The sequence below is a fragment of the Streptococcus henryi DSM 19005 genome, from assembly GCF_000376985.1.
Classification (GTDB): Bacteria; Bacillota; Bacilli; order Lactobacillales; family Streptococcaceae; genus Streptococcus; species Streptococcus henryi.
This window is the reverse complement of the sequence record NZ_AQYA01000023.1, coordinates 1-54,512: the sequence shown is the minus strand read 5'-3', so window position 1 is coordinate 54,512 and position 54,512 is coordinate 1. Positions and strand designations below refer to the sequence as shown.

The following is a 54,512-nucleotide window of genomic DNA, read 5'->3' as shown; positions in this document are numbered from 1 at the left end:
AATTGGACAAAATCAGGTGCAGAAAGCATGGTTATCTTAATGACGGCACAGCGTAATGGGCTTTTTGAGCTCTATTACCGCAACTCATACCCATTTAAAGCTTTTAGCCCAGAGATAAAAATCAATATGAGAAAACTCCTGCAGAAAGGCCAGCACGACCAGCATATTATCCCAAGTGCGACTATCCCACTAAACGGTGCAACAAGTAGTCCAATTGGACAAATGAAGAAATGGATTTAGGACTTTTGAAAAACTTTCCGAGAATAACTTGACACAAACCGAAAAACTTAAACACTTGCATATCTAAGAGAATATGCTATAATATTCTTCGGAGCAACATCTGCGCGTGAAGTGGGTCAGGGGAGGAATCCAGCAGCCCTAAGCGTTTGTAGGTGTGTGCTCTTTTTGTGTGTTCTTTAATCTTTGAAGTTTTGCTTTTGGAGGAAACTCTCTATTTTTTGAATGTAAAGCGTGATATTTTTATTGATATTTAGATGAAATCAAGAATCATCTTATAGTGAGTAATTGCGAAATGCGCAGATTCACTTCGGGCTCAAAACAATAGAAGTGTAACTTTGACTGAAAAATCTATCGCAAAGCAATAAGTTAAGAACACTCTAAGCTTTTCTGGAACTCTTAGAGTTAACGTTTTCAGTAACTTTCATGAAAGTTTACAAAATCCTTGATATAAGTGGATTATATGTAAATTTTCTCACAAAATTATTGAAAAAATAGTTTCAAAAGAGTATCATAGAGGAGACATTAAATTAAGGGGATAAATAATGACACATATTAAATTTGATTATTCAAAAGTCTTAGAAAAATTTGCTGGTCAACATGAGATTGATTTTTTACAAGCTCAAGTATCTGTAGCAGATAAAATGTTGCGTGAAGGTACAGGACCAGGTTCTGATTTCTTAGGATGGATGGATCTTCCAGTAGACTACGACAAAGAAGAATTTGCGCGCATTCAAGAAGCGGCTGAAAAGATTAAATCTGACTCAGAAGTTCTTGTTGTTATCGGTATTGGTGGTTCATACCTCGGTGCCCGCGCAGCTATTGATTTTTTAAGCAACCACTTTGTAAACCTTCAGTCAGCTGAAGATCGCAAAGCACCACAAATCCTTTACGCTGGTAACTCAATTTCATCAACCTACCTTGCTGATCTTGTGGAATATGTTGCAGATAAAGATTTCTCAGTAAACGTTATTTCTAAATCAGGAACAACAACTGAGCCTGCTATTGCTTTCCGTGTATTTAAAGAACTTTTGGTTAAAAAATACGGTCAAGAAGAAGCAAACAAACGTATCTATGCGACAACTGACAAAGCAAAAGGTGCTGTTAAGGTTGAAGCTGATGCTAACAATTGGGAAACATTCGTTGTTCCAGATGATATCGGTGGCCGTTTCTCAGTTCTTACAGCAGTTGGTCTCTTGCCAATCGCAGCATCAGGTGCTGACATCACTAAATTGATGGAAGGTGCAGCAGCAGCTCGTACAGCTTACTCATCTGATAGCCTTGCAGAAAATGAAGCTTACCAATATGCAGCTGTTCGTAATGTTCTTTACCGCAAAGGTTATTCAACTGAAATCCTTGTTAACTATGAACCATCACTTCAATACTTCGCTGAATGGTGGAAACAGTTGGCAGGTGAATCAGAAGGTAAAGACCAAAAAGGAATCTACCCATCATCAGCAAACTTCTCAGCTGACCTTCACTCACTTGGACAATACATCCAAGAAGGGGCTCGTATCATTTTTGAAACAGCTATCCGTGTTGAAAAACCACGTAAAAACGTGATTATTCCTGAATTGGCAGAAGATCTTGATGGTCTTGGTTACCTTCAAGGAAAAGACGTTGACTTCGTAAACAAAAAAGCAACTGACGGTGTTCTTCTTGCCCACACGGACGGTGATGTTCCAAACATGTTCATCACATTGCCAGAACAAGATGAATACACACTTGGTTATATCATCTACTTCTTCGAACTTGCTATTGCACTTTCTGGTTACCTCAATGCGGTTAACCCATTTGACCAACCAGGTGTTGAAGCCTACAAGAAAAACATGTTCGCTCTTCTTGGCAAACCAGGATTTGAAGAGCTCAGTGCAGAACTTAACGCACGTTTGTAATAACATCACAATCTCTTCTCAAACGAGGAGGGATTTTTTTGTCTCCAATCTAAAGATATCTTTCATAAATCTAGAATATAGTTTGTGTATATTTTTTTGATTTGATAAAATATAGATATAAAATATATCAGGAGGAAAGATGATGTCGCCAATCATAAAAGATAGACAAGTCAATGTCAAGGTAAATTCAGCCAACTTTGAAGAAGCTAAAAAAGTATTCAAAGAAAATGGTTTAGATATTTCTTCAGCCTTTAATCAATTTGTTCAAGAAGTTGCCATCACGCATGCTCTGCCATTTAAAACAGAGGAAGAAAAAAGAAGGGATTGTATGATTGAGCAATTGAGTCAAAAATTTGATGACAACTTGAATCAGATGGAATCAGATGGAGGTATCAGTTTAGATGATGCTAGAAGAAGACTCTTTACTTAAATATCAAGTTCTTATTTCTGATGAAGTGTTCAAGCAACTTGAAAATATAAAAGACTATATTAGCAATGTCAAATTAAGTCCGCAGTCTGCAGAAAAAGTGATTGATACAATATTAAATGACTTAGAATCACTAAGTTTATTTCCTGAACGTGGGTTCTTAGTTTCAGAAAGAATAGGCAGAGAATTGTCGAAAATGAAGCAGGATAATCGCATTGCCCGTGGACTAGTTGTAGGTTCTAAAAAATATTTAGCCCTATATTCAATAGACCATGAAGCCAAGGTTGTCAGAGTTCCTATTTTAGTTTCAAGTCATACGGACTGGATCAATCTCTTTTTCTAGATGTATATATCAAAATTTTTGATATTTTAAATATTATAAAATCACAATCTCTTCTCAATTGAGGAGAGATTTTTATATTTGGGAGAAAAGATAATATAATATGTGTTATCTAATGAAAGTTGAAAAAGTCAAAATATCTGAGAAATTTTTAAAAAATGTGAAAAATCCTTGACAAGAAAGTCGGGGGGGGGGGGTATAATTAGTTGTGAAATTCTAACTTTTTACACATAAGGGAGTGTTTAAAATGAAAAAGAAAAAACTTTTTAAATCTGTTGGCCTGACATCGGCAGCTTTATTGGCGACAGTTACGCTTGCGACATCAACAGTCTTCGCTGACAACTTAACAGCAGAAGAACATATTCGTATCGCTCAGTCACAAAGCAATCCAGATGCTACATATGCTTACGTTCAAGCTCATCCTGATGTTTTTGGAGACTCTTCAACAACAGACGATTTCCTTGATAATCCAAATACCATTGCAGCCACTAGCGTTTGGATTTTCAATGATGATGGAACATACTACAAAGTGATAGACAATGTAACAAAAGATACTCCAGTAGCGACAGAAACTCCAACGACAGCAGAACCCCCAGCGACAACAGAGACTCCTGTAGCAACGGAACCCCCAGCGATAACAGATGCTCCTGTAGCAACAGAAACTCCAGCGATAACAGATATTCCTGTTGCGGCAGAAACTCCAGCGACAACAGATACTCCTGTAGCGACAGAAACCCCATCGTCAACTGAAGTTCTAGCTACTTCGGAAAACTCGACTACGACAAAAACTTCTGCTGAATTGACAGTTGCTAAAGCCAATAAAGAAACAGCTCAGCAAAATGATGTTAAAAATCAATTACCGCATACAGGTGAATCTAACACAACAGCGTCTATTTTGAGTGTTTTAGGTATGACTATGCTTCTTTCAATGCTAGGTTTTAAAGCTTACCGTAGAAATTAATGCAATAAATCATAAACTTAGTTATTTTGAGTTTTATAGATATAATAGATATAAATGACTTTCGAAAGGAGGTCATTTTTTTATCCAAATTATTTCCCAATTTTCTGAATATTTGGTATAATAATAGCTAACTAACTTTGAAATGGAAGGAATAGGGTATTTGGTGAGGGAAATGTTTTGAAACAGAACCTAAACTAATAGCGTTGTGAGAAAGTCGAACCTTCTAGTGTGTCTGTACACTTGCTTGGATTCCCATTTTTAACTCGCTTATTAATGCTCTTGGTATGAAACTATGACTGCTCAAAAAATGTCTGCACAGGAAATTATTGCTTTTATCGGCAATGCTGAAAAGAAAACGAATGTTAAAGTGACTTTTGAAGGTCAATTGGCTGCGGAAGTGCCAGCTTCAGTAGTGAAATTGGGTAATGTTCTTTTCGGTGACTGGAAAGACATCGAGCCATTGCTTGCTAACTTAACTGAAAATAAAGATTATGTTGTCGAGCAAGATGGCCGTAACTCAGCTGTGCCATTGCTTGACAAACGTAACATCAATGCTCGTATCGAGCCAGGAGCTATTATCCGTGACCAAGTGACTATCGAAGACAATGCTGTTGTCATGATGGGTGCTGTTATCAATATCGGTGCTGAAATTGGTGCTGGAACTATGATTGACATGGGTGCTATCCTTGGGGGTCGCGCCACTGTCGGTAAAAATAGCCACATCGGAGCAGGCGCTGTCCTTGCCGGTGTTATCGAACCAGCTTCAGCTGAACCAGTTCGTGTCGGTGATAATGTTCTTGTCGGAGCTAATGCTGTTGTTATTGAAGGTGTTCAAATCGGTAGCGGATCAGTCGTTGCGGCAGGTGCTATCGTCACTCAAGATGTTCCAGAAAACGTTGTTGTTGCCGGTGTTCCAGCTCGTATCATCAAAGAAATCGATGAGAGAACACAACAAAAGACTGCATTGGAAGATGCGTTAAGAAACTTATAATCGAAAAGGCTTGTGGTAACACAAGTTTTTCGTTACATAAAGGAAAATAGATATGAAACTTAATTTAATCACTATCCGTCGTGATTTGCACCAAATTCCTGAGATTGGTTTGGAGGAGTTTAAGACTCAAGCCTATCTTTTGGAACGCATTGCTGAGATTACGGCTGGTAAAGATTTTGTAGAGCAAAAAACTTGGAGAACTGGGATTCTGGTTTTTCTAAAAGGTTCTGCTCCAGAGAAAACTATTGGCTGGCGTACGGATATTGATGCTCTGCCAATTATTGAAGAAACAGGCCTAGACTTCAAGAGCACTCATGAAGGACGTATGCATGCTTGCGGCCACGACATGCACATGACAACAGCACTCGGTCTTCTCAATGAATTAGTGCAGACACAACCCAAGAATAATCTGCTCTTTCTCTTCCAACCAGCAGAAGAGAATTTTGCTGGTGGTATGCTCATGTATGAAGATGGCGCCTTTGGTGACTGGAAACCTGATGAGTTTTATGGCCTTCATGTGCGCCCTGACTTTAAGGTTGGTGATATTGCCACAAATACTGGCACCCTCTTTGCTGGGACTTGTGAAGTTTGGGTGACCTTCAAAGGAAAAGGTGGTCATGCTGCCTTTCCACATGAAGCTAATGACGCCTTGGTTGCAGCTTCTTATTTTGTCACTCAGGTTCAAACCATTGTTAGCCGAAATGTTGACCCTATCCAGGGTGGTGTAGTGACTTTTGGTTCTATGCACGCTGGAACAACCAACAATGTCATTGCGGACACAGCCAAGCTCCACGGGACAAGCCGTACCTTGACCCAAGACATGAGTCTGCTCATTCAAAAGCGCCTCACTGAAATCGCTCAAGGCGTGGCCGCTGCTTTTGCTATGGAAGTAGAAGTAGAGCTTAAACAAGGTGGCTACTTGCCTGTAGAAAACAACCCTGAACTTGCCCGTGATCTCATGGATTTCTTTGGCAATAGCAAAGCTGTTAACCTTATTGATTGTCCGCCTGCCATGACAGGAGAAGATTTTGGTTATTTGCTCAATAAAATCCCTGGTGTCATGTTCTGGCTGGGAGTGGACACACCTTACGCCCTTCACCACCCTAAAATGAGTCCAAAAGAAGAAGCTCTGCCATTTGCCGTGGAAGAAATTTCAAAATTCTTGAAGTATAAGGCTCAATAATAACCTACATCTGCCGTCTTGGCAGGTGTTTTTGATTTAGTCAGAAAAACAAAAGGCCCTTGCCGAAAAGCAAGGACCTTGAGAAAAGGGTAGGGCACGATTTTTCAACCATGCCCAGGAGATTTATGAAAAGGGGAAAATAAGAGGGAAGCCTATTTTCCCAGCGGTCAGGGTAACCGCCTATTTAGGATAGGAGTAGTATAGCGGAGAAACCTTAAAGAAACCTTAAAATGAATTCAGGTTTCCAAAAAAATTGCTTGAATTTTAAAAATCGGTAAAAACTACCTATTCGTGGTATGATATTAACATGGAAAAAATCATTCTTCGACAAGATATACTGAAAAAATTAAAATCTCATAATCAGTCAGAAAAACTTAGAAAAGATAAACTGTTACTTGAAGCTCTGCTATTAACCAAAGCCTATCAAGAGAGTAAAGTAATTGCTACATATCTAGCTTTTGACTTTGAATATAATACTAAACTCTTCATCTCGGCTGCGCAAGCCGATGGTAAGACTATTGTGGTTCCCAAGACTTACGGGCAAGGAAATATGGATTTTGTGCTTTATGATGAGGAGAATCTGGAACAAACGAGATTCGGTCTTCTGGAGCCTAAGAGTAGCTTGGCTGTTTCAAAGTCTGAGATTGATATGATTCATGTCCCGGGTGTAGTATTTAATAGTGAGGGTTATCGCATTGGGTACGGTGGTGGCTATTATGACCGCTATCTATCTGATTATGAAGGAATGACAGTCAGTACAATTTATGATTTTCAAAAAGCATCTTTTGTCGAAGATGTTCATGATATAGCTGTTAAGGAGGTATTGAGTCAATGACGGCATTAAAGAGAGAATTTAAAAAGACGCCAGTAACGATTAGTTTACTAGGATTAACTAGCCTTATTTTTGTTGCCATGCAAATCATTTACTTTGGCCAAGCAAGCTCAGTTCAAGCAGTCTTTGATTTTGGAGGAATGCTGGGTGTGTATGTGAAAGCTTATCCAAATCAGTTGTGGCGTTTAGTGACACCGATTTTTGTACATTTTGGATGGGAGCATTTTTTCTTTAACGCTTTGACTCTCTATTTTGTCGGTCAAATGGCAGAGCAGATTTGGGGAAGTCGTCGCTTTTTAGTTATGTATATTCTTGCCGGTATATCTGGAAATGCTCTAACAATGGTTTCAAGTCCAAATGCAGTTGCAGCTGGTGCCTCAACTTCATTATTTGGTTTGTTTGCAGCTATTGTCATTATCGGATATTTTGGTCGAAATCCTTACTTAAAGCACCTGGGGCGTTCATATCAAATTCTTATCCTAATCAATTTAGTTTTCAACATTTTCACTCCAAATGTTGGGATTGCAGGACATCTAGGAGGTGTTATCGGAGGTGCTTTGCTAGCCATATGTCTTCCAGCGCAGTATGAAAAGCAAATTTTTAAACCTTGGCAAAGGATTCTAGCAGGATTTGGTTACTTTATATTTGTCCTTGGATCTGTTTTGATAACACTGTTCTGATTTTTCAATGCCTCTAACGTTCTAGATAAAATTAAAATAGCTAAAAATCTTGAATCAAGGTTTTTAGCTATTTTTGCTTATGTTACTCTGCTGATTTTTTAGCAGCTGGTTTATTTTCCAATTTTTTTCCAAGATCAATGATGTATTGTTTCAAATCATCTTTTACTTGTGGGTGTTGAAGAGCGTAATCAATTGAAGTCTTCATGAAACCAAATTTGTCACCAACATCATAACGGTTGCCAGTGAATTCACGGGCAAAAACGCGTTGTGTTTTATTGAGGGTATCGATAGCGTCAGTCAACTGAATTTCATTACCAGCACCAGGTGCTTGTTTTTCAAGAATGTTGAAAATTTCTGGTGTGAGTAGGTAACGGCCAATGATAGCAAGGTCGCTAGGAGCATCTTCTGGAGCCGGTTTTTCAACAAAAGTATCAACACTGTAAAGTCCGTTAACACCAGCGCCTTGAGGTGCAATAACACCGTAAGCTGAAACTTCTTCGTGTGGAACAGGCATAACAGCAATTGTAGATGCATGTGTAGCTTCGTAGTCATTCATAAGCTGTTTGGTCAATGGCACAGCTTTACTATCTGTAATGTCCATAAGGTCATCGCCTAACATAACAACGAATGGTTCATTGCCAACAAAGGCTTTTGCTTGAAGAACAGCATCACCAAGTCCACGTGGGTGACTTTGGCGGATGAAGTGAAGATGGATGCCAGTTGTTTCATCAACTAATTTAAGAAGGTCATTCTTCCCTTTTTCTTTCAAATTGTATTCCAATTCGAAGTTTGAGTCAAAATGGTCTTCAATAGAACGTTTTGATTTACCAGTGACAACCAAAATATCTTCGATGCCTGAGCGCAATGCTTCTTCAACAATAAATTGAATAGTTGGTTTGTCAACGATTGGTAACATTTCTTTGGCAAGAGCTTTAGTAGCAGGAAGGAAACGAGTTCCAAGACCTGCAGCAGGGATAACGGCTTTTCTGACTTTCTTCATTAGAATCTCCTTGGTATCAATTACTTTAGCAATATATTACCACTCATTTTCTGAGCGGAATTCATTGGACATCATGTTAATGATGCTTTCTTTGACATCAGCACCTTCATAGATAACTTTGTAGATTGCACTTGTGATTGGCATATAGACATCCAATTCTTGAGCGATTTCATAGGCAACTTTTGTTGTTGAAATTCCTTCAATCACCATGCCCATGTTCTTTTCAATGTCTTCTAATTTTTCTCCGCGACCTAGGGCATCACCGGCACGCCAGTTACGAGAATGAATAGAAGTCCCTGTTACGATAAGGTCTCCTACACCAGATAACCCGCTATAGGTAAGTGGATTTGCCCCCATTTTAACACCTAAACGTGTAATTTCAGCAAGTCCGCGAGTGATAACAGCGGCTTTGGCATTGTCTCCGTAACCAAGCCCATGAAGAGCTCCGGCTCCAACAGCAATAATGTTTTTAAGAGCCCCAGCAGTTTCGACACCGATAACATCTGAGTTAGTATAAAGGCGGAAGTAGTTATTGCTGAAAAGTTCTTGCACGTATTTAGCAGCATCGTGATTTTTAGAAGCAGCTGTAATCAAGGTAATATCACGAACGATTGTTTCCTCAGCGTGACTTGGTCCAGAAACAACAACAATTTCAGAACGAAGATCAGTAGGAATTTCTTCCTCTAAAATAGTTGACAAACGTTCATGAGTGCCTGGCTCTAAACCTTTTGAAGCATGCATGACAATGACCTTGTGGTCAAGCATCTCAGCCACTTGCTTAGCAACCAATCGAGTAACCTTTGTTGGCACTACAAAAAGAATGGCATCAGTATCAGCAAGTGCTTCTTTCAAATCAAGAGTAGCCTTGATTTTATCATCAAGAACAACATCCTTGAAATAATGTGTATTTGTATGATGTGTTTGTAATTCCTCAATTTGAGCTGGGATATTTCCCCAGAGCGTCACATCATGTCCATTATCATTGAGAACCTGCGCAAGAGCAGTTCCCCAAGACCCAGGACCTAGGACGGCAATTTTTTGCTTTTCCATAGTTTTTCCTTTACATGTCATAATATCATTTCTCATTATACCATAAGATAGTGTTTTTGGCTTTCAAAAGGTAAAGGCTCTCATTTTTTCTCTAAATCATTTTCTGAAATAGCAGAGCTTTTTCTTGACAATGGTTCTCATAGAAACTATAATAGTTCTCATGCGAATTATTATATCACTAAGTAGAGAGGAGTTGCTATGGAAAATCCTATCGCAGATCTGAGAAATTTGCTCAATCAATTTGAACAAGTTTGCGATGATATGGCTAAGGACAAAGGCATTGAACATTTAGCTGGTCCGCAAGGATGGGCTCTGCTTTATTTGAACAATAGAAAAGAGCAAGAAACCTTTGTCAAAGATATCGAACAAGAAATGAAAGTGTCAAAATCTGTTGCTTCTAATCTTGTCAAACGAATGGAAAAGAATGGCTTTATTGAGGTCATTCCTTCTAAAGAGGATAAACGCTATAAACAAATTGTTTTAACGGTTAAGGGCAGAGATAAGATCAGTCGACTTGAAGATTTTCATAAAGAGATTCGTAACTCTTTGTTCCAAAATATCGCAAAAGAAGACTTTCAACAAGTTTTGCAGTGGGCAGAACAATTGAAAGCAAATATTATAACTTATAAGGAGAAAAAACATGTTTAAAAAGGCGATTTTACGCTATAAGTGGTTTGCCTTGGTGTCTATCTTGTTGACGGCCACTGTGGTGACAACGACACTCTTGCAGCCATCTTATTTGAAAGACGTTCTAACAGCCGTTTTGATGAATGACCAAGACGAAATTTTCCGTGTTGGGAAATGGCTTTTGGTTATTGCGGGTATTGGTCTCATTGCTGGTATGTTTAATACCATTGTTGCTGCTAAGATTGCTCAAGGTGTATCAGCAGATATTCGTGAAGAAACCTTCCGCAAAATTCAAAGTTTCTCATATGCAAACGTTGAAGAATTTAATGCCGGGAACCTAGTTGTTCGTATGACCAATGACGTGACTCAAATTCAAAACTTGGTCATGATGCTTTTCACTATTCTTAGCCGTGTTCCCCTGCTCTTTGTCGGAGCCTTCATTATGGCGGTTAGAACTCTGCCTGAACTCTGGTGGATGATTATTGTCATGGTTGTCTTGATTGCGGCGGTTATGGCTGTTGTTATGAGTCAAATGGGACCACGTTTCGGTAAATTCCAAACTTTAATGGAAAAAATGAACAGCATTGCCAAGGAAAACCTTCGCGGTATCCGTGTGGTCAAATCCTTCGTTCAAGAGAGAGAACAATATGCTAAGTTCAAAGAGACTTCAAATGAGCTTCTTGGACTTAACCTCTTTATTGGTTATGGTTTCTCAATTTTGCAACCCTTGATGATGTTCATCTCTTACATGGCTATCTTTGCCTCTCTTTATCTTGTTTCAGGCATGCTTGAAACGAATTTGGAAGCAGTTGGTGGCTTTACATCATTTATGAGCTACCTCATGCAAATCATGTTTGCCATTATCATGACAAGCTTTATGGGAATGCAGGCATCCCGCGCAGCTATTTCCATTAAACGTATCACTGAAATTCTTGAGACAGAGCCTGCCATGACTTTTGTGGATAATCCTGATGAAGACTTGGACGGAAAAATCGTCTTTGACAATGTTAGCTTCACTTATCCACATGACGCTGAGCCAACCCTTAAAAATATTTCATTTGAAATTGAGCCTGGTCAAATGGTTGGTGTAGTAGGTGCCACTGGTGCCGGTAAATCAACGCTGGCGCAGCTTATTCCACGACTTTTTGACCCTCAAGAGGGAAGGGTTTCTATTGGCGGACGTGATTTGAAAGAAGTCAACCAAAAGACTTTACGTGAGACAGTCTCTATCGTTCTTCAAAAAGCTATCCTTTTCTCAGGAACGATTGCTGATAATTTGCGTCAAGGCGCACCTGGTGCGGATCTTGAAAGACTAGAACGTGCGGCAGGGATTGCCCAAGCCAAAGAATTTATTGACCGTTTAGACGAAACTTACCAAAGTGAAGTTGAAGAACGTGGTAATAACTTCTCAGGTGGACAAAAACAACGTATGTCTATCGCTCGTGGTGTTATCGGAAATCCTAAAGTCTTGGTACTTGACGATTCAACATCAGCACTTGATGCTAAATCAGAAAAATTGGTACAAGAAGCCCTTAATCATGACTTGAAAGGGACAACAACTGTTATCGTTGCCCAAAAGATTTCATCAGTTGTTAAGGCAGATAAAATATTGGTGCTTGATCAAGGCCGTCTTATTGGTGAAGGAACGCACGCTGAACTCGTAGCCAATAATAAGGTCTATCGTGAAATTTACGAAACACAGAAAGGGAAGGAGGAAGAATAAAATGAAAACAGTAAGATTCTTTTGGTTTTATTTTAAACGCTATAAATTAAGCTTTGCTGTCATTTTCCTAGCTATTATTGCCGCAACTTATTTGCAAGTTAAGACGCCAGTTCTTCTTGGTAATGCTATCGCTGAAATGGGTAAAATTGCAACAAGTTATGCCATGGCTAAGCAAACTGGTGTGACTGGCTTTAAACCTGACATGGCTGATTTTAATGGTGTCATGCTTAACCTCTTCTTTGCTTATGTGGCAACAGTTGTGGCAAACCTTATTTACAGTTTGCTTCTAACTCGTATTGTTGCGCATTCAACGAGTCGTATGCGTAAAGGTCTCTTTGGTAAATTGGAACGTTTGACCATTGCCTTCTTCGACCGTCACAAGGATGGAGATATTCTTTCACGCTTTACTTCTGATTTGGATAATATCCAAAATGCCTTCAACCAATCAATGGTTCAAATCCTTTCGAATGGAGCGCTTTACATTGGTATGGTTTGGATGATGTTCCGTCAAGATACTCGTCTTGCCCTGGTTACTATTGCTTCAACGCCAGTTGCTTTGCTTGCTCTTGTCATCATTGTGCGCTTGGCTCGTAAGTACACAAACTTGCAACAGGCTGCTGTTTCTAAACTCAATGCCTATATGGATGAGAAGATTTCTGGTCAAAAGGCTATCATTGTTCAAGGTGTTCAGGAAGAAACGATTGATGGCTTCCTTGAACTTAATGAAGAAGTGCGTCGCACAACTTTCAAGGGACGTCTTTTTGGTGGGATTCTCTTCCCATTCATGAATGGTATGAGTCTTGTTAATACGGCAATTGTTATCTTTGCTGGTTCAAATATCGTTCTCAATGATTCTTCACTAGAAACAGCCGCTGCCCTCGGTCTGGTTGTAACCTTTGTTCAATATTCACAACAATACTACCAACCAATGATGCAGATTGCGTCAAGCTGGGCTGAATTGCAACTTGCCTTTACAGGTGCTCATCGTGTTCAAGAGATGTTTGATGAGCCAGAGGAAATTCGTCCACAAAATGCTCCACATTTCACAGAACTTAAAGAAGGTGTGGAAATTAAGAACATCGACTTTGGTTACCTTCCAGGACAAAAAGTTCTTGACAATGTCAGCATCTCAGCGCCAAAAGGTAAGATGGTGGCCGTTGTTGGTCCGACTGGATCAGGTAAAACAACGATCATGAACTTGATTAACCGATTCTATGATGTTAACAGTGGTTCGATTGAGTTTGACGGTCGCGATATCCGTGAATACGATTTGGATAGCCTACGTGAAAAAGTTGGTATCGTGCTTCAGGAATCTGTTCTTTTCTCAGGAACCATTGCTGATAATATCCGTTTTGGTGATGAGTCTATTTCACAAGAAATGGTGGAAACAGCTGCGCGTGCCACTCATATTCATGATTTCATCATGAGCCTTCCAGAAGGTTATGAGACTTATGTGACGGACGATGAAAATGTCTTCTCAACAGGTCAGAAGCAGTTGATTTCAATTGCTCGTACCCTTTTGACAGACCCACAAGTCCTTATCCTAGACGAAGCAACATCTAACGTTGATACGGTAACTGAGGCTAAAATTCAAAACGCCATGGAAGCTATCATCGCAGGACGTACAAGCTTTGTTATCGCTCACCGTCTTAAAACGATTCTCAATGCTGATGAAATCATCGTCCTTAAAGATGGTAAAGTCCTCGAACAAGGAAATCACCACGAACTCCTTAAACAAAAAGGCTTCTACTCAGAACTCTATCACAACCAATTCGTTTTCGAATAAAGATGATATTATACAAAACCAGTCCGCAAGGATTGGTTTTTGCTTTTAGACTACGAATAACATATAATAGAGGGTAAAGTGTTGAAATCCTCCAATCATGAATCAGAAAAATCTGATGTGATTAGAAAGGACGAATATGAACGAACTACAATTTTTAATCTACACTGCTGAGAATAATCAGGAAAAAGCCAATGTCATTGTCAGTAATGAGACCATCTGGATTAGCTAAAAAGAAATGGCAAGGCTTTTTGATGTCGGTGTACCAGCTATCAGTAAACATTTGAAAAATATCTTTGCTGAGGGTGAACTAGATGAGGGAGTGGTTGTTGCAAAAATTGCAAATACCACTCAACACGGTGCTATGGCAGGGAAAACGCAGACTAAGGAGGTTGCTTATTACAACTTTGATGCCATCATCTCGGTGGGATATCGTATTAACTCACAAAAAGCTACAAAATTTAGACAGTGGGCCACAACTGTTCTAGGTGACGACATGATTAAAGGCTTTGCCATGGATGATGGAACGATTAAGTTTGATAATCTAGCAACTAGAGTCGCGTGAAATTCTTGACAATATAGGGGGAAGGTATGCTATAATGACAATACGTTAGAAGTGTATGTCATGAGCATACAAAAAGCCCCCAACGTCTCCAGCGTTGAGGGTTTTTCTTTTGGCTCAGTGCCCTAGGTTTTTTGTTGCGTGAGTTGAGCCAATACTCAAACAAAGCTGTTAGGATAGCAACAAGCAATGGTACAACAAATACGTTTAGAAATGTGTTCATGAGCATTTCCCCCCTTCCTATCCCAAGAGGGCCTCTCTAGTATAACAAAAAGAGAAAATACAGAAAATATTACAAGAATCTTTCCTGTAAAAAGTATTTTCTAAGGTTAAAATACTTAATTACTTTATTTAAAAAAGAAAGGAGTGTTTAGTTAGTGCAACTAACTGAACAGGGACAATTTTCTAGAAATAATTTTGAAAAGCTGGAAAGTCCTTTTGTATCGCAATTATGAAAATCAGAGGTTTTGAACTGGTTAGCCAGTTTACAGATAATAATTTACTGCCAAAACGTGAGACTGCTCATGCAGCTGGTTATGATTTGAAAGCAGCGGTGACAACTGAAATTGCTCCAGGTGAAATCAAATTGGTGCCGACAGGAGTAAAGGCTTATATGCAGGCTCAGGAGGTTCTCTACCTCTTTGACCGTTCATCAAACCCGCGCAAAAAAGGATTGGTTTTGATTAACTCAGTTGGTGTTATCGATGGTGACTATTATGGTAATCCAGATAATGAAGGCCACATCTTTGCTCAAATGAAAAATATTACCGATGAGACAGTTGTGGTCGAAGCCGGTGAACGCATCGTCCAAGGTGTTTTTATGCCTTTCTTAGTGGTTGATGGAGACGATGCCACAGGTCAACGCACAGGGGGCTTTGGCTCGACTGGAAAGTAATTTCATTTAACCAACTCATCAAATATTGAAAGGAATTGAAGAGGCAGTCAATTCAGCTAATACTCAATGAAAATCAAAATAAGAGGAGGCAAGCCGACGTAGACAGACCTGATGGTAGGTAAGAAGGCTTAACAATCTATCATTTTGATTTTCAAAGAGTATAAAAAGAAATCCTCTTGTCTAGAAAGAGACATAAAGGATTTTCTTTTTGTCAGGAACTTATGCCTCTTATAGATTTATGGCTAAGAAAAAAACAACTTTTATCTGTCAGGAGTGCGGCTATCATTCACCCAAATACTTGGGGCGTTGTCCCAACTGTTCAGCCTGGACTTCCTTTGTTGAAGAGGTGGAGGTTCAGGAGGTTAAAAATGCCCGCGTCAGCCTGACAGGTGAAAAGACTAAACCAACCAAACTCAAGGATGTCTCTTCCATAAACTATGCCAGAACCAAGACCGACATGGATGAATTCAACCGTGTTCTTGGAGGTGGTGTCGTGCCAGGCAGTCTGATCCTTATCGGTGGTGATCCAGGTATCGGGAAATCAACCCTGTTGCTCCAAGTCTCTACCCAACTTGCTAACAAGGGGACTGTCCTCTATGTTTCTGGGGAAGAATCAGCAGAGCAGATTAAATTGCGCAGCGAGCGTCTGGGTGATATTGATAATGAATTTTACCTCTACGCTGAGACCAATATGCAGGCCATCCGTGCCCAAATAGAACAAATTCAGCCCGATTTCCTCATCATTGACTCTATCCAGACTATCATGAGCCCTGAAATCTCCAGTGTGCAAGGTTCTGTTTCTCAGGTCAGAGAAGTAACTGCTGAACTGATGCAGTTGGCTAAGACCAACAATATTGCAACCTTCATCGTAGGTCATGTAACCAAGGAAGGGACGCTTGCTGGACCGCGTATGCTAGAACACATGGTGGATACCGTTCTCTATTTTGAGGGTGAACGCCATCACACCTTCCGTATTCTACGGGCGGTCAAGAACCGTTTTGGATCTACCAATGAAATCGGCATTTTTGAAATGCAGTCAGGTGGGCTGGTAGAAGTCATCAATCCAAGCCAGGTCTTCCTTGAGGAGCGCTTGGATGGGGCGACGGGCTCTGCTATTGTCGTGACTATGGAGGGAAGTCGTCCAATTCTGGCTGAGGTGCAGGCTCTTGTGACACCGACCGTTTTTGGCAATGCTAAGCGCACCACAACAGGTTTGGACTTTAACCGCGTCAGCCTTATCATGGCTGTTCTGGAAAAGCGTTGCGGACTCCTTTTGCAAAATCAGGATGCCTACCTTAAATCAGCCGGAGGGGTTAAACTGGATGAGCCAGCCATTGACTTGGCCGTCGCGGTAGCCATCGCCTCCAGCTACAAGGAGAAACCGACCAACCCGCAGGAAGCCTTTATCGGTGAAATTGGCTTGACTGGCGAAATTCGTCGCGTTACCCGCATTGAGCAGCGTATCAATGAGGCTGCTAAACTAGGTTTCACCAAGATTTATGCCCCTAAAAACTCACTCCAAGGCATCCAAATTCCAAGTGGTATCGAGGTCATAGCTGTCGCCACAGTCGGTGAGGTCTTGAAAAAAACCTTTAAGTAAATTCTCTTTTTTCAACAAAGAGATTTTATCAAGCCTGAGTTCTCCATAATTTGGAAGACTCAGTTTTTTGATTTCCAAAATGTACCGCCTCCTAATCTTTTTCAATGACAAGCCTCTTTAAAAATGCTAAGATAGAAAAAACTTTGAAACTCAAATAGTTTTCAAAGGAAGTAGTCTAAGGAGGACCTCTTATGTCGTACTTTGAACGATTCTTAAAAACCAACCAAGCTTATGCTGATTTGCATGGTACTGCACACTTGCCCTTAAAACCTAAAACCCACGTTGCCATCGTGACTTGTATGGATTCCCGTCTTCACGTTGCACCAGCTTTGGGTTTGGCCTTGGGGGATGCTCACATTTTGCGTAATGCAGGTGGTCGTATAACTGACGATATGATTCGTTCTCTGGTTATCTCCCAGCAGCAAATGGGCACACGTGAAATTGTTGTTCTCCACCATACCGATTGCGGGGCACAGACCTTTACGAATGAGGATTTTGCCGCTCAGTTGAAGCGTGACTTAGGTGTTGATGTACAGGGTCAAGACTTTTTGCCTTTTGCAGACCCTGATGAGAGTGTCCGTCAAGATATGGACATTTTGCGCCAGTCTCCCCTGATTCCAGATGATGTGGTCATTTCAGGGGCCGTTTATGATGTGGACACTGGCCGTCTGACAGAAGTGAAGTAATCAAGTGACTGCTGAGCATTGGGAACTTTGCCCAGCGGTCATTTTTTCTTTTTAGGATAATGGCAGAGCAGGATTCCAGTTTTTCTTTGACAAGATGACTTAGAAAAACTATAATTGTCTTATAGTTATAGTACAAAGTTAAAAGCTTTGCTATTGTCAAAAGAAAGAGGCCTATCATGGATAATCGAATGAAATACACTATCGACAGTAATATGCAATTCCCTTTGGTTGAAATTGCTTTGGAGGCGGGAGAGTCAGCCTATATTCAACAAGGAAGTATGGTTTATCATACACCTAGCGTTGCTCTTAATACCCGTCTAAATGCCCGTGGGTCGGGTCTAGGGAAATTGGTCGGTGCTTTGGGACGAGCTATGACATCAGGTGAGTCTATGTTTATCACTGAGGCTGTTTCAAGCTCTGATGATGGCAAATTGGCTTTGGCGCCTTCTATGCCTGGTCAAGTGGTGGCCCTAGAACTCGGTGCCAAGCAGTATCGTCTCAATGATGGTGCCTTTCTTGCCTTAGATGGTTCAGCCCAATATAAGATGGAACGTCAGTCTGTAGGCCGTGCTTTCTTTGGTGGCCAAGGTGGTCTTTTTGTCATGACCACTGAAGGTCAGGGGACCCTCTTGGCAAATAGTTTTGGTTCTATCAAGAAGATTGAACTAAATGGGGAAAGTATTACCATTGATAATGCTCATGTTGTCGCTTGGAGTCGTGATTTGAACTATGACATCCATTTAGAAAATGGCTTCCTCCAATCCATCGGTACAGGGGAAGGTATTGTCAATACCTTTTCTGGCTATGGCGAAATCTATGTTCAAAGCCTTAACCTCCAAACCTTTGCGGCTGCCTTGCAACCCTTTATTGTGACTAATACTGGGAATTGAAAATGATATCGGATTCAGTCAAATACGGCTGAATCTTTTTTGTACGAATGAACCCAAGATGTGCTATAATAAATAAGATTGGCGATTGAGGTCGCTATAAATAGCTTAAAGATAGCATCTAAAATTGAACGAGGGACAGACTTCTAGAAAAAATAAAACGAGTTCACGTGACTCGCTTACTTTATGGAAATTTTCGACAAGTCTTAATGTTCCTTAGTATCTTAATTCAAGGAGAATAGCATTGGCTAAAGACATTCGTGTGCGTTACGCACCAAGTCCAACAGGACTTTTACACATCGGAAATGCGCGTACTGCGCTCTTTAACTACCTTTACGCTCGTCACCATAACGGGACATTCATCATCCGCATTGAGGACACTGACCGCAAACGTCACGTTGAAGATGGGGAACGTTCACAACTTGAAAACTTGCGTTGGTTGGGCATGGATTGGGATGAAAGTCCAGAAACACATGAAAACTACCGTCAGTCAGAGCGTTTGGAACTTTACCAAAAATACATTGATCAACTCTTAGCTGAAGGTAAAGCTTACAAATCTTATGTAACAGAAGAAGAATTGGCTGCAGAGCGTGAACGCCAAGAAGCAGCTGGTGAAACACCACGTTACAACAACGAATTCATCGGTATGTCAGAAGATCAAAAAGCTGCCTACATTGCAGAACGCGAAGCAGCGGGTATCGTTCCAACTGTTCGTTTGGCTGTTAATGAAGCTGGTATCTACAAGTGGACTGACATGGTTAAAGGTGATATTGAATTTGAAGGTGGCAACATTGGTGGTGACTGGGTTATCCAGAAAAAAGATGGTTACCCAACTTATAACTTTGCCGTAGTTGTTGATGACCACGATATGCAAATCTCACACGTCATCCGTGGAGATGACCACATTGCCAACACACCAAAACAACTCATGGTCTATGAAGCACTTGGTTGGGAAGCACCAGAGTTTGGTCATATGACTCTTATCATCAACTCTGAAACTGGTAAGAAGTTGTCAAAACGTGACACAAATACGCTTCAATTTATCGAAGATTACCGTAAAAAAGGTTACATGTCAGAAGCTGTCTTCAACTTCATCGCCCTTCTTGGATGGAATCCAGGTGGAGAAGAAGAGATTTTCAACCGTGAGCAACTCATTGAACTTTTCGATGAGAACCGTCTTTCTAAATCACCAGCAGCCTTCGACCAGAAGAAAATGGACTGGATGAGCAATGACTACCTTAAAAATGCTGATTTTGAAACAGTCTTTGAACTCTGCAAACCGTTCCTTGAAGAAGCAGGGCGTCTGACAGACAAGGCTGAAAAACTGGTTGAACTTTACAAACCACAACTCAAATCAGCTGATGAAATCGTTTCATTGACTGACCTCTTCTTTGCGGACTTCCCAGAGTTGAGCGATGCTGAGAAAGAAGTGATGGCTGGTGAAACAGTACCAACCGTTCTCCAAGCCTTCAAAGCTAAATTGGAAGCTCTGACTGATGAGGAATTTGTGACAGAAAATATCTTCCCACAAATCAAGGCAGTCCAAAAAGAAACAGGCATTAAAGGTAAAAACCTCTTCATGCCAATCCGTATCGCAGTTTCAGGCGAAATGCACGGACCAGAATTGCCAGATACTATCTTCTTGCTTGGCCGTGAGAAAGCCATCAAACACTTGGATGATATGTTGAACAATCTAATATAAAAATTCTTGATTAATCTAAAAAGACACCGTTTAGTCTATGAACTGAACCAGGTGTCTTTTTGTTTTATTAATTTGTGAAATAGCAGAGCTATTTATATTATTTTAGTTAAGAAAGAATAATCAAATTTGGAAGATAATGGCTATCATAATGATGAATATCAATCTTTCACTAGATAGCGACTGTATTTCACAGCAATTAAACTTGTCAGCAAAGCTTTGATAGTGTCTCCTGGAATGAATGCAAGATTAGACCAGAGTGCTGTTATAAAAGGCATCTTGGTGTAATGCGCCAGCCAAATTGCCCCTAGAAAATCAACAAAGAGGACACCACCGAGCCAGATAATTAAAAAAGTTAGAAGAAAATTTTGGGAAGGAATTTTCTTAAGTCCAATACCTATCAAAAGTGGTACAAAAATCCATGACACGACATAGCCAGCAGTTGGTCCCATGAGAACTGGGATAGTATTATTTCCACCAGTGAATGCAGGTATAAATGTTCCTAGTAGGAGGAAAAGAAGTACAGAAACAGTACCTCGTTTGGCTCCAAGGATAGCCCCAGCTAACATGATTCCTAAGTTTTGGAGGACGATTGGTACTGGAATAAAGCCAAGGGGAATACCAGGGATATGTCCGAGTACGATAATTAGTGTTGCCATCATAGCGATATAAGTAAGGTCTCTAACTTTTGACGTCATTTCAGTCTCCTTTAAAATAGATAGAATGGTGCTTTCTGCAATTTGGATTAAAGCGGTGAAGACAATTGGGACAAGTTCCAACTTGATATTCGGAAAAAGACAGATAGGTCATACAATTACCACAGAGAACAGGCTTGTCGCTTTCTATATCATTTGCTTGAAAATGATGATTTTCAAGGCTATCATGACACTGGTAACAAGCATAATATTTTTGGCAAATCTCACACTTTAGGGCGACAATATCGAGTTCAGAATGGTAGTGGCGACAGCGTCCTGCTCTGTCTAAATCAAGTCCGTTAATCTTCATAGTCATAGTGTAAGGGTTTTTACGAAATTTGTCAACCTTTATTTTAGAATAGGTTAACAAATAAAAGACTTTAAGATTTATTAGAAAGTTAAAGCTTCACTTTTGCTATCTTTTAGTTACAAGTGGGCAGACTTTTCTGTTCTAGATTTGCTTTGAAATTAACTTGATAATCTGCTATAATTGCGAGGAATATTAGAAAAAGAGGTAGCTATAAAATGGCAGAATTATTCCCCTACCGTCCCATGAATCTTTATCAAAATTACCTTGAGGCTAGTCAGGCTTTCCCTGATTGTCCTATTATTTTTGACCAGGAGCAGGTGGCCTTTCCTGAACTTGGAACTGAGACCACTTATCAAGCCAGTCATGACCTGATTGTCAAAAGAGCTAAGCAATTGGCAGCTTTGGGCTTGAAACAAGGAGATAAAGTTATCATCTTCAAGGGGCAGGCTTTTGATACTTACATGCTTGCGGTGGCTGCAACCTATCTGGGCGCTGTACCAGTCATGGTGTCCTACCATTTTACGAGTCAAGTTATCTCTGTTTTTGCCGATCGTTTGGAAAATCCTTTCATCATTTTTGATGCTGTGACAGCTGACGTGGTCGCTGCAGTTGATAATATTTCTGATAATCATAAGATTGGGGTGCAGAGCTTGCTAGCTACCGACGGAGTAGAAGCAGACTTTAATCCACTTCCTGAGGATCAAATTGCCTATATCACTCACACATCAGGGACAACAGGCATACCCAAATTGATTTGTCATTCAGCCAATACCATGGGCTGGCGTACAAAATACCAGAAGACTGTATTGAATTACATTCCAGAACGTCGCATCGTTGGTTTCCATATTTCACCAGTTCATTCACGTTTTAATATTGGGATGTCTTCTTTGATGATTATGGGCTTCCCTCTTCTGCCCTTATCAAATTCTGACCGAGAAACTGTTGAGCGCATGTTCTTGAAATACCAACCTCAAGCTGTTGAAACCCATCCCAATCATTTTGTTCAGTGGGCGACAATTGCGCGTGAGCATCCGCAGGTATTTGCCAAGACAAACTACTATCACTCTACCTTTGATGCCATTAACAACGCTACAATGTTGGCCTTTCTAGAGGCTTCTGATAATGCGCAAGCCATTTTCCTACAAATCTACGGCCAAAGTGAATACGGACCAATGATTTTGAAAGCTCATACTAGAGACAGTCTCAAGACTTCAAATGCCCGTGATATGGGTGTTGGCCTGGCAGGGCTTACTGAGGCTAGAATTACTGATAGCAAGGGTAATCCGTTGCCTGCCGGTCAAGACGGTCATATCCAGTTCAATTCTAAGGGGCGCGCTCTGACCTACTATAAGGAAGATCAACGTTTCCAAGATAATGTCTATGGGGAATGGTGGGACAGCGGTGACTACGGCTGTATGGATGAAAATGGTCATCTTTTCTTGAAGGACAGACAGGTAGATTTGATTGATAAGATTGAAAGTAACCTTGTTCTTGAGGATATGTTGCTAGACCAATTAAACTTCTTGGCAGAAGTTGCCATCGTCCGTGACCAAAATGGTCGCCCACAGCCCTTTATTGCGCCAAATAAAGGTGGCCAAGTAGACATGGACGCTTGGTGGGAAGCTGTCTCAGAGCTCCCATTTCTCAATGCACCAATCGTACTTGACTATGATGAGATTCCAAGAACAGCAACCATGAAAGTCCAACGCCTGCAAATGGAAAAAGAACTGCAAGAAGGGAAATATAAAGCATAACTCTAATAACTGTTTAGTTTTGTATATGATGGAAAAGCTAAGGAATACTCTATAGACCAATACAATAATTAGCCAAAAGGGGTAATTCTTTGATGAACAAGAGAATTGCCCCTTTTTGACTGGTTCTCAGTGAGATTAATAAATGGTATAATTGAGGATATATTAGAATATATACTGTGGAAAAATACTCGTCCTGCAAATATTTATGTAAGGAATGGCTAGTCTTGTTGGGTTTAGTGAATCTGAAGAAATCCTATTCTCTTTTTTGAAGATCCTATAGAGTATTTGAATTTTAGTTATGCTTCATAGACTTTTAAAAATAGGCTTGTAGAGGAATTTAGTTATGACCAATGATATCATTATTTATAACACAGAAGATGGTAAGGCATCAATTGAATTACACTTGGACAATGGAACAGTTTGGTTGACACAACTGGAATTGGCAGAACTTTTCCAAACGTCGAAGCAGAATATTAGTAAGCATATCAAGGCAATCTTTGAAGATGAAGAATTGGATGAAAAAGTGGTTGTCAACTATCAGTTGACAACCACTCAGCATGGAGCAATGGCTGGGAAAACACAGTTTGACTACCACAGGTGAGGACCTGCTGACAAGTAAAGAAACAGTTTAGGACGACCAGATAGATGTCCTAAAAGTTTACTACAGAATATCAAAAATATCAGGCTAAAACACTCAGACAGGTAGAAAAAGATTACATTATTCCAAAAAAATTCTGAACTAGTGGAGAGATTTAAAAAAGTCGCCATTAAAAAAGTTCTTGAGCAATCTCTTCATATGCAATTTTTTCTTGACAAAATATATATATATATATATATAATGCTCTTGTTATTAGTAACAATCTATATAAGCGGTTTTCTAAAAAATATATTCCATACCAAAGGAGAATTATTGCTATGACAGAAGCAAAAACAAAAGCACAGGCAGCAGTTCATACTGCCTCAGCTGCTGCTGGTACAGTGGCTCTAAGTCCAATTCCTTTTTCAGATGCTATTTTACTAGTACCGATTCAAACAACCATGGTGACAGCTATCTATAAAGCTTATGGTCAAAATATATCTGAAGGAGTAGTTAGCGGAGTTATTAAGTCTACTTTTGCCACAAATCTTGGACGTACTGCAGCCTCCAACCTATTAAAGCTAATCCCAGGGGCCGGGACTGTCGCAGGAGCAGTAATTGGTTCTAGTGTAGCAATCGCATTTACAGAAGCAATTGGCAATAATCTAGTTAGTCAATTTGAGAAAGGCAGTGGTGTTGGTATTGAAGAGCTAGGTTCGGTGATAACCGATGCTTTTAATACAGTGCGTAATAAGTAGAGGAAAAATTGAAAATGAAAGAACTAGCAAACAAGAATAAATCAAAAGCACCTCAATTCAACCACGGACCACTTGTTGAAAAGGGTCCGACGGCAGGTCAAGTCCGTTCACGTACCAAATCTGGTCAGTGGCGTAAAAAACGTAGTGACGCAGGTGTGCAAAGGAAGAAAGATTAGTTATATATACCTAAAAAGATTGGACAATTCAGCTATCTTCTGCTATAATACTCAACAAGGAAGAGGGTCCTACAAAGAATTCTCAAGCGAGCCTGAGACAGTGGAAGTCAGGTGAAGGTCTTGTAAGGATTGGAACTTTCTGTCAAAATATCAATAAAATGAAGTAATAAATTAGGGTGGAACCGCGTTTGATACGCCCCTATGTCAATTGGCATAGGTGGGTTGAAGATGTGGTTCCTTTTCATTTCTCCAGAAAAGAGGAGGGGCAGGTTCTAAAACTCCCCACCCCTTGCCTAATGAAAGGAGAAACATGTTCACACTAGAGAGCATCCTAGAAGCGCATGCTCAGTTTTCGGGGCCAGATTTTCCGAAATTACTTGCTGTTTTCAAAGAAATGGGAATGGTTAGCAATCAGGTTGATATTGAAATGGGCCAAGTTACTTACATTGCTCAGGACGATACGGTATTAGTTAACGATGGCTACAAGGTTACTTCCAACATTGCAGATTATCCTAATAAAGATCAGGTTGAAGCAGACCTTAAAAGGCATCAAGCAGGAGAGACGGATTTTCCAACCTTCTGCGAAGATATGGCTAAATCAGGAATTGTAGGCTGGGTTATTGATCTAGAGCAGATGACTTGCACTTACTTGGATAAGACTGAAAATGCGGTGCTGGTTGAAACTGTTCCGTCATTATAGCGGAAGTGTTTGACTTCTTTATTATGAAAGGAGAAAATATGCTAAGAGGATCTTGTCTTTGTAAGGCAGTAACCTATCAAACAGATCAAGAAATTGCAGAATTAGTTTTTTGTCACTGTTCTTTTTGTCGTAAGGCTACTGCATCGGGCTTTTCTGTCAATGCTCGAATAAAACGGGAAAAATTGCAGCTACTAACTGGTGAAGACAGATTAGTTATTTACAGCTCTTCGCCTGGAAAAGACCGTTATTACTGTTCAACCTGTCACAGCCAAATTTTTCATAGACAAGAAGAATTACCTGATTTGCTGACTTTAAAAATGGGAACGGTTGATACAAGTGAACAAGATATGGCACAAGTTCCAAAACGTCATATTTTCCAAGATCAACATTTTAACTGGCTAAATAGTCAGTGATTTAACACTAAATTATAGCAATAAAAAAGGAGAATAGATAAATGTCAAAAAAATTAACCTTCTACCTAGGCATTGTCAGTAATCTCCTTGTCAGTCAAACTGACAAACGGCAATCGCTATTGCGACTTGCCTAGCCTATGCACTAGCCGGTAGCCTTAAAAAATATCGTTTTAAGTCTACCGCCGTCGCAAGAACTAAAAAAATAAGAACGGAGTTTTTTATGTCAAAAAAATTGACTTTTCAAGAAATTATTTTAACTTTACAACAATACTGGAATGACCAGGGTTGTATGCTCATGCAGGCTTATGACAATGAAAAAGGTGCGGGAACTATGAGTCCTTACACCTTCCTTCGTGCCATTGGTCCTGAGCCATGGAATGCGGCTTATGTGGAGCCATCACGTCGTCCTGCCGATGGGCGTTACGGTGAAAATCCTAACCGTCTTTACCAACACCATCAGTTCCAAGTGGTCATGAAACCATCACCAAGCAACATTCAAGAGCTTTACCTTGAGTCCCTTGAAAAATTGGGCATTAACCCCTTGGAACACGATATCCGTTTCGTTGAAGACAACTGGGAAAACCCATCGACTGGTTCTGCTGGACTCGGTTGGGAAGTCTGGCTTGATGGTATGGAAATCACTCAGTTTACTTACTTCCAACAGGTTGGTGGCTTGGCAACAGGACCTGTAACGGCTGAAGTGACTTACGGTTTGGAACGCTTGGCTTCCTACATCCAAGAAGTGGATTCTGTCTACGATATCGAGTGGGCACCAGGCGTTAAATACGGAGAAATCTTCCTACAACCGGAATACGAACACTCAAAATATTCCTTCGAAATTTCAAACCAAGACATGCTTCTTGAAAACTTCGAAAAATTTGAAAAAGAAGCTGCGCGTGCTTTGGAAGAGGGTCTGGTTCACCCAGCCTATGACTATGTCCTAAAATGTTCACACACTTTCAATTTGCTTGATGCCCGTGGAGCTGTTTCGGTTACAGAACGTGCTGGCTACATCGCACGCATCCGCAACCTAGCCCGTGTCGTAGCCAAAACATTCGTCGCAGAACGCAAAAAACTGGGTTACCCATTGCTGGACGAAGCAACACGCGCAAAACTCCTGGCAGAAGATGCAGAGTAACTAAAACGGTAAGGAAATCGTGTTTGCCCCATCTCAGGAAAAAGAGAATAGGGAGAAAATAGCTTCTCTTATAAAGTGAAGCGCAGCTTATGCGACCGAAGGTCGCCATAAACGCCAGTCGCTACCGTGGTCAAAGTATTGTTAGCTCGCTAACAATACGGGGCAAAATTGGAGACCTCAGGCTCCAATTTTAGCAATGGAATACTCAAATAGTCCAGTGGACTATTTGAGGTTGTTACTTGGAAATTAAAGAGTAACAATAGTTGGTTGCTAGCGTGCCGACCACTTAAAGCTGACTGGCAAAAAGAAGAAAAGCCACTATTTCGGAGAAAGGAATTAAACACGGGCTAAATCCTCGGAAAAAAGATAGACCGCCTTGTGTGCGAGCACACTGCCTTGGTCACCTATTTTTCGGTCAGATTTTAAGGCCCTTGGTATTTTAATTATGACAAAAAATCTTTTAGTAGAACTTGGACTTGAAGAACTACCTGCCTACGTAGTCACTCCAAGTGAGAAACAACTTGGCGAGAAAATGGCTAGCTTCCTAGCTGACAACCGCCTCTCATACGACAACATCCAAATCTTCTCAACACCACGCCGCTTGGCAGTACGTGTAACAGGTCTTGCGGATTCCCAAACAGACTTGACAGAAGACTTTAAAGGTCCTTCTAAGAAAATCGCCCTAGATGCCGATGGAAACTTCTCAAAAGCAGCCCAAGGTTTCGTACGCGGTAAAGGCTTAACAGTTGATGACATCGAATTCCGTGAGAGTAAAGGGGAAGAATACGTTTATGTGACCAAGCATGAAGCTGGTAAGCCAGCTAAAGAAGTCCTTGCAGGGATTCCAGAAGTGCTTGCTTCATTGACTTTCCCTGTCAGCATGCACTGGGCAGGTAACGACTTTGAGTACATCCGCCCTGTTCACACTTTGACAGTACTCTTGGATGATGAGGCTCTTGAGCTTGACTTCTTGGATATCAGCTCTGGCCGCGTCAGCCGTGGACATCGTTTCCTTGGTCAAGAGGTAGAAATCGCTAGCGCTGACTCATACGAGGATGATTTGCGCAGCGTATTTGTCATCACAGACGCCAAAGAGCGCCAAAACATGATTGTTGAGCAAATCAAAGCTATCGAAGCTGCCCAAAATGTGCAGGTGGAAATTGATGCAGACTTGCTCAATGAGGTCCTCAACTTGGTTGAATACCCAACTGCCTTTATGGGAGCATTTGACACAAAATACTTGGAAGTCCCAGAAGAAGTGCTGGTGACTTCTATGAAAGCTCACCAACGTTACTTTGTCGTTCGTGACCAAGCTGGTAAACTCATGCCAAACTTCATCTCAGTGCGCAATGGTAATGCTGAGCATATCGACAACGTGGTCAAAGGGAATGAAAAAGTTTTGGTTGCCCGTCTTGAAGACGGTGAATTCTTCTGGAAAGAGGACCAAAAACTTCAAATCGCTGACCTTGTCGCTAAACTGGCTAAGGTAACCTTCCATGAAAAGATTGGTTCACTTGCTGAGCACATGGACCGTGCCCAAGTGATTGCGGCTTACCTTGCTGAAAAAGCTGGCTTGACAGCTGAAGAGACAGCAGACCTTGACCGTTCGGCTCAAATCTACAAATTTGACCTCTTGACGGGTATGGTCGGTGAGTTTGATGAACTTCAAGGTATCATGGGTAAAAAATATGCCCTCCTTGCTGGTGAAAATGCAGCCGTAGCAGCAGCTATTCGTGAGCACTACTTGCCAAATTCAGCAGAAGGCGACCTGCCAGAAACTAAGGTTGGTGCAGCCCTAGCCCTTGCGGACAAATTGGATACCCTCCTTGCCTTCTTCTCAGTTGGTCTTATCCCATCAGGCTCAAACGACCCTTATGCCCTTCGCCGTGCCACTCAAGGTATCGTCCGCATCCTTGATGCTTTCGGTTGGAACATCCCAATGGATGAGTTGGTGGATAACCTCTATGCCCTCTCATTCGACAGCCTGACTTACGCTAACAAAGAAGAAGTCCTCAGCTTCATCCGCGCCCGTGTGGATAAGATGATGGGCAAAACGCCTAAGGACATCAAAGAAGCAGTCCTTGCAGGTTCTACCTTCGTGGTTCCAGAAATGTTGGCAGCGGCAGAAAGCCTAGTTGCAGCTTCTAAAGCAGACAACTACAAGGCAGCCGTTGAAAGCCTCTCTCGTGTCTTCAATTTGGCAGAAAAAGCTGATGCTACAAGCCAAGTTGACAGCAGCCTCTTTGAAAATGATGCAGAGAAGGCCCTCGCACAAGCAACTGATGAATTAGTCCTCTCAGGAACAGCAAGTGATAAAGTTGCTCAGCTATTTGCCCTAAGCCCAGTTATCAACAACTTCTTTGACAACACTATGGTTATGGTTGAAGATGAGGCCGTTAAGAACAACCGCTTGGCCATCCTAGCAAACCTAGTCGCAAAAGCCAAAGCAGTCGCAGTGTTTAATCTCTTAAACAGTAAATAGGCGGATAAGAAAATCGGGCAGGTCCTTTATTTTAGGACTTGCCCCTAGGTTATCAAAAATAGAAAAAGAAAGGATTAGAACACGGGCTAAAAACGGTGTAAAATCCTTTAGAAAGGAATTGAACCCGAGCGGAAAGCTTGGAATTTAGATGACTTGCTTCTGAAATCAGGATTTCAAGCAAGTCCCTAAAATTCAGTCGCTTTCAGTTCGCTCTTGGTATCATATTTATGGATCCTAAAAAAATTGCTCGTATTAATGAGCTTGCTAAAAAGAAAAAAACAGTTGGTTTGACTGGACCTGAAAAGGTAGAACAAGCTGAACTACGTCAGGAGTACATTGAAGGTTATAAACGTTCCCTTCGTCACCACATTGCTGGTATTAAACTAGTCGATGAGGAAGGAAATGATGTGACACCAGAAAAACTCCGTCAACTCCAACGTGAAAAAGGCCTCCACGGCAGAAGCTTGGACGACCCAAATTCATAGAAATAGGTAAGCCCCAGCCAATTTTGGCCGGGGCTTTTATGTAATAAGCACTCCTCTAATCCGTATTTTCTCTTGATTTGACGAGAAAGTGCACAGAGATACCAAATAGGAGGCCAGCAATGATAGCGCCTATGATTACTTTCAAACTAAATAATTCAGTTAGGTAGGCTTGGTCGCTACCATATGGTAAGAAGAGCCACATGAAACAAGTGAAGATGAGTCCTGTTTTTAGGCCCATATGTTGGACTTGTCTCTGATCCTTCTCATCTAATTCTTCCAAATCAATACTAGTCACTTGGGCCGCTCTGCTTTTTGTCATAACCCAAAAGAAAGCAACTAATATTGTTATTGTAACAAAAAGAGGGTATGCCCAAGACATGAGTTCAGGGTATTTAAGCCCGAAATAATAAGCAGGAAGATTGGCTAATAATAAAATACTGCTAAGTCCAATAAAGGAAAGATTGCCTATTTTATCCACTTCTTGACGTTTGTATTCATCTAGTGGACCAGTGATGCTATAAAATCGCTTGATAATCTTATCTGTCATATTTTCTTTAATCATGATATTCTCCTTCCAGCCAAAAAAGGCTATTTAAATCCGTTCCTAATGCTCGAGCTAAATTAATGCAAAGGTCTAGGGAGGGGTTGTACTTGTTATTTTCAATCATATTGATAGTTTGCCTAGAAACGCCAATTTCCTTGGCTAAGGCTAATTGAGATTTTCCGACTTTCTGTCGGAATTCTTTGACGCGATTCATAGTGGCTCCTTCCAAAGGATGTCGCATATATTTGACATATTTATTATAAAATATTCTAAGAAGAGTGTCAATTATATACGACACATTAAGACAACAATGAATTAAACAAATTCTATTTCTTTTTGATAACGCTTATTATTTTATGGTATAATAGAATCCGAACAATATTACTTTAAGTCCTTAAAAACAGAAAGGTTTCACTCATGACATTTGATGCTATAGATCAGTTGGCAGTTAATACTGTCCGTTCACTTTCGATTGAAGCTATTCAAGCTGCAAATTCAGGTCACCCAGGGCTTCCTATGGGTGCTGCACCAATGGCCTATGTGCTTTGGAATCACGTGATGAACGTTAATCCAAAAACTAGTCGTTCTTGGTCAAATCGTGACCGTTTTGTGCTTTCAGCAGGGCATGGATCTGCTCTTCTATATAGCTTGCTTCACTTGTCTGGCTATGATGTCAGCATGGATGACCTTAAAAACTTCCGTCAATGGGGTTCTAAAACACCTGGTCACCCTGAAGTTAACCATACAGATGGTGTCGAAGCAACATCAGGTCCTCTTGGACAAGGGATTGCTAATGCTGTTGGTATGGCTATGGCAGAAGCTCATTTGGCGGCTAAATTCAATAAACCTGGATTTGACATTGTTGATCATTACACTTACGCTCTTAACGGTGATGGTTGTCTTATGGAGGGTGTCAGTCAAGAAGCAGCAAGTTTAGCGGGTCACCTTAAACTTGGAAAATTGGTTCTTCTTTACGATTCAAATGATATCTCACTTGATGGACCAACATCGATGGCCTTTACAGAAGATATCAAAGGAAAATTCGAAGCCTACGGTTGGCAGCATATTCTTGTTGAAGATGGTAATGATTTGGAAGCAATTGCTAGCGCTCTTGAAGCCGCTAAAGCTGAAACTGACAAACCATCTATCATTGAAGTTAAAACAATCATCGGTTATGGTGCCCAAAAACAAGGCACATCAGCTGTTCATGGTGCACCAATCGGCCAAGAAGGCATTGACCATGCTAAGGAAGTTTATGGTTATGACTATCCAGCATTCACAGTTCCAGAAGAAGTTGCACGTCGTTTTGAAGTCGGTATCAAATTCCGCGGAGAAGCTGCTGAAAATGCTTGGAATACGAAATTCTCTGAATATGAAAAAGCTTATCCAGAATTGGCAGCAGAATACCGAGAAGCATTCGAAAATAAACCAATCCAAGTTGATCTTAAAGCTCATGAACTTGGTTCAGCAGTAGCTAGCCGTGTATCTAGCCAACAAGCTATTCAACAAATTTCTGAGCAAGTAGCGAAATTCTGGGGTGGATCAGCTGACCTTTCAGCATCAAACAACACTATGGTTGCTGCTGAGACAGACTTCCAAGCGGATAATTATGCAGGCCGCAATATCTGGTTTGGTGTGCGTGAATTCGCCATGGCAGCTGCTATGAACGGTATTGCGCTTCACGGTGGTACACGTGTTTATGGCGGAACATTCTTTGTCTTCTCTAACTACCTTCTTCCAGCAGTTCGTATGGCAGCATTGCAGAGCTTGCCAACTGTCTACGTCATGACACACGACTCAATTGCCGTTGGTGAAGATGGGCCAACACATGAGCCAGTTGAACAATTGGCAAGTGTGCGTTCAATGCCTAACCTCAATGTCATTCGTCCAGCAGATGGAAATGAAACCAACGCCGCTTGGCAACGCGCCTTGGCTGAAACTGACCGCCCAACCATGCTTGTCTTGACGCGCCAGAACCTTCCTGTCCTTGAAGGCACAGCTCAATTGGCCCAAGAAGGTATCAATAAAGGGGCTTATGTTATCTCTGAAGCTAAGGGCGAGATGGATGGTATCATCATCGCAACTGGTTCTGAAGTGAAGTTGGCTCTTGATACGCAAGCAGCCCTTGAAGCAGAAGGTGTGCATGTGCGCGTGGTGTCTATGCCATCACAAAATCTCTTTGATGAGCAAGATGCAGCCTACAAGGAAGCAGTTCTTCCAGCCGCAGTCACAAAACGTTTGGCTATCGAAGCTGGATCAAGCTTCGGTTGGGGTAAATATGTTGGTCTCAATGGCGCAACGCTTACAATCGATACATGGGGAGCTTCTGCACCAGGTGACCGTATCTTCAAAGAATACGGCTTCACAACTGAAAATGCAGTCGCTATCTACAAAGGACTATAAATTTATAATTCTGAAGTCACTCGCAAGAGTGGCTTTTTTAGACGGCAGGTTGTTATTTTGGTATATACCATTTACAAAAGTCATTGATAGGCGTATAATAGATTCATATAGAATGGAGGCGCTTTATGACCAGATTTGTGAAAGCTGACCAGTTTTTCTTCCCAGATGGACTCAAAACTGGAGGATTTTTAGAAGTTACAGACGGTATTTTTGGGCAATGGCAGAGCCAAGTTCCTGACGATGCTGAGGTGTTAGATTATTCAGGTTACAAGATTGCACCAGGTCTTGTGGATACCCATATCCATGGCTACGCTGATTGCGATGTTATGGACTGCAGTTCAGAAGGCATCTTAAAAATGAGTCAAGCCTTGCTTGAAACGGGTGTGACAAGCTTTCTTCCAACGACGCTGACATCTAGTTCGGAAGCTTTGACCAAGGCAGCTGAATCAATTGCTCAGGTTGCAGGGACTGAGACCGGTGCCAAAATTCAAGGAATCTATTTTGAAGGCCCCTATTTCACTGAAGAGTATAAGGGAGCTCAAAATGAGGCTTACATGTCAGACCCTAGTTTAGAGGAGTTTGCAGGCTGGCAAAAGGCAGCAAAGGGACTAATAAAGAAAATTGCTTTGGCACCAGAGCGTGAGGGCGTAACGGACTTTGTTTCAGCCCTGAAGGAGCAAGGAGTAACAGTAGCCCTAGGTCACTCCAATGCTACCTATGCCCAGGCTAAATCAGCTGTTGAAGCTGGGGCTTCAGTCTGGGTTCACGTCTACAACGGCATGAGGGGCTTGAGCCACCGAGAATTGGGCATGGTGGGGTCTGCTTTTCATATCCCTAATACTTATGCTGAGTGGATTTGTGATGGACACCACTCACTTCCTGAAGCCGGGGACATCCTAATGAAGCAGAAAGGTTACGACCATGTGGCCCTCATCACTGACTGTATGCGAGCTGGTGGATGCCCAGATGGAGACTATAGGCTTGGTGAATTTCCTGTTACCGTGGGAAATGGCACAGCTAGGCTCAAAGATTCTGGTAATTTAGCAGGTTCCGTTTTGAAACTTAAAGACGGCTTAAAAAATGTCATCACTTGGGGTCTTGCAAGCCCAGAAGAGGCTATAAAAATGGCAAGCCTAGTTCCAGCAATCTCAGTTGGTATTGATGACGTCTGCGGACAAATTAAAGAAGGTTACGCAGCAGACTTTATCGTTCTTGATAAAGATTTTGAACTAGTAGCCACATATTTGGATGGTGAAAAAGCTTGGGAGTGCTAGCTTACTGTCATTTTTTTAATAGTTGATGCAGAAATAAATTGTAAAAGAAGAAGCAGGACAAGCAGAGTTTGTTCTGCTTCTTCTTTTATAAGAGTGTGAAGTCTTTAGAAAATCATTTTGAGTAACAAAATACAAATGAGAGGGCAAAAAAATACAATAAACCGCTTATAATTTGTACTAGAATGAGGTCAAAAAGGAGTTATCTATCATGAAATCACAACTTAAAGGATTAATGCAAATTGGTATTATTGTAAAAGATGTTGACCAGGCGGTAAAAAACTATGAGGCTATGGGGGTAGGGCCATGGGATATTAGTGTCATGGATACCAGCCATCCGCCATTTGATGACCTTACCTTCAACGGTGAGAAAGCAGGTGATGGTCCAATCATTAAGGTGGCTATGTTTAATGGTTTTGGGACTGAATTTGAACTCATAGAACCTATCGCAGATTCAGTTTACAAGACTTGGCTTGAAGAACACGGTCCAGGAATTCACCATTTAGCCTTTGATATGGAAGGGAACTATTCGGAAAACCTAGCAGAACATAAGACTTTAACAGGTAAGGAACCATGGGTTCGCGGTCAAGGCATTGGTGGTTTAATGGATTACTCTTATCTTGACATGCGTGATGAGACTGGCTTGATTGTTGAGTGTTATAAATCCCTACAGCCAGACAAACCAATTTTAACAAAAGACTTCAAAGGAGAAAAACGTTCATGAAAGCATTGATTTACTACGGTCCAAAAGATATTAAATTAGAAGAGAGAGAAATTCCTGCAATCTCTGACAAGGATGTTTTGGTTAAAGTGGTTCGGGCAGGGATATGTGGTACTGACTTGACTGCCTATCGTTATGGCGGGATTACTACTGGTATTCTTGCTAAAGGGCAGTTTGGTCATGATGGACAATTTGGCCATGAAATGGTTGGGATTGTCGAAAAGGTTGGAGAAGCAGTTGCAGATGTGGCTGTAGGCGACCGTGTTTTTATTAATCCAACAACTTGTAAACGTTCAGGGATGCTAGGCTGTGGTATCGCAGGTGCCTTTTCAGAGTATGTTTCTGTTGAGGAGGCGGCTTATGGCTATAATCTCTTTAAACTCCCAGATTATGCTTCATTTGACGATACTGTTATCATTGAGCCGTTGGCAGTAGGTACCCATGCTAAGAATGTCATTGATGTCAAGCCACATGAAAAAGTGGTTATTTACGGTGCTGATACCATTGGCTTGTGTAGTTTGGCAGCTTGTTTAGCTGTTGGTTGTGTTAAACCTGTAGTCGCTGATGTCAATAAAGAACGTCTAGCTATGGTTGAGAAAATGGGAGGTCAACCTTTCCTTCTCGGTAGTGATGAAGAATTACAGCCATTTTTAGAAAAACATTTTGGTAAAGTCCTCAATGAATTCGGTCAATCTTGTGTGGATGTAGACGCCTTTATTGATGCTGCTGGAGCCAATTCTATTCCAAATGATGTCATTAATATGGCTAAAAAAGGAGCAAGATTATCTATCGTCGCCATTCATAAGACTGAAGCTCCGATGGATGCTGCCAAGATTTTGTCCAAGGAATTGACGGTTAAAGGGGCCTGTGGTTATGAAACAATTGATGTGCTTGAAGCTTTCAACCACGCTGTTGGGAAACGCAGTGCTATAGCCAATATTGTGACTCATCATTTTCCACATGAGCAAGCTGTAGAAGCTTTTCTTGTGGCCAATGATATGTCAACAGGTGCTATTAAAGTTGTCATTGACTTTGACTAGGAGGTAAAGTCATGAAAAAAATCGGAGCCGTTATTCATCTGGGAATTGTGGTCCCATCTTTAGAAAAAGCTTTAACAGTCTATCGTGATAAGTTTGGTATCACTGATTGGGAAATGGCTGACAAAATGGACTTTTTCAGTGATAAACTAGTAAATGGTGAGATTGGTATTGATTTTCGCAATGCTATCCATCGAGGTGAAGATGTAGAGATTGAACTCATCGAACCAACTGTTGACAGTATTTTTAAGACCTGGCTAGAAGAGCATGGACCAGGCATTCATCATGTCAAATTTGCGACAGAAATGGGTTATTCAGAATTGATGGAAATTTCAGGAAAAGCTCCATATCTGGAAATTGCATGGCCAGACAAGAAGGCAATCGTAGGTTATGCTGATTTTCTAGAGGATGCTGGGGTTTTGATTGAATTGTCCAATAATGATTAGACAAAATATGGTACAATGAGCTTATTATATATGAGGAGGGCAGGCATGCTTTCAGCTGATTCTTTAGTCCTAAGTGACCTTGAACAACGTCATAAAGCGGCTTATTTATCTGATCGTGATAAAATTCTTTTTGCTCCACTCAGTTTTGAGGATTATAGCAGGGTTATCAAGGAAGAAGAAGGTCATCTGGACTATAGAGATTTTTACCAAGAAACCAGTCGTGATGGGAAAGGTTTGACCATTTCCCGTAGTAAACTCTATGAGACAACAGATATTTTTATGTCTCAACATCCACGATATTCCTATCCTATTCTTCATAATCATGAATTTGTTGAGTTGATTTATGTAATGAGTGGAACTTGTATCAATTATATCAATGGCAAAGCTATCACCATGAAAAAGGGCGACCTCTGTTTTATGGCCCCCTCAACTATCCATGCTCTGCTATCTGTCAGTGATAATGACGTAATTTTCAATATATTGCTCTGGGAAGATAATTTTTCCAATAATTTCCCTAGTCTTTTAAAACGTGATGATCAGATAGCTCAATTTTTCAAGCAGATTCCACTTGCAACTAATAACACTCCATATATGATTTTTCATACAGGCAATGATAAAGCTATTGAAGAATCTATCTTAGCGTCTTATCAGGAATTTGTGGATAAAAAGAATCATTATATCGAAATGATTAGTTTAAAGATTAATGAGATTTTTATCGAATTGGGACGCAGTCATCTTCCTCATTTAATACTTGGTAATGCACAAGAGCAGCAGACAGATGCCTATGTCTATCCTATTGTTAGTTTTATTCAAATGAATTATCAAACAATCTCCTTAAAAGAACTAGCCACTATTTTTTCCTATAGCGAAGCCTATTTGAGCAAGTTAATCAAAAAGAAGACAGGTCAGACCTTTAAAGAAATTGTGGAAATAGCTCGGATTGAGGATGCCAAGTCTTTGGTGCTAAGTACAGACTACACCTTGACAGAAATTAGCCAACGGACAGGCTATTTTGATTCAAGCCATATGAACCGCGATTTTATTAAGCGTTTGGGTTTGCCACCTAAAAAGTGGCTACAAACCATGCAGGAAAATAAAGAGACAGGGAACTAATTGCTGAGCGATTAGTTCCTTTTTCAATTCCTCATTTGACAGCTTGCCAAATGTCGTTTTTTTACTAAGTAAGAGATAAAAAAATACAATCTCAAAACAAGTGTAAGCGATATCATATAGTTAAAGAATACGCCAGACGTACAAGAAAGGAGTTTTCTCATGGAAAACAATCAAACACAGGCTGTTGAAAAAACAAGTAAGGCAACAGCCATATCTTATGGTCTTGGAGAAGTTGGGACACAGCTCTCTTGGTATATGATCAATACCTATCTCATGATTTTTTATACGGATGTTGTCGGCTTAGCTGCAGGAGCAATTTCTATCATTATGCTGATTGCTCGTATTTGGCAATGTCTAGCTGGACCTGCTTGGGGAATTATCCAAGATAGGGTTGACACCAAATGGGGTAAATTCAGACCATATTTGCTATTCCTACCCGTTTTTCTTGGTATTTTTAATGTCTTAACATTTACAGTCCTACCAGTTACCGGTGTAGCAAAAGTTATTCTCTGCCTAGTTTGTTATATTTTAGCAGGAACCTTCTATACTGGGATTAGTAATGCCTATGCTGCCTTGGTAAATGTCATTGCTCGCGATTCTCAGGTTCGTATGAACTATTCATCAGCACGTTCGGTGGCCTCATCTGTTATTGGTATTGTTTTGTCAGCAGTAGCTATGCCAATGATTCTATTCTTCAGCAAGAGTGATACAGCCAATGCTTCTGGTTATTTTTGGACAACAGTTATTTGTACCTTGGTTATGATTCCTTCAATTATTATTTGTGGTCTCAAGTGTAAGGAAGTTGTTCAAGTTGAAAAACCTCAAGGTGCAGCGCAAAAGACTTCTATTGCTCAATCTTTCAAACTTTTAGCTCAAAATAAAATGCTCTTAATTGTTGTTCTCTTGACCTTCTTTGGAGCAATGGGACAAATGCTTCGTATGTCTATGCTGGCCTACTACATCATCTATGTTGTTGGATCTTTTACCATGGTAGCACCAGTTATGACAACAATGACCGTCATGCAACTTTTGGGTTCCATGGCACTTCCTTGGGGAACTAAGATTTTTGGTAAGAAGATGTACATGCTTTACAACAATATTGCACAAGTTGTCTGCATGCTCTTGATTTTCATTCTCCCAGCTTCAAACACAGTTATTTTCTTGATTCTTAGTGCTGTTATTGGATTTACCAATGCGGCAGCTAGTATCACTTTTGGTATGATGTCTGACAGTATTGAGTATGGTGATTGGAAGTATGGAGTACGTAATGTTGGTTTGTCTGTTTCAACTCTTATGTTGTCAGTAAACGTTTCTACAGCGATTACAGGTTCAATCGGGGTTCTCTTGCTTGCTACAACTGGTTATGTGGCTGGTGCTACACAAACCCCAGAAGCAGTCTCTGGAATTAATATGTTGGTCAACCTAGCGCCAGCTATCTTGGCTGCCCTTTCTGCCATCATTGTTTTGTTCTATAAAATTGATGGTAAAATGTTGGACCAAATTGCTAAAGACTTAGATGCTCGAAAAGAAGCTGCAGAATAAGAGAGGTAAAGATATGACTCGTATTTATGATTTGGAAGTTGTTCCTGAAGAACAAGCGCGATTTTCTTGGAAATTGGAAGGTCTCCTAGATCAGATTGCCTACCAAATTACCGTTAAGGATAAAAATGATAACCTAGTGTGGGATAGTGGCAAGGTTGATAGTGAGAAACGTCGCGGTATCCTAGCGCCAGCATTTCCAAAAGAAAGTGTCCTAACTTGGCAGGTTCAAGTTGATTTGGAAGATGGAAGCCAAGTACTAGCAGAAGGTAATACTTTCTTTACTGGTATCAAGGAATGGACAGCCAAATGGATTGAACCAGATCGTACTAGAAAACCGCTCATTGATAAAAAATTTGCTTGGGAAGTTCGTAAGTTTAAGGAGGAAGCGATTGAGCGATTGGATGCTCCAGTCTATCTTCGTCGTGAATTTGATTTGGAAAGTCTTCCTCAAGAAGCCCTGCTCTATATGACAGCGCGTGGTATCTATGTTGCCTATGTGAATGGTCATAAGGTTTCAGACTTATTTGCTCCAGGTTATACTGCTTACCAGAAACACATTGACTATCAGGTTGCTGATGTTGCCAAATACCTTAAAGCGGGTAAAAATGTTTTGGCCTTTATCTTAGCTGATGGCTGGTATACTGGTAAGATTGAATATATCGGGGTTGGTCAGCAGTATGGTACTGAAAATAGCCTTTTGGCAGAGTTGAAACTCTATCAGGCAGATAATAGTGTTCAATCTGTCATCACTGATGAGACTGTCAAATGGACAGAAAATGGACCAATTCGCTTTGCTGATCTTTATGTCGGGGAATACTATAACCAAGCTGATGAATTGACAGGTTGGTTGATAGAAGATTATTCTGATAAAGATTGGCAAACTGCTAGTGTCAAAGACTACGCTTATGATGGTCTGACCCTTCAAACCATTCCATCCATTTCGGTCTCAAGAACTATTCGTCCGACAATCCTTCGCAGTCCTAAGGGTGAGTTGATTTTGGATGCTGGAGAAATTATTGTTGGGTATACCTCATTTAACAATCTCGCTTTAGCTAAAAATACAGTTGTTTCTTTTGAACACAGTGAAACCTTAGATAAAGAAGGAAACTTCTTGCAAAATATTCTAGGGCAAAATAAAGAGCAAAAAGACTACTATGTTGCTGGTCAAGACGGCCTTCATGCTTGGGCACCAGATACTACCTTCCATGGTTTCCGCTATGTCAAGATTGAAGGGACATTGGACTGTGACCCAAGTCATTATGAGATTAATGTCATTGTAACACCACTGAAAGCTGCTGGTTCCTTTACAGTATCTGATCAACGCTTAAACCAACTTCAAGAAAACATTATCCGTTCCCAAGAAGGCAATATGATTTCTATTCCTACCGATTGCCCTCAACGTGAACGTACAGGTTGGACAGGGGACATGCAAGTTTATGCACCAACAGCCTGCTATGAAAAAGATGTTGAACAATTCCTTCGCCATTGGTTAGAAGATATGAGACATGAACAGTATGAAGATGGTCAAATTCCTCAGGTTATTCCATGTCCGCCATCTCATGATTACATGAAACCGGAAGGAGAAGATGCTGTTAACACTGCTGGATGGTCAGATGCAGCCGTTATTGTTCCTTGGCGCCTCTATGAATTCTATGGTGATAAGCAAATTCTTGAAGAGAATTATGAAATGATTTATCGCTATATGAAGTCAGTTGAGGCACGTATGGCTCTCTTACCAAATGACTATGAGGACATGACACCTGACCGTCAAGCTTATCAAAAGTATCTATGGAACACTGATTTCCAATTCGGGGATTGGCTTATGCCTAGTGCTGGTCAAGAAAGTGCGAAATACACTGGAAATGAAGTGGCAACCTTGATGACGGTCATGACAACAGACTTGATGGATAAAATTTCCAGCCTACTGGGTCATGAAGAGACAGCAGCCCACTTTAGAGACTTGAACCAAAATATTAAGTCAGCCTATGTCAAGGAATATATGACTAGTGATGGAAAAATGACCAGTGATTATCAAGGTGTCTATGTCCTTGCTTTAGCAACGGATACTGTTCCTGAGGAACTCAAGGCAGCAAGTTTAGCACGCCTTAAAGAAATGATTCATGAAAATGGAGATCGACTTGATACTGGCTTCTTATCAGTTGCCTACTTACTACCACTCTTGCATGAATTAGGTGAAGAGAAATTGGCTAATAAACTTCTTTTCCGTGACCAGTCTCCATCTTGGCTATATGAAATCAAAATGGGAGCAACTACTATGTGGGAAGCTTGGGACTGTTATGCAGAAGATGGAACGCCTAGTGCTGACTCCATGAACCACTTTGCCTTTGGTTGTGTGGGGGAATATCTTTTCCGTACTGTTTTAGGTATTGATAAACAAGAGGCAGGTTTCCAAAAAGTTTTGATTAAACCAGATTTAGCGTCAGGACTTCATTACGCCAAAGGCCATTATGATTCCATTTGGGGACCAATCGCAGTTGACTGGAAACTAATTGGTGATAAGGCAATGCTAGATGTTAGCTTGCCACCAAATGTGACAGCAGATATTGAAATTGGAAATCAACGTTTTGAGAATATTAAGCATCAATTTGATACAACTGTAACCCTCTAAATAGAGTAAGCCAAGAGTGAGCACCATTCTTGGCTTTTTTACTGTTAGTCCGAGTATTGTTATACAAAAAAGAATGGTATAGTGAGCTTATTAGAATTTAGTTTCTTTCTAACATAAAGTAAACAAGTCGAAAAATTAATTTTGTTACTTGATCAAAATATGATATAATAGTTCTTTGCAAGAAAGCGCATACAGAAAAGAGGTGGAAAAATGGACTTTTCAAATCCCTGGGATAATATCAAAATTAGGGCATTAAGTCACTCAGAGGAAATTCAGTATTTTGATTCAAGAATTCATATCGTTTATGTTCTCTTTGGTGAAGCAGTCATCAAAAATCAGTCCAGTCAGCTTAAACTTGGAAAAGATGATTTTTTGATTCTTTCCAAAACAGATAAATACGATTGCCAAGTTAAGAATGATGCAAAAGTTTTTTATTTTACGCTAGATTACTTTGCTAAAAATTCAAATGACAACTATGTTCTTGCTTTTCGAGGAGATAGCATTAACAAGCCACGGGCCATGGATAATGACTTGGTCTATCAATTACGTCAGCTGCTCTTGATGAAAATATTAAAGGATAAAAGTAATCAGTCCAAGGTTTATAAACAGTATTTTACATTGATTACTCTGCTTGAAGATTATTATCAAGTTAAGCTGCGTAGCAATCATCAGAAAAATATCCGTGGGCAGATTGAAGATTTAAAATTTTATATTGATAATAATTTTGAAAAAGATATCAGGCTGTCGGACTTAGCAGATCAACTTTATGTCACTGAGCAGTATTTGTCTCGTGTATTTAAAGAGCAGAACGGAGTGGGTGTTTCCGAATATCTTATTCGAAGACGTCTTGCCAAGGTTAGACAGCTACTGTTGGAAAGTGAAGATAGCATTACTGATATTGCCTATTCAGCTGGCTTTTCCAATATTAATTCCTTTAACCGTATTTTTAAAAAATATCAAGGGATGACACCTAGTGACTATCGTTTAGAAATTAAAAATAATCTGTTGGTTTCGTCATCGGGTCGTGAAAAAGAAACAATCAATTATGATGATATTCAAGAATACTTGCAGGAAAATGCTGTTCAGTCAACTGATATGTCAATTACCTTTGACCCTGAGAAGATTCTTGAGTTTGAAAAAGATAAACTATTGATTAATTTAGGCTATGCTGGTGATTTACTACATACCTCTTTAGTCAAGGAGATTGGTTTCACTAATTCTTATACTTCTTTCCGGTATGGCCGCATTTGGGGACTGCTGAGTGATACGATTTTAAAACAAAAAGGTGATTACTTTGATTTTTCTAAGGTTGATGAAATCGTTCAAAATATTTTAGATATGAATTTAATTCCTTTCTTGGACTTAGGATTTAAAGGAAAACAAATTCATCAATCAGTTGAGACCATTATTAGTCGAGAAGCCTTTCAATTACCATCACATGACATGGCAGAAATTTTAAAACGATACCGTAATCTGATTCAACATTTTCTAGATAGATATGGGTATGATGAGGTGGCTAAGTGGAAAATTGAACTTTGGAAACCTAATACTCACGTCTTAGAAACTATCGCTCAAGAAGAATTAGCTTTGCTGAAACTGAATGACAACCAACTAGATTTGACAAAGACTGAAGATTATTTGACATTTTTTAGTTTAATCAAACAAGAAATTCAAGGCATTATTCCAGATTTAGAAGTAGGTGGTAGTGGTATTACTCTTAATCTTGAGAAGGATAGCTATAAGGACTTTATTCAAACCTGGTCTGTTCAAAAAGTTAAACCTGATTTTATCACTTTCACTGCCTATTCCTTAGATATCTTGAAACAAAATTTTGACAATGCAGATAGTCAGGCTCTCATTTCATCAGACAGTAATTTTTTGAAAGCTAGTTTGAGAGAAGCTAAGCATATTATTGAACAGGCTCAGCTGTGTTCAAAATTGATTGTTTCGGAATTCAATTTGACCAATAGCTCAAGGGATATTATTAATGATTCTGCTTTCAAGGGGCCATATATTATCAAGAATCTTTTAGCTCTGCTTGATATTTGTGATTTAGTAGGCTATTGGCAATTCTCGGATATTTCTTTCACTAGTTTTGATGTTAATGAAAAAGAGAGTTTTGGAGGAAGTGGCCTTATTTCTAAGAGTGGTATAGCTAAACCTAGTTTTTATGCTTTTGACTTCCTTAATTCTCTTGGAAATCAGCTACTTTATTTCTCCGAAGGAGTTGTTATTACTAAGTCAAGACGTAAAATTGTTATTCTACTTTATCATTATTGTCATCTCAATAGTCTTTATTATTATTCAGGGAATGAACCTTTTACTGCTAAAAATATTGCTTCTCTGTTTGAGAATGATGGTAATAGAAAATTTCAATTTAAGATACCGACTGATGATGATAAAAGAACTTATAAAATGAAGACTCGTAGAATTGGCAATAGTGGGGGAGCATTCCTTACAGAAGCAGAAAAAGTCAGTTCGAACACTAATTTTAACCGTGAAGAAATCAATTATCTTAAATATAGATGCATACCAAGTTTGAAAACAGATTTAATTGTGTCACGTGATAATTTACTGGAATTTCGGACAGAATTAAAACCACATGACATGGTCTTGATTGAGATTAGTTAAAAATATAACAATCTTAGTGTAATAGAAAATATTTTTTTAAAAACTCTGCTTTAGGCAGGGTTTTTGTGTCTTCAATTTGATCTGTGACCTTAAAGTTTTAATAAAATATGGTCTTTTTTTAAACTCTTAAAGAAATAATTATCGAAGATGCCAAAAAAGTGCTATTAGGAAAGCAAATACAGAAGAGTTAAACGCTTACATTTTTGGTTTAATAGGATTGTAAATAACGTTGCAACACTTACATTAAAAGAATTTCTGGAGGCAGATCTAATGGATAATCAGAAACAAAAACTGAGTAAATTCAGTATTATGATGTACGGGATGGGGGACTTAGCCAGTCAGTTCGTTTGGACTTTTGTAGGTACTTACCTAACCGTTTACTATACTGATATTGTTGGCTTGGCACCTGCAGCGGTTTCAGCCATTATGTTGGGAGCGCGTCTCTTTGACGCCTTTAATGACCCTGTTATGGGGATGATTGCTGAGCGAACCGAATCTAAGTGGGGACGCTTTAGACCCTATATTCTCTTTGGATCACCTTTCTTAGCTGTTTTTAGTGTTTTGACCTTCACTGGTCCTTTTGGAAATGGCTTTGCTGGGGTCATGTGGGCGGCCTTCACCTATGTTGTAGCAGGTATGCTTTATACTCTGGTTAACATTCCATACGGTGCCATGGCAGCAGTTATGTCTAGTGATGAAAATGAGCGTAATAGTCTCAATGCCTTCCGTTCTGTTGGTATGAACGTTGGTATGATTATCGTTAACTCTCTATCAGCAGTTATTATGTTAGCCTTCTCAGGAGGTTCTAAGGTTGCTACTCAATCTGGTTACCTAACAACAGCAGTTATTTATGCCATCATTTCACTTCCAATCTTCTATGGTGTTTTCAAAACATCAAAAGAAGTGGTTAAACCTATTCGTAGCGAAAAAGTTTCTTTTGGAACAACCATTAAAAATGTCCTTGGAAACAAATATTTGATGATCCTTTTGGTCATCATGATCTTGCAAATGACAGCTTTTATGGGTCGTATTGCATTGACAACTTACTATGTTATTTACTGTTTGGGGGCTTTCACTCTTATCGCTCTCTTGATGACACTTCCATCAATCGGTGGTGCTGTTGGTTCATTCTTGGTAGTGCCATTAGTTAAACGTTTTGGTAAACGTATGGTCCTAGCTGTTTCCTTGCTCATTCAAGGTCTAGGACTCTTGCTCATCTATTTCACTGATTTTTCAAACCTCCCAATGGTTATTGTCGGACATGTTATCTATGGTTTCTCTGGTATTGGATTCCCTATTACCCTTACCATGGTTGCGGATGCTGTTGACTACCAAGAGTGGAAAACAGGGGTTCGTACTGACGGTACAGCCTATGCCACATATGGACTTGCTACTAAAGTTGGTAATGCCGTAGGTGCTTCAGTCGGCGTTCTTGTTCTTGGTGCCATGGGTTACCAACCAAATGCTCAACAAACTGAAACTGTTCTTAATGGTATTAACTTAGTCGTTAACTTAGCTCCAGCTGTTCTCTTTATCTTGGCAGCTCTTGTAACCTTTGTCTTCTGGAATCTTTCTGAAAAACGTATGGAAGAAATCCACTTTGAATTGGAAGACAAACGTACTATCCGTGCTAAAGTTGACCAAGTTGCAGAAGTACCAAGTGATGTTAAAGACGAAAAACTCTATGCACCAGTTGCTGGTCAAGTTATCGCTCTTGCTGATATCAAAGACAATGTCTTCGCTAGTGGTGCTTTGGGTCTAGGTGTCGGTATTAAACCATCTGCTAACCTCTTGGTAGCTCCTGCAGCAGGTGAAGTAACTACAATTGCACCAACAGGACATGTGTATACTTTAAGAACTGACAGTGGTGCTGAAATCTTGCTTCACATCGGTATCAATACTGTTAATCTAGGCGGTAAAGGATTTGCTAAGATGGTTAAGGTTGGTGACAAGGTTAAAGCTGGTGACCAATTAGGTGCCTTTGATCGTGAACTTATCGCAGAAGAAAAACTTGATGATACAGTTATGGTTCTTGTAACGAATGCAGCAGAATACGCTGAAGTTAAAGATTTGAATACTGCTCAAGTTGCTAACGGTGATGATCTTCTTCTTTTGAAGAATAAGGAAGCTTAGGTTACCATTTTAATAAACAATAAACTCCTTTAAAGTCTTTAATATTTTGACTGCAATCGCCTCCTTCGGGAGGTGACTTTTTTATATTGCCTTTAAGTTTAAGTTAAGTGAGAAGATAAAAATCAATCATACATTTCTAAACTGGGACGAATTTTTTCACCTATCTTCAAGATAAATGGTGACCAGTAATCATAAAATGTGGTGAGTTTTACTTTACAGTTTACACTATAATGAGTTTAGATAAATCAAGGAGGAAAAACATGACTAATAAAATCAAACGTGGTGTAGCCATTTATAGCTATTCTGGTGAATATGGCCGCAGTATGAATTTGGAAGATTGCTTCAAAGACATGTACGACATGGGAGCTACAGGTATTGAAATTCTAGCTAATTCACACATTGACTCTTATCCAGAATTGAGTGACGACTACCTAGCAGAATGGAATCGTCTTTGTCAAAAATACAATATTGAACCTGCTGAGTACGGTCATTGGATTGATACACGACTCTATAAAGATAGAGATATGAGCTTGGAGGAGGCGCGTGAAAAATTAATCAATGACTTTAAGATTGCCAATAAACTTGGTTTCAAGATTCTCAGAACTAAGATGGGGGTTATCAATGGTGAACTAGCTCCAGTAGAAAATTGGCGTGAAATTATTAAGAGTGTCTTGCCTGAGGCAGAAAAATACGATGTCATCATGTGCCCGGAAATTCATTTAACAACAGTTTTGGCAGACCAATTTGTTCAGGATTATGTGGACTTCATTGAAGAAACAGGAACTAAGAATTTTGGACTTAATATTGACCTCAGTGTTTTCCAAAACCGTTTTGATGTACCGGGAGTTGTTGTCTTTAATCCAGATTCTAAACATTCTTTGCCAGAAGAAATTATTCCGCTTCTGCCTTATGTCAAATGTATCCATGCTAAGTTTAATAAGATGGATGATGACTTTAACGAGTTAACCATTCCTTACCCAGAAGTTTTGAAAATTCTCAAGGAACATGGTTGGGAAGGTTACCTACTCAGTGAATATGAGGGAGAGAAGAAGGATGTACCAGGTTTTGTTTCTCAGGAACTTCGTAAACACCATGTCATGATGAAACGTATTTTGGGACATTAAGGAGGTAAGAACATGTTAGAATTACAAGTTATTCAATATCGTGGATTTCATAATATTGTTGAAGATGGAGAAGTTGTTGGATTTCAAGTTTGTGTGCGCTCAGATTATTATCGTGGCGTTTGGCTTAGTCAGCTTCGTCCCGGAAAACTCATTGTTGATGGCGTAACCTATGCCAAAGAACAAGTTATTTGGGAAATCAATGGCAAAGATTATACTGTTGATGAATTGGCTCAGGCTTCAAATGACTTTTGGTGCATCACTGACGTTGCAACTCTAAAGGTCATGCAAAAAGGCGGTTTAGCCCAAGGTTTCCATGATGTCTCTGTTCGCTTTGCAGCATCTTGTTCCTATATGCCGCCTTTCCTTGATATTTTCGATGAAAATGGGGATGAAAACAGCTTTAACGGTGGAACTTATACCAGAGAAAAAATGATCATCGTTTAAAAAATTAATTGAAGAAATAAAACTGCTTCAGGTTTTCTGAAAGCAGTTTTTAGGCTATAATGGAGAGAAGTGACAAACGCTTACAAGTTGAATTGGAGAAATAATGCTTAGTGTACACATTTATGATAAGGGAATTCAAGTAGAGAATCATAAAATCAAAATCCTCTACAACCTTTCATCACCCCTAGAAGTCAATGAGCAAAAACTTGATACATTTGACATTTTATTGGTTAATGCAGCAGACAAAATGCTCATCAGACAAAATGAAGTTGATAAGATGACTTATGCTATTTTCTATATTGACGAGATGGAGTTAGTTAGACTTTTTCAAGATAAGCACTTGTTATTTGCTTGTGACAGTAGCCAGGAAAAAAATGATAATTTTAGGCCTTTGAGAGAGTGTTTGACAAAACTTTTGCTAGCAAATTCTGAAGAAGATCCTTTTGCTAAAGTTTCTTTTCAAGAGTATACCTACAAACTTTATCTCTTGCTCATGAATCATTTCAGAATCAGTAAGCTTTCTTTAGGAAGTTTATCTCTGTCAGAAAGGTTTGAACACTATATAGCAGAGCATTTTCAATCAGATTTAAGTTTGGTAAAGATTAGTGGGGATTTCTTTATGACTCCTCAATACTTTTCTAAATTATTTAAAGAGATCATGGGAGTCACCTTTTATAAGTATCTCACAGCTGTCCGTTTAGATTTTGCCAAAAATCAATTGCTGGACTCCGATAAAACCATTTTAGAGGTGGCTTTAGACAGTGGTTTTGCCAACGTAAATGCTTTTAATAGGGCTTATAAAGAGAAATATCAAGAATTACCTAGTGATTTTAAAAAAGTTCAAAGAAAGCAAGAAGTCCAAGACGTCAAAGCTGATTTTCAAGTCTTATCACAACTTTTGGAAGGACAAATAGCAGAGCAGCAAGAAGATAATCAGCAAGACCTCTTTATTGATGTTAGTGATCGAAAAGCTACCGATGCTTACTGGCAAAAGGTTATCAATATTGGGGATGTTACTAAACTTAATCAAAAAAGAACAGAAGAGCAGTTTTTGGATTTTCAGTCTGAAATGAAGTTTGAATATGTCCGCTTAAAGTTGGATTATCCAGAAGATTATAATCATGGCTATTCCTATTTTGAGGAAGAGTCCTACATGGATTTCTTAGTCAGATTGAATCTCAAGTTTCAATTTGTTCTTGATTTTAGGGAATTTGAGCGTCAGGAATCCTATATGACCTATTTAAGGGGGTTGCTTTCGCATTTTTCCAACCGTTACAGTATAGAACGTCTACGACAATGGCGTTTTGAACTAGATTATGTTACGATTTTTGATGACCAAAAATGCCAGCATTATGCTTCAGCCTATCAAATGATTTCGGATCTTCTAAAATGTTACAAAATTGAGGAAAGTTTATATGGACCAGGTTTTATTTTGGGAGACATTTCAAGTTTTCGTTTATTTATGACTAAAGTCAAAAGTGGTATTATGCCAAAGATTGACCACCTAACCTTCCATGTGCTCCCGCATATTGCTAACAAAGATAGTAAGGATAATCTTGTCTTTCAGACTGTGACGGATGTTAATTACATCAAAAATCAGCTAGAGATGGTTCAAACTGAACTTGATAAATCCCAGCACTATTATCACATTGTCGAGTGGCGTGATTATCAGCCTTACCATCTCTGGATTAATGATTCTACTTTTAAAGCAGCCTCAATCATTAAAAATACACTAGCTTGCTTGGGTATGTTAGAAGATTTGGCTTGGAATCCGCCCTTAGATTCTCTACTGGATCATAGAAATGGTAATCTAACATTCGGTGGTGAAGGTTGTATTACCCAACATGGTATTAAAAAGCCGTCTTTTTATGCTCACTCTTTTCTCAGTCGTCATGGACGGGACTTGCTTGCTTTTGACGACAAGGCTTTGGTAACCTCTTCTGGTCATAATATTAGTATTGTTAGCCATAATTGTTCACCCTTGAATTATCGCTATTATTCTCAAACAGATGATAATCAGCACTATCGTTATGAAGACTACTTTGAGAACTTAGAAAAATTAAGTTTAAATTTTGATATTGGGGGAATGAAAGAGGGGACCTATCTGATTAAAACGCGTGTCGTTAATTCGAAATCTGGTAGTCTTCAAGACTTGATGTCTAAAGTTTTCTTGGATGATGTGACTACTTTTGGGGATTCTGAAATTGATTATCTCAAGTCTCAAGCTGTCCCAAGTTTGACCCTGTCACAGGTAACTGTTTCTGATGGTCATTTGAATTGGCAGGTTGAACTGCAAGCTAATGAGATTTGTTACAGTCACATTATTTATCTTTATTAAGGAAAATCTTAAAAAATATTTCAAATAATTAATCTGATATTTTTTCTCGGACTATCAGGTTAATTATTTTTGTTTTTTCTCATAAAAATCATGAGGAAAGCTCTGCTATTTTCCCGTAAAATAAAGCTATCAAAAACAAAGAGGAGATAAGCTATGGATTACAATAAGCTTAGTCAAGAGATTCTTACGCATGTGGGTGGAGAATCTAACATCGAGTCAGCGACACACTGTGTTACACGTCTACGTCTAAAATTGAGAGACGAGTCTAAGGCGGATACTGCCTATCTTGAAAATCTTGAAGGCATCATTGGTGTTGCTAAGGCTAGTGGTCAGTATCAAATTATCATTGGTAATGAAGTTTCAAATGTTTATAAAGCCTTCTCAGCTTTATTTGAAAATTCTAAACTTCAAGGAGAAGTTGAAGCAGATCATCTTCCTGAAAAACCAAAAGGTTTTAAAGGTTATTTGAACAATGCTTTGGATGTCTTCATTAGCTGTTTCACACCATTAATCCCAGTTATTGCTGGGAGCGGGATGATTAAGGTTGTCCTTTATCTATTGTCAACTTTCAATCTATTGTCTTCAGATAGTTCTACCTACCAAATTCTTTTCATGGTTGCTGATACAGTCTTCTATTTCCTTCCTGTTATGGTTGGTTATACAGCTGCTAAGCGATTGAATGTCGATCTTTTCATCGGTATGGTTCTAGGGGCGATTATTATCCACCCTACACTTTTAACTTTAGCAGGTGAAGAAGGTGCTGCTTTTACAAGTTTAGCTGGTCTTCCTGTTAAGATTGTAGACTACAGTGCACAAGCTCTTCCAGTTATTTTGACAGTTTGGTTGGCAAAATATGTGGATATGTTTACAGCGAAAATTTCACCAAATGTTGTTAAAGTTTTCTTGCGTCCTATGTTGACACTCTTGATTACTGCTCCAATTATGTTGGTTGTTATTGCACCTTTAGGCAGTCTTTTAGGTGACTACTTCCAAGTATTTGCTAATCTTATGAACCAATGGGGTTGGTTGGCAGTTGGTCTTAATGCTGCGCTTTTCCCACTTCTCGTTTTGACTGGTATGCACAATGCTCTTATTCCTTTGATTATCACTATGTTTGCAAGCCAAGGTTTCGATGCAGTTTTGATTCCTTCAGGTTTAGTAGCTAATATTGCTGAAGGTGGTGCAGCAGCAGGTGTCGCTGCGCGTGCTAAAAATAAAGCAACTAAGAGTGTCGCTGTTTCAGCTGCAATTTCAGCAGTCCTTGGTATTACAGAACCTGCTCTTTACGGTGTTAACCTTCGCTTTAAAAAACCTTTCTATGCTATGTTACTTGGTTCATTCATCTCAGGATGTATCGCAGGACTTCTGCATTTGACAGCCTATAGCTTTGTTAGTCCTAGCTTGCTCTCATTGCCAATCTTTATTGGTGAAAACAGCAACTTGATTATCGCCTTGTTGACATCAGCTTTGTCATTCATCATTACTTTTGTTATTACTTATGTTATCGGTTTTGATGAAGAACAAAATACTTAGAAAAAATTGTAAAAAGGGATAATTACTATCCCTTTTTACCTTAAAATTGTTTAGAAGAATGGAAAGAGGAAATAATGAAAGATAAATTTTTCTGGGGAGCCTCTACGGCAGCCAATCAAGTAGAAGGCGGTTGGAATCAAGATGGAAAAGGTGTTAGTGTCATTGATGTTTTGGCGAAAACAACTGGACATCGTGAAGAAACAAGAGGTGTACAAGAAGGGCGTTATTACTCTTCACATACAGCAGTAGATTTTTACAACCATTATGAAGAAGACATTGCTATGATGGCAGAGATGGGTCTTAATTCCTATCGTATGTCCATTGCCTGGACTCGTATCTATCCAACAGGTTTAGAAACTGAGCCTAATGAAGCTGGTCTTGCTTTTTATGATAAGGTTTTTAATTTGTTGGCAAAATATGGTATTGAGCCTATCGTTACTATCTCACATTATGAACCACCTTTTGAATTGGCTCTTCAAGGTGGCTGGTCAAAACGTGATATGATCGATTTGTACTTGAAATATTGTCAGACCATCTTTGAACGTTACAAAGACAAGGTGAAATACTGGATTACTTTTAATGAAATCAATTGTATGTTGGTTCCCTTTGGAATCATGACAGCTGGAGGTGTCTTTTCTCCAATTCGTTCGGAAGAAAATACACTCCAACTTCGTCTTCAATGTCTCCATCATCAGTTTGTTGCTAGTGCAAAAGCTGTTGTCTTGGCCAAATCCATCAATCCGGATTTCCAAATGGGCTGTATGATAGCTTCTATGCTCAACTATCCTTTGACACCAAATCCAGAAGATGTTCGTTTGGCGGATAAAGAAAATCTGATTAAAAACATGTTCTGTAGTGATGTCATGATTAAAGGAGCCTATCCTTATTACATTAAGGAATACTTTGCTGAGAACCACATCCAACTGGATGTGGAAGAAGAGGATCTAGACATCATCAAAAAAGGGACTGTTGATTTCTATTCTTGCTCATACTATATGTCATCTTGTATCGGTATTGATCCTGATGCCAAAACAGTCAGTGGTAATCTATTATCTGGCCTTAAAAACCCTTATCTGGTTGAAAGTGAATTTGGTTGGCAGATTGATCCAAAAGGTATGGAGATTTTCTTACACCGTGTCTATGATCGCTACCAACTTCCTATCATGATTGTAGAAAATGGTCTGGGTGCTAAAGATGAATTAGTTGATGGAAAAATCCATGATGATTACCGTATTGCCTATCTCAAAGAACACATTAAGACACTTAAAAATGTCATTGCTCAAGGAGTGGATGTTATCGGCTATCTTCCATGGAGTGCCATTGACCTAATGGCCTTGTCTACAGGAACCATTGACAAACGATATGGTTTCATCTATGTAGATGTTGATAGTGAGGGCAAAGGCAGCTTCAAACGTTATCGTAAGGATTCATTTTATTGGTATAAGGATGTCATTGCATCTAATGGTGAAAATTTGGATTGAGGTAGAATCATGAAAAAATATGTAACTTTTGCAACAACTTTGTGCTTGGTCTCAGGACTCGCTGCTTGTCAAAATGATAAAACAGCAGAAAGTGTGGATGTTACAGGTACTTACTCAGCTTATCTCCAAGGAGACGATTGGGGAGAAAGTATTAATAAGATTACTCTTAAGCTGGATCAGAAAATTGACACTTCAACAATCTCTGGAGATGATTTCCTGATTTCTGAGAAAAAGGAAATTTTCAATTGGATGGAGCCTGAGAAGGGTCTTGTTGAGACAGACTTTGATCGAACAGTTATTGAAGCCTATGCTAGTGATGAAAAAGGTGAAAAACAGGACAAGAATAGCGATTACCTAACGATTGAAATGACAGTTGGTCCAAATGATGGCCGCTATTTCATACAAGCTCCGGATTCACCAACTAGTCAATATCCAAAACTTTATGATGTCACTGTTAAGCTTTCTGAAGATAGCGATTTGACAGCAGGAGGTAGCCAAGTGACGTCATTAGACATTAATCCGAAGATGACTAACCTATCACATTCTGCAGAGGAATTTAAGCTAGATTCTTATCAAGCAAGTGATGGAACTCAGTATCAATATGCTTATTCTGAACCTGATGAGGACAGCGATACCTTAGTGGTTTGGCTCCATGGTCTTTTGGAAGGTGGTAAGGAAAATACGGATCCTTATATCAGTCTTTTGGGAAATGAAGCCGCAAACCTAGCGAAAGAAGATTTTCAAAAAACAATTGGTGATGCACATGTCCTAGTGCCTCAATCTCCAAGTTTCTGGATGGATAAAAGTGGTAGCGATGAGCTAGTTGATGGTCGTATAGTCTCAGACGGAACTTCTCACTACACTGAATCACTCCATGAATTGATTGCGGAATACAAAGAAAAAGTCGGGGCTAAAAAAGTCATTATCGCAGGCTGCTCTAATGGCGGCTATATGGGGATGATTTTAGCTAGAGAATACGGCACAGAATATGATGCTTACATGCTTCTTTGTGAAGCTATGGAAGATCAATTTGTCACCGATGATGATATTGAGAAACTAAAAGATTTACCACTCTACTTTGTTTACTCTAAAGACGACACAACAGTTATTCCAGAGGAAAATGAAATTCCGACTATTGAGCGTTTGCGAGAAGCAGGAGCAAGCAAAATTCAAGTTACAGTTTATGACCATGTCAAAGACACCAGCGGACGACTAACTGATGACAATGGTGAAGCTTATGACTTCGGTGGACACTCAGTTTGGGTACCATTCTTCAACAACGAAGTTGTCAGCGAAGATGGAACTTCAGCTTGGGAATGGCTGGCAGAGCAGGTGAAGTAAGTCTATTGCTGAAAACTTGGAAGTCACAAGAATAATTTTTTAACAAGGCGAGGCTGGGCAAAAACTAGCTTCAGAACACAAAAAAACGGGCATTTCCGCAGTTGGAGATGCTCGTTTTCCTATGTCATGGTTTATAATTATAATAACGACAAAACAATTAGAAAGCCATGACTATGTATAAAGAGTATAACACAAATCAGTTAAGTTTGGAACTAAATCTTGCTTACGATATTCC

46 protein-coding genes, 1 other RNA gene and 3 pseudogenes are annotated in these 54,512 nt (G+C 39.7%); 44 read left to right on the top strand and 6 right to left on the bottom strand.

What is annotated here, in order from left to right:
* The 10 genes and pseudogenes from F601_RS0102090 to F601_RS0102050 all read left to right on the top strand — a co-directional run.
* Positions 1-240 (top strand): annotated as a pseudogene (locus F601_RS0102090) (hypothetical protein); the annotation flags it as partial.
* Between the two features lie 80 nt (positions 241-320).
* Positions 321-417, top strand: an RNA gene (gene ffs / locus F601_RS12790) — signal recognition particle sRNA small type.
* A 365-nt stretch (positions 418-782) separates the two neighbouring features.
* Complete coding sequence (locus tag F601_RS0102085) at positions 783-2,132, top strand: glucose-6-phosphate isomerase (RefSeq protein WP_018164018.1); 1,350 nt, start codon at positions 783-785, stop codon at positions 2,130-2,132.
* Positions 2,133-2,274: 142 nt separating this feature from the next.
* Entirely contained in the window at positions 2,275-2,562 is a 288-nt protein-coding gene (relB, locus tag F601_RS0102080; RefSeq protein WP_018164017.1) for a type II toxin-antitoxin system RelB/ParD family antitoxin, read from the top strand.
* Positions 2,534-2,902, top strand: a complete 369-nt coding sequence (locus F601_RS0102075; RefSeq protein WP_018164016.1) for a type II toxin-antitoxin system RelE/ParE family toxin — start codon at positions 2,534-2,536, stop codon at positions 2,900-2,902. Before relB ends, F601_RS0102075 begins: the two co-directional genes overlap by 29 nt.
* 244 nt (positions 2,903-3,146) lie before the next feature.
* Entirely contained in the window at positions 3,147-3,860 is a 714-nt protein-coding gene (locus F601_RS0102070) for an LPXTG cell wall anchor domain-containing protein (protein ID WP_018164015.1), read from the top strand.
* A 292-nt stretch (positions 3,861-4,152) separates the two neighbouring features.
* Positions 4,153-4,851 carry a 2,3,4,5-tetrahydropyridine-2,6-dicarboxylate N-acetyltransferase gene (gene dapD / locus F601_RS0102065; protein WP_018164014.1) on the top strand — a complete coding sequence of 233 codons (699 nt, stop codon included), beginning with the start codon at positions 4,153-4,155 and terminating at the stop codon, positions 4,849-4,851.
* Between the two features lie 52 nt (positions 4,852-4,903).
* Entirely contained in the window at positions 4,904-6,034 is a 1,131-nt protein-coding gene (locus F601_RS0102060; protein ID WP_018164013.1) for an N-acetyldiaminopimelate deacetylase, read from the top strand.
* Positions 6,035-6,341: 307 nt separating this feature from the next.
* Positions 6,342-6,869 (top strand): 5-formyltetrahydrofolate cyclo-ligase, encoded by a 528-nt coding sequence (locus F601_RS0102055; protein WP_018164012.1) that lies wholly within the window; start codon positions 6,342-6,344, stop codon positions 6,867-6,869.
* Positions 6,866-7,546, top strand: a complete 681-nt coding sequence (locus F601_RS0102050) for a rhomboid family intramembrane serine protease (RefSeq protein WP_018164011.1) — start codon at positions 6,866-6,868, stop codon at positions 7,544-7,546. Before F601_RS0102055 ends, F601_RS0102050 begins: the two co-directional genes overlap by 4 nt.
* Before the next feature lie 82 nt (positions 7,547-7,628).
* Here the strand turns inward: F601_RS0102050 and galU are convergent, their stop codons facing one another.
* Positions 7,629-8,546 (bottom strand): UTP--glucose-1-phosphate uridylyltransferase GalU, encoded by a 918-nt coding sequence (galU, locus tag F601_RS0102045; RefSeq protein WP_018164010.1) that lies wholly within the window; start codon positions 8,544-8,546, stop codon positions 7,629-7,631.
* A gap of 36 nt (positions 8,547-8,582) precedes the next feature.
* On the bottom strand, positions 8,583-9,596 hold the full coding sequence (locus F601_RS0102040; protein ID WP_018164009.1) for an NAD(P)H-dependent glycerol-3-phosphate dehydrogenase: 1,014 nt from the start codon (positions 9,594-9,596) through the stop codon (positions 8,583-8,585).
* 198 nt (positions 9,597-9,794) lie between these two features.
* Between F601_RS0102040 and F601_RS0102035 the strand changes: the two genes are divergently transcribed.
* From F601_RS0102035 to gltX, 9 genes and pseudogenes are all read left to right on the top strand, one after another.
* On the top strand, positions 9,795-10,244 hold the full coding sequence (locus tag F601_RS0102035) for a MarR family winged helix-turn-helix transcriptional regulator (RefSeq protein ID WP_018164008.1): 450 nt from the start codon (positions 9,795-9,797) through the stop codon (positions 10,242-10,244).
* Positions 10,237-11,946, top strand: a complete 1,710-nt coding sequence (locus F601_RS0102030; RefSeq protein ID WP_018164007.1) for an ABC transporter ATP-binding protein — start codon at positions 10,237-10,239, stop codon at positions 11,944-11,946. Before F601_RS0102035 ends, F601_RS0102030 begins: the two co-directional genes overlap by 8 nt.
* A 1-nt stretch (position 11,947) precedes the next feature.
* Positions 11,948-13,732: an ABC transporter ATP-binding protein gene (locus tag F601_RS0102025; protein WP_018164006.1), complete on the top strand. Its 1,785-nt coding sequence runs from the start codon at positions 11,948-11,950 to the stop codon at positions 13,730-13,732.
* A 136-nt stretch (positions 13,733-13,868) separates the two neighbouring features.
* Positions 13,869-14,264: pseudogene (locus tag F601_RS12165) on the top strand (virulence RhuM family protein); the annotation flags it as partial.
* Positions 14,265-14,742: 478 nt separating this feature from the next.
* The gene (locus F601_RS0102005) at positions 14,743-15,186 is read left to right on the top strand and encodes a dUTP diphosphatase (RefSeq protein ID WP_018164002.1); all 444 of its coding nucleotides are present in this window, start codon (positions 14,743-14,745) and stop codon (positions 15,184-15,186) included.
* Between the two features lie 238 nt (positions 15,187-15,424).
* Positions 15,425-16,786, top strand: coding sequence for a DNA repair protein RadA (gene radA / locus F601_RS0102000; RefSeq protein ID WP_018164001.1), 1,362 nt, complete (start codon positions 15,425-15,427; stop codon positions 16,784-16,786).
* 191 nt (positions 16,787-16,977) lie between these two features.
* Positions 16,978-17,472, top strand: a complete 495-nt coding sequence (locus F601_RS0101995) for a beta-class carbonic anhydrase (RefSeq protein ID WP_018164000.1) — start codon at positions 16,978-16,980, stop codon at positions 17,470-17,472.
* A gap of 173 nt (positions 17,473-17,645) precedes the next feature.
* Entirely contained in the window at positions 17,646-18,362 is a 717-nt protein-coding gene (locus F601_RS0101990) for a TIGR00266 family protein (RefSeq protein ID WP_026183066.1), read from the top strand.
* A 241-nt stretch (positions 18,363-18,603) separates the two neighbouring features.
* Entirely contained in the window at positions 18,604-20,061 is a 1,458-nt protein-coding gene (gltX, locus tag F601_RS0101985; RefSeq protein WP_018163998.1) for a glutamate--tRNA ligase, read from the top strand.
* Between the two features lie 158 nt (positions 20,062-20,219).
* Here the strand turns inward: gltX and F601_RS0101980 are convergent, their stop codons facing one another.
* Entirely contained in the window at positions 20,220-20,756 is a 537-nt protein-coding gene (locus tag F601_RS0101980) for a biotin transporter BioY (protein ID WP_018163997.1), read from the bottom strand.
* A gap of 1 nt (position 20,757) precedes the next feature.
* Positions 20,758-21,069 (bottom strand): CHY zinc finger protein, encoded by a 312-nt coding sequence (locus F601_RS12785; RefSeq protein ID WP_176752516.1) that lies wholly within the window; start codon positions 21,067-21,069, stop codon positions 20,758-20,760.
* Between the two features lie 209 nt (positions 21,070-21,278).
* Here F601_RS12785 and F601_RS0101975 point away from each other — a divergent pair, with 209 nt between their 5' ends.
* The 9 genes and pseudogenes from F601_RS0101975 to F601_RS0101930 all read left to right on the top strand — a co-directional run bounded on the left by F601_RS0101975 (position 21,279) and on the right by F601_RS0101930 (position 29,546).
* The gene (locus tag F601_RS0101975) at positions 21,279-22,817 is read left to right on the top strand and encodes an AMP-binding protein (protein ID WP_018163996.1); all 1,539 of its coding nucleotides are present in this window, start codon (positions 21,279-21,281) and stop codon (positions 22,815-22,817) included.
* Between the two features lie 343 nt (positions 22,818-23,160).
* Positions 23,161-23,400, top strand: a pseudogene (locus tag F601_RS12160) (virulence RhuM family protein); the annotation flags it as partial.
* A 332-nt stretch (positions 23,401-23,732) separates the two neighbouring features.
* A complete protein-coding gene (locus tag F601_RS0101965) occupies positions 23,733-24,152 on the top strand; it encodes a YcjF family protein (RefSeq protein ID WP_018163994.1) in 420 nt (139 codons plus the stop codon).
* A 14-nt stretch (positions 24,153-24,166) separates the two neighbouring features.
* Positions 24,167-24,328, top strand: a complete 162-nt coding sequence (locus tag F601_RS13280) for a hypothetical protein (RefSeq protein ID WP_018163993.1) — start codon at positions 24,167-24,169, stop codon at positions 24,326-24,328.
* A 310-nt stretch (positions 24,329-24,638) separates the two neighbouring features.
* Positions 24,639-25,028 carry a DUF1398 domain-containing protein gene (locus tag F601_RS0101955; RefSeq protein ID WP_018163992.1) on the top strand — a complete coding sequence of 130 codons (390 nt, stop codon included), beginning with the start codon at positions 24,639-24,641 and terminating at the stop codon, positions 25,026-25,028.
* A 38-nt stretch (positions 25,029-25,066) separates the two neighbouring features.
* Positions 25,067-25,441: a GFA family protein gene (locus F601_RS0101950; protein WP_018163991.1), complete on the top strand. Its 375-nt coding sequence runs from the start codon at positions 25,067-25,069 to the stop codon at positions 25,439-25,441.
* Positions 25,442-25,661: 220 nt separating this feature from the next.
* A complete protein-coding gene (glyQ, locus tag F601_RS0101940) occupies positions 25,662-26,579 on the top strand; it encodes a glycine--tRNA ligase subunit alpha (RefSeq protein ID WP_018163989.1) in 918 nt (305 codons plus the stop codon).
* Between the two features lie 445 nt (positions 26,580-27,024).
* Positions 27,025-29,061 carry a glycine--tRNA ligase subunit beta gene (gene glyS, locus F601_RS0101935; RefSeq protein ID WP_018163988.1) on the top strand — a complete coding sequence of 679 codons (2,037 nt, stop codon included), beginning with the start codon at positions 27,025-27,027 and terminating at the stop codon, positions 29,059-29,061.
* A gap of 227 nt (positions 29,062-29,288) precedes the next feature.
* Positions 29,289-29,546, top strand: a complete 258-nt coding sequence (locus F601_RS0101930; protein WP_018163987.1) for a DUF896 family protein — start codon at positions 29,289-29,291, stop codon at positions 29,544-29,546.
* 55 nt (positions 29,547-29,601) lie between these two features.
* Here the strand turns inward: F601_RS0101930 and F601_RS0101925 are convergent, their stop codons facing one another.
* Together F601_RS0101925 and F601_RS0101920 are read right to left on the bottom strand one after the other, a co-directional pair.
* Positions 29,602-30,108 (bottom strand): DUF3278 domain-containing protein, encoded by a 507-nt coding sequence (locus F601_RS0101925; RefSeq protein WP_018163986.1) that lies wholly within the window; start codon positions 30,106-30,108, stop codon positions 29,602-29,604.
* Entirely contained in the window at positions 30,101-30,304 is a 204-nt protein-coding gene (locus F601_RS0101920; protein ID WP_018163985.1) for a helix-turn-helix transcriptional regulator, read from the bottom strand. The genes F601_RS0101925 and F601_RS0101920 overlap by 8 nt, the downstream gene beginning before the upstream one ends.
* A gap of 203 nt (positions 30,305-30,507) precedes the next feature.
* Between F601_RS0101920 and tkt the strand changes: the two genes are divergently transcribed.
* From tkt to F601_RS0101840, 16 genes are all read left to right on the top strand, one after another.
* A complete protein-coding gene (gene tkt, locus F601_RS0101915) occupies positions 30,508-32,493 on the top strand; it encodes a transketolase (RefSeq protein WP_018163984.1) in 1,986 nt (661 codons plus the stop codon).
* A gap of 125 nt (positions 32,494-32,618) precedes the next feature.
* Positions 32,619-33,767, top strand: coding sequence for an N-acetylglucosamine-6-phosphate deacetylase (nagA, locus tag F601_RS0101910; RefSeq protein ID WP_018163983.1), 1,149 nt, complete (start codon positions 32,619-32,621; stop codon positions 33,765-33,767).
* A gap of 208 nt (positions 33,768-33,975) precedes the next feature.
* On the top strand, positions 33,976-34,488 hold the full coding sequence (locus F601_RS0101905) for a VOC family protein (protein WP_018163982.1): 513 nt from the start codon (positions 33,976-33,978) through the stop codon (positions 34,486-34,488).
* Complete coding sequence (locus F601_RS0101900; RefSeq protein WP_018163981.1) at positions 34,485-35,525, top strand: zinc-dependent alcohol dehydrogenase; 1,041 nt, start codon at positions 34,485-34,487, stop codon at positions 35,523-35,525. The genes F601_RS0101905 and F601_RS0101900 overlap by 4 nt, the downstream gene beginning before the upstream one ends.
* 11 nt (positions 35,526-35,536) lie before the next feature.
* Positions 35,537-35,968 (top strand): VOC family protein, encoded by a 432-nt coding sequence (locus tag F601_RS0101895; protein ID WP_018163980.1) that lies wholly within the window; start codon positions 35,537-35,539, stop codon positions 35,966-35,968.
* A gap of 45 nt (positions 35,969-36,013) precedes the next feature.
* Positions 36,014-37,081 carry an AraC family transcriptional regulator gene (locus tag F601_RS0101890; protein ID WP_018163979.1) on the top strand — a complete coding sequence of 356 codons (1,068 nt, stop codon included), beginning with the start codon at positions 36,014-36,016 and terminating at the stop codon, positions 37,079-37,081.
* Positions 37,082-37,240: 159 nt separating this feature from the next.
* Positions 37,241-38,623, top strand: a complete 1,383-nt coding sequence (locus F601_RS0101885; protein WP_018163978.1) for an MFS transporter — start codon at positions 37,241-37,243, stop codon at positions 38,621-38,623.
* 13 nt (positions 38,624-38,636) lie between these two features.
* Positions 38,637-41,252: a family 78 glycoside hydrolase catalytic domain gene (locus F601_RS0101880; RefSeq protein WP_018163977.1), complete on the top strand. Its 2,616-nt coding sequence runs from the start codon at positions 38,637-38,639 to the stop codon at positions 41,250-41,252.
* Positions 41,253-41,462: 210 nt separating this feature from the next.
* Positions 41,463-43,883 carry a GH39 family glycosyl hydrolase gene (locus tag F601_RS0101875; protein ID WP_018163976.1) on the top strand — a complete coding sequence of 807 codons (2,421 nt, stop codon included), beginning with the start codon at positions 41,463-41,465 and terminating at the stop codon, positions 43,881-43,883.
* Between the two features lie 270 nt (positions 43,884-44,153).
* Positions 44,154-46,016, top strand: a complete 1,863-nt coding sequence (locus F601_RS0101870; RefSeq protein WP_018163975.1) for a glycoside-pentoside-hexuronide (GPH):cation symporter — start codon at positions 44,154-44,156, stop codon at positions 46,014-46,016.
* A 260-nt stretch (positions 46,017-46,276) separates the two neighbouring features.
* On the top strand, positions 46,277-47,140 hold the full coding sequence (locus tag F601_RS0101865) for a sugar phosphate isomerase/epimerase family protein (protein WP_018163974.1): 864 nt from the start codon (positions 46,277-46,279) through the stop codon (positions 47,138-47,140).
* A gap of 12 nt (positions 47,141-47,152) precedes the next feature.
* A complete protein-coding gene (locus tag F601_RS0101860) occupies positions 47,153-47,584 on the top strand; it encodes a C-glycoside deglycosidase beta subunit domain-containing protein (RefSeq protein ID WP_018163973.1) in 432 nt (143 codons plus the stop codon).
* A gap of 103 nt (positions 47,585-47,687) precedes the next feature.
* Positions 47,688-49,922 carry a helix-turn-helix domain-containing protein gene (locus F601_RS0101855; protein ID WP_018163972.1) on the top strand — a complete coding sequence of 745 codons (2,235 nt, stop codon included), beginning with the start codon at positions 47,688-47,690 and terminating at the stop codon, positions 49,920-49,922.
* A 153-nt stretch (positions 49,923-50,075) separates the two neighbouring features.
* Positions 50,076-51,455, top strand: coding sequence for a PTS transporter subunit EIIC (locus F601_RS0101850; RefSeq protein ID WP_018163971.1), 1,380 nt, complete (start codon positions 50,076-50,078; stop codon positions 51,453-51,455).
* 74 nt (positions 51,456-51,529) lie between these two features.
* Positions 51,530-52,936, top strand: a complete 1,407-nt coding sequence (locus F601_RS0101845) for a glycoside hydrolase family 1 protein (protein ID WP_018163970.1) — start codon at positions 51,530-51,532, stop codon at positions 52,934-52,936.
* Between the two features lie 9 nt (positions 52,937-52,945).
* Positions 52,946-54,277 (top strand): alpha/beta hydrolase, encoded by a 1,332-nt coding sequence (locus tag F601_RS0101840; RefSeq protein ID WP_018163969.1) that lies wholly within the window; start codon positions 52,946-52,948, stop codon positions 54,275-54,277.
* The last annotated feature ends 235 nt before the right edge of the window (positions 54,278-54,512 follow it).

Bases quoted from the DNA above. Each gene is read 5' to 3' on its own strand.
- F601_RS0102085 (WP_018164018.1), top strand. From the start codon at position 783: ATGACACATATTAAATTTGATTATTCAAAAGTCTTAGAAAAATTTGCT.
- relB (WP_018164017.1), top strand. From the start codon at position 2,275: ATGTCGCCAATCATAAAAGATAGACAAGTCAATGTCAAGGTAAATTCA.
- F601_RS0102075 (WP_018164016.1), top strand. From the start codon at position 2,534: ATGATGCTAGAAGAAGACTCTTTACTTAAATATCAAGTTCTTATTTCT.
- F601_RS0102070 (WP_018164015.1), top strand. From the start codon at position 3,147: ATGAAAAAGAAAAAACTTTTTAAATCTGTTGGCCTGACATCGGCAGCT.
- dapD (WP_018164014.1), top strand. From the start codon at position 4,153: ATGACTGCTCAAAAAATGTCTGCACAGGAAATTATTGCTTTTATCGGC.
- F601_RS0102060 (WP_018164013.1), top strand. From the start codon at position 4,904: ATGAAACTTAATTTAATCACTATCCGTCGTGATTTGCACCAAATTCCT.
- F601_RS0102055 (WP_018164012.1), top strand. From the start codon at position 6,342: ATGGAAAAAATCATTCTTCGACAAGATATACTGAAAAAATTAAAATCT.
- F601_RS0102050 (WP_018164011.1), top strand. From the start codon at position 6,866: ATGACGGCATTAAAGAGAGAATTTAAAAAGACGCCAGTAACGATTAGT.
- galU (WP_018164010.1), bottom strand. From the start codon at position 8,546: ATGAAGAAAGTCAGAAAAGCCGTTATCCCTGCTGCAGGTCTTGGAACT.
- F601_RS0102040 (WP_018164009.1), bottom strand. From the start codon at position 9,596: ATGGAAAAGCAAAAAATTGCCGTCCTAGGTCCTGGGTCTTGGGGAACT.
- F601_RS0102035 (WP_018164008.1), top strand. From the start codon at position 9,795: ATGGAAAATCCTATCGCAGATCTGAGAAATTTGCTCAATCAATTTGAA.
- F601_RS0102030 (WP_018164007.1), top strand. From the start codon at position 10,237: ATGTTTAAAAAGGCGATTTTACGCTATAAGTGGTTTGCCTTGGTGTCT.
- F601_RS0102025 (WP_018164006.1), top strand. From the start codon at position 11,948: ATGAAAACAGTAAGATTCTTTTGGTTTTATTTTAAACGCTATAAATTA.
- F601_RS0102005 (WP_018164002.1), top strand. From the start codon at position 14,743: ATGAAAATCAGAGGTTTTGAACTGGTTAGCCAGTTTACAGATAATAAT.
- radA (WP_018164001.1), top strand. From the start codon at position 15,425: ATGGCTAAGAAAAAAACAACTTTTATCTGTCAGGAGTGCGGCTATCAT.
- F601_RS0101995 (WP_018164000.1), top strand. From the start codon at position 16,978: ATGTCGTACTTTGAACGATTCTTAAAAACCAACCAAGCTTATGCTGAT.
- F601_RS0101980 (WP_018163997.1), bottom strand. From the start codon at position 20,756: ATGACGTCAAAAGTTAGAGACCTTACTTATATCGCTATGATGGCAACA.
- F601_RS12785 (WP_176752516.1), bottom strand. From the start codon at position 21,069: ATGACTATGAAGATTAACGGACTTGATTTAGACAGAGCAGGACGCTGT.
- F601_RS0101975 (WP_018163996.1), top strand. From the start codon at position 21,279: ATGGCAGAATTATTCCCCTACCGTCCCATGAATCTTTATCAAAATTAC.
- F601_RS0101965 (WP_018163994.1), top strand. From the start codon at position 23,733: ATGACAGAAGCAAAAACAAAAGCACAGGCAGCAGTTCATACTGCCTCA.
- F601_RS13280 (WP_018163993.1), top strand. From the start codon at position 24,167: ATGAAAGAACTAGCAAACAAGAATAAATCAAAAGCACCTCAATTCAAC.
- F601_RS0101955 (WP_018163992.1), top strand. From the start codon at position 24,639: ATGTTCACACTAGAGAGCATCCTAGAAGCGCATGCTCAGTTTTCGGGG.
- F601_RS0101950 (WP_018163991.1), top strand. From the start codon at position 25,067: ATGCTAAGAGGATCTTGTCTTTGTAAGGCAGTAACCTATCAAACAGAT.
- glyQ (WP_018163989.1), top strand. From the start codon at position 25,662: ATGTCAAAAAAATTGACTTTTCAAGAAATTATTTTAACTTTACAACAA.
- glyS (WP_018163988.1), top strand. From the start codon at position 27,025: ATGACAAAAAATCTTTTAGTAGAACTTGGACTTGAAGAACTACCTGCC.
- F601_RS0101930 (WP_018163987.1), top strand. From the start codon at position 29,289: ATGGATCCTAAAAAAATTGCTCGTATTAATGAGCTTGCTAAAAAGAAA.
- F601_RS0101925 (WP_018163986.1), bottom strand. From the start codon at position 30,108: ATGATTAAAGAAAATATGACAGATAAGATTATCAAGCGATTTTATAGC.
- F601_RS0101920 (WP_018163985.1), bottom strand. From the start codon at position 30,304: ATGAATCGCGTCAAAGAATTCCGACAGAAAGTCGGAAAATCTCAATTA.
- tkt (WP_018163984.1), top strand. From the start codon at position 30,508: ATGACATTTGATGCTATAGATCAGTTGGCAGTTAATACTGTCCGTTCA.
- nagA (WP_018163983.1), top strand. From the start codon at position 32,619: ATGACCAGATTTGTGAAAGCTGACCAGTTTTTCTTCCCAGATGGACTC.
- F601_RS0101905 (WP_018163982.1), top strand. From the start codon at position 33,976: ATGAAATCACAACTTAAAGGATTAATGCAAATTGGTATTATTGTAAAA.
- F601_RS0101900 (WP_018163981.1), top strand. From the start codon at position 34,485: ATGAAAGCATTGATTTACTACGGTCCAAAAGATATTAAATTAGAAGAG.
- F601_RS0101895 (WP_018163980.1), top strand. From the start codon at position 35,537: ATGAAAAAAATCGGAGCCGTTATTCATCTGGGAATTGTGGTCCCATCT.
- F601_RS0101890 (WP_018163979.1), top strand. From the start codon at position 36,014: ATGCTTTCAGCTGATTCTTTAGTCCTAAGTGACCTTGAACAACGTCAT.
- F601_RS0101885 (WP_018163978.1), top strand. From the start codon at position 37,241: ATGGAAAACAATCAAACACAGGCTGTTGAAAAAACAAGTAAGGCAACA.
- F601_RS0101880 (WP_018163977.1), top strand. From the start codon at position 38,637: ATGACTCGTATTTATGATTTGGAAGTTGTTCCTGAAGAACAAGCGCGA.
- F601_RS0101875 (WP_018163976.1), top strand. From the start codon at position 41,463: ATGGACTTTTCAAATCCCTGGGATAATATCAAAATTAGGGCATTAAGT.
- F601_RS0101870 (WP_018163975.1), top strand. From the start codon at position 44,154: ATGGATAATCAGAAACAAAAACTGAGTAAATTCAGTATTATGATGTAC.
- F601_RS0101865 (WP_018163974.1), top strand. From the start codon at position 46,277: ATGACTAATAAAATCAAACGTGGTGTAGCCATTTATAGCTATTCTGGT.
- F601_RS0101860 (WP_018163973.1), top strand. From the start codon at position 47,153: ATGTTAGAATTACAAGTTATTCAATATCGTGGATTTCATAATATTGTT.
- F601_RS0101855 (WP_018163972.1), top strand. From the start codon at position 47,688: ATGCTTAGTGTACACATTTATGATAAGGGAATTCAAGTAGAGAATCAT.
- F601_RS0101850 (WP_018163971.1), top strand. From the start codon at position 50,076: ATGGATTACAATAAGCTTAGTCAAGAGATTCTTACGCATGTGGGTGGA.
- F601_RS0101845 (WP_018163970.1), top strand. From the start codon at position 51,530: ATGAAAGATAAATTTTTCTGGGGAGCCTCTACGGCAGCCAATCAAGTA.
- F601_RS0101840 (WP_018163969.1), top strand. From the start codon at position 52,946: ATGAAAAAATATGTAACTTTTGCAACAACTTTGTGCTTGGTCTCAGGA.